The sequence below is a fragment of the Pandoraea sp. LA3 genome, assembly GCF_022696215.1.
GTDB classification, from domain to species: domain Bacteria; phylum Pseudomonadota; class Gammaproteobacteria; order Burkholderiales; family Burkholderiaceae; genus Pandoraea; species Pandoraea capi.
In genome coordinates this window covers 632,667-690,154 of sequence record NZ_PTPY01000035.1, presented here as the reverse complement: position 1 = coordinate 690,154, position 57,488 = coordinate 632,667, and the positions used below count along the sequence as shown (strand labels likewise).

At 63.7% G+C, this 57,488-nt stretch carries 51 protein-coding genes and 1 tRNA gene (2 of these 52 cut by a window edge); 21 read left to right on the top strand and 31 right to left on the bottom strand.

The genetic code is table 11. The features are described from left to right. From cpaB to C5N93_RS18495, 5 genes are all read right to left on the bottom strand, one after another. A protein-coding gene (cpaB, locus tag C5N93_RS18515; RefSeq protein ID WP_242560408.1) for a Flp pilus assembly protein CpaB crosses the window boundary here: on the bottom strand, positions 1-960 show its 5' portion. The gene continues 66 nt to the left of window position 1, outside the view; the window shows 960 of its 1,026 coding nt (coding positions 1-960); it begins with the start codon at positions 958-960; its stop codon lies off the left edge, out of view. A 163-nt stretch (positions 961-1,123) separates the two neighbouring features. Next, a complete protein-coding gene (locus tag C5N93_RS18510; RefSeq protein ID WP_139133316.1) occupies positions 1,124-1,600 on the bottom strand; it encodes a TadE/TadG family type IV pilus assembly protein in 477 nt (158 codons plus the stop codon). 201 nt (positions 1,601-1,801) lie between these two features. Continuing rightward, positions 1,802-2,290, bottom strand: a complete 489-nt coding sequence (locus tag C5N93_RS18505; RefSeq protein ID WP_242560407.1) for an A24 family peptidase — start codon at positions 2,288-2,290, stop codon at positions 1,802-1,804. Positions 2,291-2,296: 6 nt separating this feature from the next. Further along, positions 2,297-2,497 (bottom strand): Flp family type IVb pilin, encoded by a 201-nt coding sequence (locus C5N93_RS18500; protein WP_069343833.1) that lies wholly within the window; start codon positions 2,495-2,497, stop codon positions 2,297-2,299. Between the two features lie 187 nt (positions 2,498-2,684). Beyond that, entirely contained in the window at positions 2,685-2,870 is a 186-nt protein-coding gene (locus tag C5N93_RS18495; protein WP_069343832.1) for a Flp family type IVb pilin, read from the bottom strand. Positions 2,871-3,840: 970 nt separating this feature from the next. On the opposite strand from C5N93_RS18495, the gene C5N93_RS18490 reads away from it, so the two are divergent. From C5N93_RS18490 to C5N93_RS18465, 6 genes are all read left to right on the top strand, one after another. Next, positions 3,841-4,158 (top strand): hypothetical protein, encoded by a 318-nt coding sequence (locus C5N93_RS18490; RefSeq protein ID WP_069343831.1) that lies wholly within the window; start codon positions 3,841-3,843, stop codon positions 4,156-4,158. Positions 4,159-4,185: 27 nt separating this feature from the next. Further along, a complete protein-coding gene (locus tag C5N93_RS18485; protein ID WP_242560406.1) occupies positions 4,186-5,805 on the top strand; it encodes a collagen-like triple helix repeat-containing protein in 1,620 nt (539 codons plus the stop codon). Positions 5,806-6,108: 303 nt separating this feature from the next. Beyond that, the gene (locus C5N93_RS18480; protein WP_242560405.1) at positions 6,109-7,335 is read left to right on the top strand and encodes a collagen-like triple helix repeat-containing protein; all 1,227 of its coding nucleotides are present in this window, start codon (positions 6,109-6,111) and stop codon (positions 7,333-7,335) included. Positions 7,336-7,406: 71 nt separating this feature from the next. Further along, the gene (locus tag C5N93_RS18475; protein WP_242560404.1) at positions 7,407-8,183 is read left to right on the top strand and encodes a MarR family transcriptional regulator; all 777 of its coding nucleotides are present in this window, start codon (positions 7,407-7,409) and stop codon (positions 8,181-8,183) included. 117 nt (positions 8,184-8,300) lie between these two features. After that, positions 8,301-9,611 carry a collagen-like triple helix repeat-containing protein gene (locus C5N93_RS18470; RefSeq protein WP_242560403.1) on the top strand — a complete coding sequence of 437 codons (1,311 nt, stop codon included), beginning with the start codon at positions 8,301-8,303 and terminating at the stop codon, positions 9,609-9,611. A 358-nt stretch (positions 9,612-9,969) separates the two neighbouring features. Then, complete coding sequence (locus tag C5N93_RS18465; RefSeq protein WP_242560402.1) at positions 9,970-11,376, top strand: hypothetical protein; 1,407 nt, start codon at positions 9,970-9,972, stop codon at positions 11,374-11,376. A 72-nt stretch (positions 11,377-11,448) separates the two neighbouring features. On the opposite strand, the gene C5N93_RS18460 is transcribed toward C5N93_RS18465, so the two are convergent. The 7 genes from C5N93_RS18460 to C5N93_RS18430 all read right to left on the bottom strand — a co-directional run bounded on the left by C5N93_RS18460 (position 11,449) and on the right by C5N93_RS18430 (position 20,917). Next, positions 11,449-11,931, bottom strand: a complete 483-nt coding sequence (locus C5N93_RS18460; RefSeq protein WP_150720518.1) for a DUF2147 domain-containing protein — start codon at positions 11,929-11,931, stop codon at positions 11,449-11,451. Positions 11,932-12,149: 218 nt separating this feature from the next. Beyond that, positions 12,150-12,623, bottom strand: coding sequence for a DUF2147 domain-containing protein (locus C5N93_RS18455; RefSeq protein ID WP_242560401.1), 474 nt, complete (start codon positions 12,621-12,623; stop codon positions 12,150-12,152). Between the two features lie 49 nt (positions 12,624-12,672). Further along, complete coding sequence (locus tag C5N93_RS18450) at positions 12,673-13,296, bottom strand: DUF2939 domain-containing protein (RefSeq protein WP_242560400.1); 624 nt, start codon at positions 13,294-13,296, stop codon at positions 12,673-12,675. A gap of 667 nt (positions 13,297-13,963) precedes the next feature. Then, complete coding sequence (gene zapE / locus C5N93_RS18445) at positions 13,964-15,061, bottom strand: cell division protein ZapE (RefSeq protein WP_242560399.1); 1,098 nt, start codon at positions 15,059-15,061, stop codon at positions 13,964-13,966. A 99-nt stretch (positions 15,062-15,160) separates the two neighbouring features. After that, positions 15,161-16,603, bottom strand: a complete 1,443-nt coding sequence (gene lpdA / locus C5N93_RS18440) for a dihydrolipoyl dehydrogenase (protein WP_242560398.1) — start codon at positions 16,601-16,603, stop codon at positions 15,161-15,163. Positions 16,604-16,697: 94 nt separating this feature from the next. After that, positions 16,698-17,963, bottom strand: a complete 1,266-nt coding sequence (gene odhB / locus C5N93_RS18435; protein ID WP_069343822.1) for a 2-oxoglutarate dehydrogenase complex dihydrolipoyllysine-residue succinyltransferase — start codon at positions 17,961-17,963, stop codon at positions 16,698-16,700. An 89-nt stretch (positions 17,964-18,052) separates the two neighbouring features. After that, entirely contained in the window at positions 18,053-20,917 is a 2,865-nt protein-coding gene (locus tag C5N93_RS18430; RefSeq protein WP_139133314.1) for a 2-oxoglutarate dehydrogenase E1 component, read from the bottom strand. A gap of 203 nt (positions 20,918-21,120) precedes the next feature. Between C5N93_RS18430 and C5N93_RS18425 the strand changes: the two genes are divergently transcribed. Further along, positions 21,121-21,357, top strand: a complete 237-nt coding sequence (locus tag C5N93_RS18425; RefSeq protein ID WP_242560397.1) for a hypothetical protein — start codon at positions 21,121-21,123, stop codon at positions 21,355-21,357. 140 nt (positions 21,358-21,497) lie between these two features. On the opposite strand, the gene C5N93_RS18420 is transcribed toward C5N93_RS18425, so the two are convergent. Together C5N93_RS18420 and C5N93_RS28360 are read right to left on the bottom strand one after the other, a co-directional pair. Then, the gene (locus tag C5N93_RS18420; RefSeq protein WP_242560396.1) at positions 21,498-21,914 is read right to left on the bottom strand and encodes a hypothetical protein; all 417 of its coding nucleotides are present in this window, start codon (positions 21,912-21,914) and stop codon (positions 21,498-21,500) included. 168 nt (positions 21,915-22,082) lie between these two features. Further along, on the bottom strand, positions 22,083-23,705 hold the full coding sequence (locus tag C5N93_RS28360; protein ID WP_277990342.1) for a methyl-accepting chemotaxis protein: 1,623 nt from the start codon (positions 23,703-23,705) through the stop codon (positions 22,083-22,085). A 334-nt stretch (positions 23,706-24,039) separates the two neighbouring features. Here C5N93_RS28360 and C5N93_RS18405 point away from each other — a divergent pair, with 334 nt between their 5' ends. The 5 genes from C5N93_RS18405 (at position 24,040) to C5N93_RS18385 (ending at position 29,229) form a co-directional block, all read left to right on the top strand. Next, the gene (locus C5N93_RS18405) at positions 24,040-24,342 is read left to right on the top strand and encodes a hypothetical protein (RefSeq protein ID WP_242560452.1); all 303 of its coding nucleotides are present in this window, start codon (positions 24,040-24,042) and stop codon (positions 24,340-24,342) included. Between the two features lie 119 nt (positions 24,343-24,461). After that, a complete protein-coding gene (locus C5N93_RS18400; protein ID WP_069343818.1) occupies positions 24,462-25,094 on the top strand; it encodes a LysE family translocator in 633 nt (210 codons plus the stop codon). Positions 25,095-25,560: 466 nt separating this feature from the next. Continuing rightward, positions 25,561-27,855 (top strand): penicillin-binding protein 1A, encoded by a 2,295-nt coding sequence (locus tag C5N93_RS18395; protein ID WP_240493649.1) that lies wholly within the window; start codon positions 25,561-25,563, stop codon positions 27,853-27,855. 241 nt (positions 27,856-28,096) lie between these two features. Continuing rightward, positions 28,097-28,909, top strand: a complete 813-nt coding sequence (locus C5N93_RS18390) for an AzlC family ABC transporter permease (RefSeq protein ID WP_242560395.1) — start codon at positions 28,097-28,099, stop codon at positions 28,907-28,909. Further along, on the top strand, positions 28,906-29,229 hold the full coding sequence (locus C5N93_RS18385) for an AzlD domain-containing protein (RefSeq protein WP_242560394.1): 324 nt from the start codon (positions 28,906-28,908) through the stop codon (positions 29,227-29,229). The genes C5N93_RS18390 and C5N93_RS18385 overlap by 4 nt, the downstream gene beginning before the upstream one ends. Before the next feature lie 73 nt (positions 29,230-29,302). Here the strand turns inward: C5N93_RS18385 and gshA are convergent, their stop codons facing one another. Continuing rightward, positions 29,303-30,892, bottom strand: a complete 1,590-nt coding sequence (gene gshA / locus C5N93_RS18380) for a glutamate--cysteine ligase (protein ID WP_277990373.1) — start codon at positions 30,890-30,892, stop codon at positions 29,303-29,305. Between the two features lie 521 nt (positions 30,893-31,413). On the opposite strand from gshA, the gene C5N93_RS18375 reads away from it, so the two are divergent. Continuing rightward, complete coding sequence (locus tag C5N93_RS18375; RefSeq protein ID WP_242560393.1) at positions 31,414-32,187, top strand: sulfite exporter TauE/SafE family protein; 774 nt, start codon at positions 31,414-31,416, stop codon at positions 32,185-32,187. Between the two features lie 179 nt (positions 32,188-32,366). Here C5N93_RS18375 and C5N93_RS18370 read toward each other — a convergent pair whose 3' ends face one another. Beyond that, entirely contained in the window at positions 32,367-34,055 is a 1,689-nt protein-coding gene (locus C5N93_RS18370) for an AMP-binding protein (protein WP_242560392.1), read from the bottom strand. A gap of 301 nt (positions 34,056-34,356) precedes the next feature. On the opposite strand from C5N93_RS18370, the gene C5N93_RS18365 reads away from it, so the two are divergent. Next, positions 34,357-34,433, top strand: a tRNA-Pro gene (locus C5N93_RS18365). 535 nt (positions 34,434-34,968) lie between these two features. Here C5N93_RS18365 and C5N93_RS18360 read toward each other — a convergent pair. The 4 genes from C5N93_RS18360 to C5N93_RS18345 form a co-directional block, all read right to left on the bottom strand. Further along, a complete protein-coding gene (locus C5N93_RS18360) occupies positions 34,969-37,431 on the bottom strand; it encodes an EAL domain-containing protein (RefSeq protein ID WP_242560391.1) in 2,463 nt (820 codons plus the stop codon). 3 nt (positions 37,432-37,434) lie between these two features. Beyond that, the gene (locus tag C5N93_RS18355) at positions 37,435-38,088 is read right to left on the bottom strand and encodes a methylamine utilization protein (RefSeq protein ID WP_242560390.1); all 654 of its coding nucleotides are present in this window, start codon (positions 38,086-38,088) and stop codon (positions 37,435-37,437) included. 376 nt (positions 38,089-38,464) lie between these two features. Then, on the bottom strand, positions 38,465-38,950 hold the full coding sequence (locus C5N93_RS18350; RefSeq protein WP_150723254.1) for a DUF934 domain-containing protein: 486 nt from the start codon (positions 38,948-38,950) through the stop codon (positions 38,465-38,467). Then, positions 38,940-40,946: a DUF2849 domain-containing protein gene (locus C5N93_RS18345; protein ID WP_242560389.1), complete on the bottom strand. Its 2,007-nt coding sequence runs from the start codon at positions 40,944-40,946 to the stop codon at positions 38,940-38,942. Before C5N93_RS18345 ends, C5N93_RS18350 begins: the two co-directional genes overlap by 11 nt. 218 nt (positions 40,947-41,164) lie before the next feature. Here C5N93_RS18345 and C5N93_RS18340 point away from each other — a divergent pair, with 218 nt between their 5' ends. Further along, positions 41,165-41,410: a hypothetical protein gene (locus tag C5N93_RS18340; RefSeq protein WP_039402924.1), complete on the top strand. Its 246-nt coding sequence runs from the start codon at positions 41,165-41,167 to the stop codon at positions 41,408-41,410. A 17-nt stretch (positions 41,411-41,427) separates the two neighbouring features. Here C5N93_RS18340 and C5N93_RS18335 read toward each other — a convergent pair whose 3' ends face one another. The 3 genes from C5N93_RS18335 to C5N93_RS18325 form a co-directional block, all read right to left on the bottom strand. Continuing rightward, the gene (locus tag C5N93_RS18335; protein ID WP_150723256.1) at positions 41,428-41,787 is read right to left on the bottom strand and encodes a hypothetical protein; all 360 of its coding nucleotides are present in this window, start codon (positions 41,785-41,787) and stop codon (positions 41,428-41,430) included. 206 nt (positions 41,788-41,993) lie between these two features. Beyond that, positions 41,994-43,577, bottom strand: a complete 1,584-nt coding sequence (locus C5N93_RS18330; RefSeq protein ID WP_242560388.1) for a diguanylate cyclase — start codon at positions 43,575-43,577, stop codon at positions 41,994-41,996. Between the two features lie 54 nt (positions 43,578-43,631). Next, positions 43,632-44,390 carry a YoaK family protein gene (locus C5N93_RS18325; RefSeq protein ID WP_242560387.1) on the bottom strand — a complete coding sequence of 253 codons (759 nt, stop codon included), beginning with the start codon at positions 44,388-44,390 and terminating at the stop codon, positions 43,632-43,634. 142 nt (positions 44,391-44,532) lie between these two features. Between C5N93_RS18325 and C5N93_RS18320 the strand changes: the two genes are divergently transcribed. Further along, positions 44,533-44,928, top strand: coding sequence for a BLUF domain-containing protein (locus C5N93_RS18320; RefSeq protein WP_242560386.1), 396 nt, complete (start codon positions 44,533-44,535; stop codon positions 44,926-44,928). A gap of 151 nt (positions 44,929-45,079) precedes the next feature. Here the strand turns inward: C5N93_RS18320 and C5N93_RS18315 are convergent, their stop codons facing one another. The 7 genes from C5N93_RS18315 to C5N93_RS18285 all read right to left on the bottom strand — a co-directional run bounded on the left by C5N93_RS18315 (position 45,080) and on the right by C5N93_RS18285 (position 52,051). After that, positions 45,080-46,126 (bottom strand): ABC transporter substrate-binding protein, encoded by a 1,047-nt coding sequence (locus tag C5N93_RS18315; protein WP_242560385.1) that lies wholly within the window; start codon positions 46,124-46,126, stop codon positions 45,080-45,082. A gap of 102 nt (positions 46,127-46,228) precedes the next feature. Continuing rightward, the gene (locus C5N93_RS18310; RefSeq protein WP_242560384.1) at positions 46,229-47,365 is read right to left on the bottom strand and encodes an FAD-dependent oxidoreductase; all 1,137 of its coding nucleotides are present in this window, start codon (positions 47,363-47,365) and stop codon (positions 46,229-46,231) included. Then, complete coding sequence (locus C5N93_RS18305; protein ID WP_242560383.1) at positions 47,358-48,809, bottom strand: FAD/NAD(P)-binding oxidoreductase; 1,452 nt, start codon at positions 48,807-48,809, stop codon at positions 47,358-47,360. The genes C5N93_RS18310 and C5N93_RS18305 overlap by 8 nt, the downstream gene beginning before the upstream one ends. Further along, positions 48,802-49,134 (bottom strand): (2Fe-2S)-binding protein, encoded by a 333-nt coding sequence (locus C5N93_RS18300; RefSeq protein WP_242560450.1) that lies wholly within the window; start codon positions 49,132-49,134, stop codon positions 48,802-48,804. Before C5N93_RS18300 ends, C5N93_RS18305 begins: the two co-directional genes overlap by 8 nt. Positions 49,135-49,223: 89 nt before the next feature. Further along, complete coding sequence (locus tag C5N93_RS18295) at positions 49,224-50,018, bottom strand: ABC transporter permease (protein ID WP_242560382.1); 795 nt, start codon at positions 50,016-50,018, stop codon at positions 49,224-49,226. 40 nt (positions 50,019-50,058) lie between these two features. Then, a complete protein-coding gene (locus tag C5N93_RS18290) occupies positions 50,059-50,964 on the bottom strand; it encodes an ABC transporter permease (protein WP_242560381.1) in 906 nt (301 codons plus the stop codon). Then, positions 50,957-52,051 carry an ABC transporter ATP-binding protein gene (locus tag C5N93_RS18285; protein ID WP_069343939.1) on the bottom strand — a complete coding sequence of 365 codons (1,095 nt, stop codon included), beginning with the start codon at positions 52,049-52,051 and terminating at the stop codon, positions 50,957-50,959. Before C5N93_RS18285 ends, C5N93_RS18290 begins: the two co-directional genes overlap by 8 nt. A 322-nt stretch (positions 52,052-52,373) precedes the next feature. On the opposite strand from C5N93_RS18285, the gene C5N93_RS18280 reads away from it, so the two are divergent. Together C5N93_RS18280 and C5N93_RS18275 are read left to right on the top strand one after the other, a co-directional pair. Continuing rightward, on the top strand, positions 52,374-53,228 hold the full coding sequence (locus C5N93_RS18280; RefSeq protein WP_139133329.1) for an IclR family transcriptional regulator: 855 nt from the start codon (positions 52,374-52,376) through the stop codon (positions 53,226-53,228). Between the two features lie 241 nt (positions 53,229-53,469). Next, positions 53,470-53,946, top strand: a complete 477-nt coding sequence (locus C5N93_RS18275; protein ID WP_242560380.1) for an OsmC family protein — start codon at positions 53,470-53,472, stop codon at positions 53,944-53,946. Between the two features lie 24 nt (positions 53,947-53,970). Here the strand turns inward: C5N93_RS18275 and C5N93_RS18270 are convergent, their stop codons facing one another. Then, positions 53,971-54,117 carry a hypothetical protein gene (locus C5N93_RS18270; protein WP_170836292.1) on the bottom strand — a complete coding sequence of 49 codons (147 nt, stop codon included), beginning with the start codon at positions 54,115-54,117 and terminating at the stop codon, positions 53,971-53,973. A gap of 202 nt (positions 54,118-54,319) precedes the next feature. On the opposite strand from C5N93_RS18270, the gene C5N93_RS18265 reads away from it, so the two are divergent. The 3 genes from C5N93_RS18265 to C5N93_RS18255 form a co-directional block, all read left to right on the top strand. Beyond that, a complete protein-coding gene (locus C5N93_RS18265; RefSeq protein WP_242560379.1) occupies positions 54,320-55,117 on the top strand; it encodes an alpha/beta hydrolase in 798 nt (265 codons plus the stop codon). Between the two features lie 268 nt (positions 55,118-55,385). Next, positions 55,386-55,976 carry a flavin reductase family protein gene (locus C5N93_RS18260; RefSeq protein WP_242560378.1) on the top strand — a complete coding sequence of 197 codons (591 nt, stop codon included), beginning with the start codon at positions 55,386-55,388 and terminating at the stop codon, positions 55,974-55,976. Beyond that, positions 55,973-57,488: the 5' portion of a sensor domain-containing diguanylate cyclase gene (locus C5N93_RS18255; RefSeq protein WP_242560377.1), read on the top strand. Its footprint extends 134 nt past the window's final position; 1,516 of the gene's 1,650 nt are visible here — the first part of the coding sequence; it begins with the start codon at positions 55,973-55,975; its stop codon lies off the right edge, out of view. Before C5N93_RS18260 ends, C5N93_RS18255 begins: the two co-directional genes overlap by 4 nt.

Here is a 57,488-nt window from a genome sequence, read left to right as displayed (position 1 = left end):
GCCGCCACCGGGTGCTCGCGGCGCTGCGGGGCGGCGCGTCGGCTCGCCTGCCAGGCCCGTTGTGGCGATCCCGGCGTAAGCGCGGTTTTCAGGGGTATCAAGCGCTGCCTTGGTGTCCGCCGTCAGGCCTGACTTGCTCGCGAGCACGGGCGGCGGCGGCGGGAACAGCGAAGTATCGGGACGGGTGTCGTCGGCCGGATTGCGCAACGCCAGTGTGATCTTGCCCTGCTGCGCGCCGAGCACGAGACGGTTGACGTCTTCGACCGGCACGGCCACGACGGCCGAGGTGGCGGGCATCGGCGGTTGTGCGGCTGGCGCAGGTTGCTGAGGCTGCGGCGCGCTGGCGGTCGCGGCGGCAACCGTCGAGGCGACACTCGGCGCGGCCGGCTGCGGCGTCACGTCGTCAAGCGACGCATTGCCGTAGGTCAGCACGCGCACCCGCGACGCGAGCAGGCGGGCCTGCGTGTCGTCGACGATGCCGATGGTCGGACTACCCGCCGGCTGGTTCGTCTTCATCGTGAAGAAGACGTCGACGAAATCGCCCGGACGAATGCGGTTGCTCACGCCGACGGTTTCCGTCACGGGAAGCGCCACGGCGCGCTCGCCCGGCGCGAGTTGCATGGCGAGTCCTCGGGCAAGCACGTTCTGCGTGACGGGAACACCCGCGGCGAGGGCCACGAGCGGCACACGTCCCACGACGTCGGCCGGGATGTTGAAACCCGCCGGCGTGGGGCTATCGAATTGCGCGATCTTGACGTCGTCCGCCGTAATGGGCTTGCCGGGCGAAAGCGCCCTGGCCGCCACCACGGCCGGGAAACGCTGGGTGAGCGTCTGGGTCACTGCCGAAGGCGTGGTTTGCGGCGCGGGGGCATTCGTCGTCCCCAAGCGCAATGCGAAAAGCGCCAGCACCACTCCGGCAACAACCAGCACAGCAGCGAGAATCTTGGTGGCTTTGTTCATGGCTTGGGGCCTGTCGGCCGTTCAGTCACAACTTGCGGGACGCCGGCAAACCGGCGGCATGTCAACCTTCTTGCTATGTCGCTACTTCTGCACTTCGCTACATCGAGACTTCACACGCCGTCGCACTCGCCGTCATTCACTCGCATTGCGCGGCAGCCATCTGTCAGCTACCGCCCAGCGTCGAGGTGTCGAGCGTCACGGCTGCCGTGCCCGTCACGGTCGTCGGCACCAGCGCGCCCAGCCCCGGCCAGTTCACCGTCATCGGCTGATTGAGCGTGAGCGTGACATGGACGATGCATTGCGATACGGCGCCTGCACCCGACGCCGGGCATGGATACGTGGCATCGGCCGGAAACGTCGCCGTTACCGCTGAGGCCGACGGCCACGTCAGCGTTGTGTTGATCGCGGTCGTGGCGTAGGCCTGACGCTGCGTCATCGTGCCGGCGCGCAACATCGCACGGCCTGCTTCGGAGGCGGCCTGCGTGAGCATCTGTCGGGCAAGAATATTGAGAGAGAAGGCGACGGCGACGTAGAAAGCAGGCAGCAGGATCATGAGAATGAGCATGAATTCCAGTGCCGCGACGCCGCGCATGTTCGCGCATCGCAACCCTGTCCTTGCCTGTGCCCCAGACCGCTTCATGACGATACCCCCCGTCGCGCACGGCACTCTTCGTCCGTGTCTGGCGACGCATGAACCTGCAATTTGCGCGGCGTCGCCCGCGCGTCCCATTATTACGGCGCTGCCTCCGGCAGCACTCGTTACTCCTGTCGCGTGTGAAACCTGAAACGACTTGCGAGGCTTCCGACACCGGCGAAGGGCGCCCTCACGCCCACGTCGCACCTACCTCACTACGAGCGCCGCCACAGCCAGATATGCCCCGTAAGGCAACCCGACGCGTCCCGCCCGCCACTGCAAAATTCGTCGCCATGCTTGCGAGGCAGTCACACGGTCGCGCCAACGCGCCAACGCTTTCGACCGCTTCGAGCGTCCCGCCAACAGCAGGAGCGCATGAACCCCCGCTGCCACGCTGGCCAGACACCAGACCGGCAACAGCGCCGGATAGCCAGCGACCAGTCCGATCACCGCAAACAACTTGACGTCGCCGGCGGCCATGACACCGCGCCACCAGAAAGGCAGCAGTACGATCAATCCAAGCACCGCGCCAAGCCCGTGAACCCAGACCACGTGCGCGCCGGAATGCCACGCCTGCCAGCCGATCCCCCCCAGCGCCGGTACACCGACACACAGCAGCCAGAGGTTCGGAATACGTCGCGCGATCAGATCAGTCAATACGATCGGCACGCACAACAGCCACAGCAATGTCAGCACAGCGTGTCAATGCGACGACGCCGACGTTGCTGCCGAAGTCACCGTACTGAAGGCGCTCGAAAGCACACTACTCATATTCGTGTACACCGTACCGCCGATGATCACCGCCACGATTGCGGCGAGGATGCCGTACTCCAGTGCGGTGACACCCTTTTGCCGGGACAGTCGAAGCTGCCGTCCGGTCTTGCTTGCGCGATTTGCCTGCATGATTCGCTTCCTCGCGAATACAGCATCCCACTACCCCGAATGGCATTCTGTACGACAGATGCCCTTCCCCAATCCGTCAGCACGATCCCTCGCTACAGCACGCAGACGCGAGGAACACATGCCGACTTGTTTCGGCGCGCTTCGGCGCCTTCCCGCCATGCCAATGCGTTAATGCATTAAGCGTGCATTAAGCGCCAGCCGCCGTGACCGCCGACTGAATCTTCGAGAACACCGACGAGAACGCCGTGCCCAGGTTGGTATAAACGGTGCCGCCGATGATCACCGCCACGATAGCGGCGAGGATGCCGTACTCCAGTGCCGTCACACCACGCTCGTCGCGCGCAAACAGTCGAAAACGATTACCGAGCTTCATATCACCCTCCCTCAAAAAGACGCATCAGCGCCTGTTGGCACACAGCGGGACATCACAGCGGCCCGATGGGCTGACGTGCAGTCCTGCCATATCGCTTATCAACTCTTGACTTCGGCCTCGGGCTCGTTGCGCTATAAGGCTCGCGAACCTCTTTTACGTTGTACGCCAATATTTGCCGGTCTGTTGGTACAGCCTTTGCTGCGGCGTACTATTTTTTTTCGATGCTAATTTAAACTAAATCACAAAAACTAGAGTCTTGCTTCCAATCACTCCGGCGATTGTAAAAATACGTTACACCGGTTGATCAAACAATACTCCAAAACTAAGCAAATCAGCGCTCGCGAGGGAAAACCATGATTGGTGCGGCGCCACACACCGCATCGAAATCGCCGCGGCCAACTCCAGTGCGTATTTAAATAACTATTCATCCATCTGGCACGCAGCACCCTGCGCTGCCAGCCCCAGTGTGCAAGTACACACCAGCGCTATCGCTACTTAGTTATCCCTTGGATAACCGATTCGCAAAGACGTTTCACGCCTTTACATAAAAGTACGGCTTCCTCAGCATCGCCTTCGATCCGGCATTACCCGAATGTCGTGCGCTCCTTCTATTAGTTGCGCAATGCCGACCCGCATTTACCGGCTTGTTTTTCATTTGCCTTTCGTTCCGTTACATCCCGATCACATCCCAATCGTTACGTAACGTTACCCGTAACGCCCCCCGTAACGGGAACGCCAATTCCTCTGTTTTTCGCCATTTCCCGATGGCGTTAACCCTGACTCTCCTCATCCCCTTTGCCATCCCGATCTCTCGATTCGAAAGATTCTTGTTTTCCGAAACGCAAATAAATACAGGCTTTTCAGCCGATTCGAGAAAAAACTAGAAGAGTTATTCAAACCGTGAATCTTCGGTTGGCACACCTCTTGCAGATATCCCTGCATCGCAACGCTAAAGATCACGAGGGACACCATGATCGTTGGCAATACCAAACAAACGATGCACGGCGCCGCGGCCATCTCGGCAGAGCGTCAACGCATCTCGGCAAAACAGCAAAGCGCTGCGGCCGACACCGATCGTAGAGGCGCAAGCCCAGGGAGGGGCGGTGAAGAAGGCGGTGGCGTACGCGCCACCGCCACACCGACCGAAGTGGCAAACGCTCGCAGCAGCAACACGCATTCGGCCCATGCGATGACGGGCCCCGATAGCGCAGTCGTCAACGCGCTCCTGTTCGCACTCATCGCACAACGCATGAACAACCGATTGGCTGCACAAGACGTGCTCGCCTGATTACGACAAAGACCAGAGGACTCCATCATGAAAAACATCCAACGCACCCTTCTCGCTTCCGCCGTTATCCTCGCCGTCGTCACGATGACCGGCTGCGCAAGCTCCGGCTCCGGCGGCACCAGTGGCTCGCTCGGCGATGGTGGCGGCAGCGGCACCACGGCTGGCACCGGTAGCGGCGGCGGTTCGGGCGCAGGCACCGTGCCCGACGGCTCGGGCAGCGGTAATGGCAACGGTAGCGGCAATGGCAACGGCAACGGAAATGGAAACGGCAACGGCAACGGGAATGGCAATGGCAATGGAAACGGTAACGGTGGCACTGGCGCCTCGGCCAACCCCATCGGCACCGTGGCAGCCACGGCCAGCACGGGTGTCGTAACGCAGGTCGGCAAGACGGTCAGCGATCTGGGCACGGTCGTCGGCAGCACGAACCTGCCGCTGGTCAGCTCGCAAACGCAAAGCGGCCTGGCGGGCGCCACGACCAAGACTGGCGACGCCGTGCAATCGATCGGCAACGGCCTGACGAACGGCCTGGGCAAGCTGGGTTCCGGCAACGACGTGCTCAACCCGACGCTCACCGGTGTGACAGGCGCCGTGACCAACCTCGGTCAGGCCGGTCAGCAACTCGGGAACGCCGTGGCGGGTCTCGGCCAGACCACGGGCCTCGACAAGATCGCGCCGGTAGGCAGCGTGACCACGCTGCTCGGCGGTGTCGTGAGCGCGGTCGGTGGCGCAGGCGCCGCCCTCGGCACGGGGCTGACGGACACCGTCAACAGCGCGCCGGTGCAGCAACTGACCTCGGGTCTGTCGAAGACCATCACGCCGATCACCACGGTCGTGACCAACACCACGCAAACCGTGGGCAACGCAACGGGCCTCGGCACGCCGGTGGCCGGTCTGCTGGCACAAGTCGGTGGCGGTCTGGCCGGCGTGGGCACCAAGATCGGTGGTCAGATCAACAACCCGATCGCGAAGGATCTCGGTGGCGTCGTCACCGGTGTCGGCAACACGGTGGCCAGCCTTGGCGGTCTCGTGCACGGCACGCCGACCAGCACCAACCCGCTCGCACCGCTCACCTCGGCCCTCGGCGGCCTGTCGGGTGTCGTGGGTGGCGGCACGGGCACGGGTAGCGGCCCGCTCGCCCCGGTCACGAATCTCGTCTCCGGTCTGACGGGCGCCCTCGGCGGTGCCGCAGGCGGCGCCTCGGGCAACAACCCGCTCGCCCCGGTCACGAACCTCGTCTCCGGTCTGACGGGTGCCCTCGGCGGCGCCACGGGCGGTGCCTCGGGCAGCAACCCGCTCGCCCCGGTCACGAACCTCGTCTCCGGTCTGACGGGTGCCCTCGGCGGCGCCACGGGCGGTGCCTCGGGCAGCAACCCGCTTGCCCCGGTCACGAACCTCGTCTCCGGTCTGACGGGCGCCCTCGGCGGCGTTACGGGCGGCGCAGGCGCCTCGGCAGGCTCGGGCGGCGCGTCGGCCGGCGGCAGCGCCTCGGCGTCGGGCAACGTCCTCGCCCCGGTGACCACGCTGCTCGGTTCGGTGACGGGTGCAGTCGGCGGCGCAACGTCGGGCAGCGGCAGCAACAGCGGCGGCCCGCTCGCACCGGTGACCGGCTTGCTCGGCGGCCTGCTCGGCGGCGGCAAGAAGTAATCCGGCGCGCTGAATCCACCACGCCATCACAGACGAACAGGCCACCGATCATGACCCGCGCGATTCCACCGCCAGCCTGCGACCGCCGCGATCCGGCCCTCGCTCCGATGCCCACGCATCGGACCGGGCTGGCCCGGATCCGGCTCACCCGACACGCCGCACGTACCCAACGGCATCACAGCGAGCGGCCCCGGTTTCTCAAATGGAAATAGCGGTACCTGACGGTAAGCCTCACAACGAAACGGCATCAATGCGCGGTCCCCCGCCAGCCAACATTCAGAACGACCAAGGGAGATAGACATCATGAGCAACGCACTTCAACGCACCCTCCTGGCTTCGGCCGCCATCGCAGCCATCGCCCTGACCGGCTGCTCCAGCGGCGGCGGCGGCAGCGGCGCCACCTCGGCCGGCACGACCGGCACCCCGAACGCCGTGGGCACGACCGCCGCCGGCGCCGGTGGTGTCGTGAGCTCCGCCGGCAACGTCGTGAGCGCACTCGGCGATCAGGTCGCCAGCACGCAACTGCCGCTGGTCTCGCAGCAAACGTCGCAAGGTATGGGCGGCGCGCTCAAGAGCACCGGCAACGCTGTCACCGACCTGGGCAACGGCGTGAGCGCCGGCCTGGGCCAGACAGGTACGTCGGCGGATACGGTCGGCATCACGCTCGCCAGCACGGGTCCCGCGTTGACGGATCTGGGCAAGGCCGGCGTGTCGCTCGGCAGCGGCGTCGCAGGCATCACCAAGGGCAACCCGCTCGAAGGCACGCCGGTCGACACGCTGGTCGGTGCGGTCGGCAACGTCGTAAGCACCGTGGGGCAGGCCGGTATCGCCGGCGGCGCCATCGCCAGCCAGGCCTTCACAGGCGGGCCGGTGACGCAGGTCACGAAGACGCTTTCGTCTGCGGTCAACCCGATCACCAACGTGGTCTCCGACACGACCCGCACGGTGGGTAACGCGACCGGTCTCGGCTCGCCGTTGAATGGCCTGCTGGGCACGGTCGGCGGCACGGTGGCATCGCTCGGCACGCAGATCGGCGGCACCTCGTCGAATGGCGTCGTGAAATCGCTCGGCAATACCGTCACCGCGACCGGCAACACCGTGTCGACGCTCGGCGGATTCGTCAACGGCTCGACGTCGACCGGTTCCTCGAACCCGTTCGGCTCGCTGCTCGGCGGTCTGGGTAACACCGCAGCCGGTGGCGGCAGCAGCAGCGCCAACCCGCTCGGCTCGCTGACCGGCCTGCTCGGCGGATTGGGCGGCTCCAGCGGCGGCCCGCTCGCCCCGGTCACGGGTCTGCTCGGCAGCCTCGGCGGCGCCACGGGCGGCAGCAACCCGCTCGCGCCGGTGACCGGCCTGCTCGGCGCCACGTCTGGCGGCAGCGGCAGCAGCAGCCCCCTCGCCCCCGTCACGAGCCTGCTCTCGGGCGTGACGAACAGCGCGGGCGGCAGCACCGGTGGCGCCAACGGCCTGCTCGTCATCATCCAACCGGTGACGAACCTGCTCGGCAGCGTGGCGAGCGTCGGCAAGTAACTGATGCAGTACGTGGCCCGGCGCGCCTTCGCGCCGGCCACACAACCAACAACAATCGATAAGGAGATGCCATGGCCCGCTTCATATCCGACACCGGCGTTCTGATGCGCGGTCATGGCGACGCCGCCCCGCAAGTCTCCGAACCCTCGGCAATGCGCGACACCAGCAATGGTTACGCCGGCAGCCACAGCCATAACACGTACGGTGCCGACACCGGCACCGCTTCCGGCGCCACCCTGGCATCTGCCCCCACGCATTCGGCAAATGGCGCGAACGGGATGCATGGGACGAATGGCACGAATGGAACGCACGGCACCATGAGCGACCGACACACGAACCGTAACGATCTCGTCGCCGGTATCGTCCGCTCACTCGGACGCCGGCTCGCCGTGTACACCGCGCTCTATCACGCGGCGCTGGCCGAACAGCTCGGTCTGAACGTCACCGATCTGAACGCGCTCGACCTGATTCTCGAACTCGAATCGATTACCGCCGGACAACTCGCCGAACTCATGGGTGTGAGCTCCGGCGGCATCACCACCGTCATCGACCGGCTGGAGCGTGCCGGCTTCGTCGAGCGCGAGAAAAACCCGCACGACCGCCGCATGGTGATGATTCACCCGATTCAGGAGCGCTGCGCGCAGATCGAGCAATTCCTGTCGTCGGTGTCGCGCGAACTCACGGCGGTGAGCGCTGCGTACGATCAAAGCGAACTCGCCGCCATTCACGATTTTCTGGTGCAGAGCATTCGCACACTCAAGAGCGAGACGTTCCGCCTGCGCTTCGAAGCGGATCAGGACATTGCCGGTCTGGTCTCGAACGCACGCAACACGTCGCCCAAGACCTGAGCCGGATCGACGCGCGCCGGACATCGGTCCGGCAAACGCGCGCTGCACGAGCGATAACCGCTATGACCGCTGTGACCGCATGACGGCCCGCCGTCTGCCCCACCGAGGAGAGATGTCATGACGAACTTTCTGCGTCCCACGTTGCTCACTGCGTTGATTGTCGGCGTGATGGGCGTCACCGGTTGCTCCAGCTCGGGCGGCGGCAGCGGCGCAACCGGCGACACGCCGACGAATCCGAACAACCCCAACAATCCCAATACGCCGACGAACCCGACCAATCCGACGAACCCATCCACGAGCAGCAACGGTGTGGTCAGCTCGGTGGGCTCGGTCGTGAGCGCCGTCGGCAATCAGGTCTCCGGCACGACGATTCCGGGGGTATCGCCGCAAGTCACCCAAGGCGTCGGCGGCGCGGTTGTGCAGACCGGTAACGCCGTCACTGATCTCGGCAAGGGCATCGGCGACGGCCTCGGTCAGCTCGGCAAGACCGGCGCAAACCCCGTCGGCACCACGCTTGCCAGCACCGGCGGTGTCGTCTCGGATCTCGGTAACGCGGCGAAGTCGCTCGGTAGCGGCGTCGCAGGTATCGGCAACAGCGGCCCGCTCGCGAATACACCGGTGAGCACGCTCACGAATGCGCTCGGTCAGGTTGTCGTCACCGTCGGTCAGGGCGGCGTGACGGGCGGTCAGGCGCTCACGCAGGCATTGACCAGCCCACAGGTCGTGCAAGCCACCGCAGCGCTATCGTCGGCCATCACGCCGATCACGAGCACGCTGGTCACGACAACGCAGACGGTCGGCAACACCACCGGCCTCGGCGCGCCGGTCGCCGGTCTGCTCGGCACCCTCGGCGGCGCATTGAACGCCACCGGCGCGCAAGTAAAGGCGAGCGCCCCGAACGCCGTCGTCGCCAGTCTCGCCAATCCGTTGACGGCACTCGGCAATACCGTGACCAGCGCCGGCGGACTGCTCACGGGCAGCACCGGCACGACGTCACCCAATGCGCTGGGCAACATTCTGGCGAACGTCGGCAACACCACCGCGACGCCCACGACGGCCACCGGCAACAATCCGCTTGGCGCCCTCACCGGACTGCTTGGCGGCCTGGGTGGATCGACCGGAGCATCGGGCAATCCGCTGGGGACTGTGACGGGATTGCTCGGCGGCGTGACGAATGGCTCGGGATCATCCGGCAGCAATCCGTTGGGGGCCGTCACCGGTCTGCTCGGCGGTGTGACGAGCGCCGCGGGCGGTGCAGGAGGTACGGGAGGTACGGGCACGAGTAACCCGCTCGCACCTGTCACCAGCTTGTTGAGCACTGTCACGACACCGCTGACGTCGATTGCGAGCACGGGCTCAGGCGGGACCAGCGGCGCGGGGGGATTGCTTGCCCCGGTGACCGGATTGCTCGGAGGATTGGGCAAGTAATATCGATCGCGCACCGATCACGCAAGTCGAAGGATCGCGAGGGGGAACCGCTATCGGCGTGCAGGCGTCGAGTGCGGCGTAAGACGGCAACGCCCGGACAGTGAAGCGACACTGTCCGGGCGTTGCCGTTTTCGATCGTTTTTTTACGTCGCATTCGATCCGTTTTCGTACCGTCTTCGCGCCATGAGCACTCACTTCCCGCGCGCGTGCAAACCGTGGCGAATGAGCCATATTTGATTTCCGCCGGCAAACACGTCGATCAGAATCGATCGCCCTCTCCACCACGATGCTTCGCGCTCCGGCCACAAGCCGGGAGCGTGACACGTGGTGGTTTTTCACCATCGCATCGATGACTTCCATGCAGATTTCGACTGGCGCCCTCAGACCGACGATTTACGCTTCCCTGCTCACTGCCCGCGCCGCAAACGAACCGCACGCGCCGGCAGCCCCCACTTTCAACACACCACGAAAAGCGTCTGAAACGCTCGCCCACACGACCGACAGCACCGAACCATGGGCCGGTCATACTCGCCAGATTAGCGAGCGTCGCCTCGCAGACGATCAATGGCGACGCACGCTACAGAACATGGGCGCGCTCCCGGACAGCGCCCCGTTGTCGGATCGCCCTCACCCGCTGAACGATCGCCTGCACAAGCTGACGCAAGTGTGGCTGGATGTGCTGAAAAATTCGTCGTTCAGATCCGGCGACAGAGTTCGCACTGAATTCGATTCGTTATCCGAATCAATTCGCCGACAACAGGCGGACGTCTACAGGAACGTCGTCGCACAGATGACGCCGCTCGTAGGCCCGGACGCCGCACATGACTCGGCGCAAGAGACGTCGAAACTCGTTGCCATCGCACGCCGAGTCGATGAAATCGACGCGTGGATCGCGTCGCGAGAGGGACGGCGGACACCGTCGGATTTGCTCGAACAACGTAACGTAATGGCAGCGGCTCTGGTGAATCATGATGTCTATTTCGACGAAGCCGTGCCCCACATCCTTCCTGCACGGGTGCAGCGTCTGCGCAGTTACGACAGGAACGGGCCAGGGCAATCGGGCTATTTCGGTGCCGTCTATACCGATTCACTCGGCGACAAAATCATCGTGGCGAATCGCGGCACGGAAATGGGGATTTCGGGACGTTCCGGCATCGACTGGCAGCAGAACATCCGCCAGGCATTCGGATTCTCCTCAGCACAGTACGACGAAGCCATGAACATGGCGAAATCTCTGGCTCGGGAACACTCGCCGTCGAAATTGATATTCACAGGGCATTCGTTAGGGGGAGGTCTTGCCTCGGCACAAACATCGGTCGTTCCCGGCGCTAATGGCCTGACATTCGACACCGCAGGCCTTCACAACCGCACGGTGGCCCGGCATTCAGCCATGCCCGCATCGACACGAGTCAAGGCTTACCACGTCAATGGCGAAGCCTTGTCGGTGGTGCAGGAAGCGATCCAAGGCGCCGAGTCTCTGGCCCGACGCACGCCACTCCTCGGCAGGGCCATGACGTGGGCCGGGCGCATGGCCCTGCCCCGCCCCGTGGGTGAGCGTATCGGCGTCCCCCCCGCCTCACGACAACCGTCCAATGCCGGACCTGCCGCAGAACCTTATTCGGGAGACAACGTTGCGCCGCCGGCCGGCGTCCGCGGCGCCATTCAGAAGCACTCGATGGCGCAGATGATTCACTCGCTGTTCGATCAGCTGCCGAAAAAGCGCTTATCCCGCGAGGACCTGGCCTTGCCCGGTTTCACAACGTAACCCGGCACCTGAGACGTCAAAGCCCCGGACGACGACGCCGTCCGGGGCTTTGCTGTGACGACCGGAAAAGTCTTATTGCTCGCGAATCCAGGTCTGCGTGCGACCGATCAGCGAGATGCCGATGAAGCCGCGCACATCGAGCTTCTTGCCGCCATCGATCACGGTCAGCTTGCACTTGTAATCCTTGCCGTTCTCGGGATCGAGAATGTAGCCGCCGGAATACTCGTCGCCGTCTTTCTTGATGCCGCGAATGATCTGCATGCCGAGCATCTTCTGCCCCTTGCGGGCATCCGTGCATTTATCGCAAATCCGCTCGGGATCATCGTTAGCGCCGAGGCCCTTCGTGATCACGCCGACGTACTCGCCGTCTTTCTCCGAGATCGTGACGAGGGCTTTCGGCTTGCCCGTACTGTCGTCGATGGTCTTCCACACGCCGACCGGCGAGTTCTCGTCGGCCGCCAGCGCAGCCTTCGCCACACCACCCAGCAACGCCACCGCGACGAGCGCGTGAGCGCCCAGACGTCGCCACGACGTCGCGTTCGAAATCTGCATCATGATTGTCATCCTCCCAGATACGGAATTGATTGTCGTAGGACTCACCCTGCGCACAGCATCGGCGTCACAACGGCTGAAACGCCGGGTTTTCGCGCGTGAGTCGCTTTGAAGATTACGCCAAAGGCGTGACGCCGTGCTGAGGAAGTCCTCTAGCTTGTGCGGGCCGGTTCGGGTGCCCGTACCGGTTTCGGCGTCACACGATCCGTGGGGAGAAGAGATTACTGCTCGCGAATCCAGGTCTGGGTGCGACCTAGCAGGGAGATGCCGAAATAGCCTCGAACTTCGAGCTTCTTGCCACCGTCGACGACCCGCATCTTGCAGCCGTATTCGCTACCGCTGTCCGGATCAAGAATTTTCCCACCGACGTATTCGTCGCTGTCGGCGTCCCTGTGCAATCCGCGAATGATTTGCAGCCCCTGAAGCTTCTTGCCGCGGCGCCAGTCGGTGCATTCGGTGCAACGGCGCTCCAGTCCGTCGGGCCGTCCAAGACTCCTGGTCAGCGCACCGACGATTTCGCCGTCTTTCTCGGAGATAGTGATGAGCGCCTTCGGATCGCCGGTCTCATCGACGATCCGCCAGACGCCCACTGGCGACGGCATGTCCGTGGACGCCATGGCGACGAGCGCATGGCCCGTCAGCATGGCTGCTACACACAGGCGTCGCCAGGACACCACATTCAGAATCGCATTCAAGATTGCTACCGGATACGAGGGATGACGCAAAGGCCGACAGAGACGGAAATTACAGCGGTGGCAATGCAATCGCCGTGAGACGCCACTGCACGAGGTTACGGCGTGTGAGCGTGAACGTCACCACCCGCTCGGGACGATCGCTGCGCGAGACATGCACGAGGAAGTGGTTGAAGTCCTGGAACTCGGTACGCGTTGTCGTGCGCGCGGTATTGGGCGCCGACTGGCGCTCGGGCGATGTCGCCGCGCCGCTGTTCGTCTGCGGTGCCGGCGCGGCCGGCGGTGCGCTCGCCTCGGCCTGTGGCGGTATCACGTCGCGCGGCTCGGGGGCGCCCGGTGCGGGTGGCAACCCCGTGCTGTCGCCGCGTAGCATGGCAGCGACCGCCTCCGGCGTGAGCAGCGCCTCCACCACACGATCCGACACCCAGCCGCCGAGGGCCAGTGCCAGCGCGCCGAAAGCGTTACCGCGTTGTTTGTCCATCTGACGCGAAAGCTCGTCGTGCAAGCTCGTTTTCAGGCTTTCACGCACGGCCGGGTAATCGACATACGAAGAAAGCGCGGTCGCGTCACGCGCATTGGCCGCGTCGCGGGCTCGCCACAAGGTGTAATACGGCGTACCGAAGAGCAGGCCGAGTACCACGACCAGTGCCAGCACAACCACAGAAAGCTTACGCATTGCAAGACTCCGACAATCGAAACAGCGCATGGTAGGCGACGTACGACAACACGCCCCCATCGGCTTACATTGCTTTACAAATCTTTACAGCACACAAGCTGACGCCCTTTTAATCTCGAAGCGTAGCCGCAATCGTGCGTGATTGTCATGACAGACCCAAGTCCCTCGCCTACCCGGCAGATGCGACTTGCGCGCGACGGGCGGCAATTCAGGGCAGTTCTACCGACAAGGAGGTGGCACCATGCGTCACACCCGACTTGTCCGGATGCTATGTGTCGTCATGCTGGCCGGTGCGTCTCTGGGCGCCACGGCCCAATCGTCGTCGAACAGCCGTTTTTTCCAGGGCTGGTTCGCGCAAGGTGCCGAACGTCCGAACGGGCGCGGCGATAACCATGGCGGCGCACGGTCTGGACCGTCTCGGCCGCAACCCCAGGAAGTGCGGCCTCAAGGCGATCTGCGCGGCGATATTTACAACCACATCCGCGAACAGCGGCAGCCGCCCCCGCCTCCGCCCCCTTCGGACTCGCGTCAGCGAGGACGAGGGGACCGTGGGGACCGCGGGCGCTAACGGTCGCTGGAGAGGTTGCAGGCCGCCCCAAGGGTCGAACGAGAATCACCCGAGGGCCAACCCGAGGTGTCCGGGTTGCCCTCAGCGCCAATCACCTCATCAGGTCAGCGACGTATCCACTACACGCCGGGGCGCTTCGAGATATTCCAGCGACTGCATCTCGACGAGACGCGATACCGTCCGCGTGAATTCGTTGGCCAGCGTGCCTTCCGTGTACAACTCCTCGGCGGGCACTTCGGCCGACATCAGCAACTTGACCTTGTGGTCGTAGAAGACGTCGACGAGCCACGTGAAACGACGCGCTTCCGACGCCATGCGCGGCGTCATCTTCGGTACGTCGGAGAGCACTACCGTGTGGAAGCGGTTCGCCAGTTCCAGATAATCGTTCTGCGAGCGCGGCCCACCGCACAGCGTGTGGAAGTCGAACCACACGACACCACCCGCACGGCGCAGCGCCTTCAATTCGCGTTGCTCGATATGCAGCAACGGGCTCTCGTCCGGCACACCGGCAATCTCGCTGAACGCTGCACGCAACGCACGGTTCGCCTCATTGCCCAGCGGGTAGTGATAGACCTGCACCTGCGCCAGCGTACGACGCCGGTAGTCGATACCCGCGTCGACGTTGAGCACGTCGAGCTTCTCTTCGAGCAAACGGATGGCAGGCAACACGCGGTCGCGGTGCAGGCCATCGGGGTACAGCGTGTCGGGACGGTAATTCGACGTCATCACGAACTGCACACCGTTCTTGAACAGCTCGGCGAGCAAGCGGTGCAGGATCATGGCATCGGCCACGTCGGACACGTGAAATTCGTCGAAACAGATCAGGCGATAGCGTTTCGCGATGCGCTTGGCCAGCTCGTCCAGCGGATCGGGCAATCCCTTGAGCGCCTGCAACTGATGGTGCACTTCGCGCATGAACTCGTGGAAGTGCAGACGTGTCTTGCGCTGCAACGGCACCACCGAGTAGAAGCTGTCCATCAGGAAGCTCTTGCCGCGCCCCACCCCGCCCCACAGATACACGCCCTTGGGCAGATCGGGGTGAACGAGCCACTTCTTGAGCGCGTTCGAGCGCCTCGACTTGTAAGCTGCCCACTCGTCGTAGCATTGCTGCAAACGCTCGACGGCGCGCTCCTGTGCCTCATCGGGCTTGTAGCCGCGCGCGGCCAATTCTTGTTGGTAGTATTCGCGAACGTTCATGCAGTGCGGCGACGAACCCGCGCCGGGGGGCATAGGAAATCAGGAAAAAACAAAGGCGAGTTGCCTCGCCTTTGTTCGTACAGGTAAGCGAAAAGCGGCTTACTTGTTCAGTGCACGCTTCTCGACATCGAGGGCGGCTTCACGCATCACTTCCGACAGCGACGGGTGCGGATGGCAGATACGGCCGATGTCTTCCGACGCCGCCTTGAACTCCATCGCCACGACAGCTTCGGCGATCAGGTCCGACGCGTTCAGGCCGATCACGTGCACGCCGAGGATTTCGTCGGTCTTGGCGTCTGCCAGTACCTTCACGAAACCATCCGACGAGCCCATGCCCAGCGCACGGCCGTTGGCCGCGAACGGGAACTGACCCGGCTTGAACTCACGGCCTTCGGCCTTCAGTTGCTGCTCGGTCTTGCCGACCCATGCGATTTCCGGCGAGGTGTAGATCACCCACGGAATGCAGTTGTAGTCGATGTGCGGCTTCTGACCGGCGATGACTTCGGCCACCAGCACGCCTTCGTCTTCGGCCTTGTGCGCGAGCATCGGGCCACGCACCACGTCACCGATCGCGTACACGTTCGGCAGCTTGGTACGGCAGTGGTCGTCCACGGGGATGAAGCCGCGCTCGTCGGTCGCGAGACCGATGTTGCCCAGACCCAGATTGTCCGTGTTCGGCACGCGACCGACCGACACGATCAGGCGATCGACTTCGAGCGTGTGCTCCTTGCCGTCCTTGTCCGTGTAGTTGATCGTGACGTTGTTCTTGCTGGCCTTCACTTCGCCGACCTTCACGCCGACGTTGATGTCCAGACCTTGCTTCTTGAATTGCTTCTGCGCTTCCTTGGCGACGCCCGCATCGGCGGCAGCCAGGAATTCCGGCATGGCTTCGAGCACCGTGACTTCGGCACCCAGACGACGCCACACCGAACCCAGTTCCAGACCGATCACGCCAGCGCCGATCACGCCCAGCTTCTTCGGCACGGTGTCAAACGAGAGCGCACCTTCGTTATCCGAGATGAGCTTGTTGTCGACCGGCATGCCCGGCAGGTGACGGGCCTTCGAACCCGTGGCGATGATCACGTTCTTGGCAGTGACCACTTCCTTCGGATCTTCCGGCTTCGGCGGCGTCACTTCGATCTGGTAGCCACCGTCGCTCTTGGCCTTGAGTTCACCATGGCCCTTGAGCCACGTGATCTTGTTCTTCTTGAACAGGAACTCGATACCGCCTGTCATCTTGTCGACGATGCCTTGCTTGCGCGTGAGCATCTTTGCGATGTCGATCTTGACATCCGACGTGGTGATACCGTGATCGGCCAGGTGATGACCGACCTTTTCGAACTCTTCCGACGACGCGAGCAATGCCTTCGACGGAATGCAACCGACGTTCAGGCACGTACCGCCCAGCACCATCTTGCCGGCCGGATTGGTCCACTTTTCGACGCAAGCGACGCTGAAACCGAGTTGCGCAGCGCGGATAGCGGCGATATAACCGCCGGGGCCTGCGCCGATAACGACGACATCAAATTCTTTATTTGCCATTTTGAGACTCAGTGAGGGTTGACGGCAGGGGGAGGCGCGGCACGCCGGTCACATCGAGCATGACCGGCCAACACCGCGCAGTGCGCGCTAACGCTTACAGGTCGAGCAGCAGGCGGGCCGGATCTTCCAGCGCTTCCTTCATCGCGACGAGGCTCAGCACGGCTTCGCGACCGTCGATGATACGGTGGTCGTAGCTCATGGCGAGGTAGTTCATCGGACGGATGACGATCTCGCCGTTTTCCACGACGGCACGGTCCTTCGTGGCGTGCACGCCCAGAATGGCCGACTGCGGCGGGTTGATGATCGGGGTCGACAGCATCGAACCGAACACACCGCCGTTCGAGATCGAGAACGTACCGCCGGTCATTTCTTCGATCGACAGCTTGCCGTCGGCAGCCTTCTTGCCATACTCGGCGATCTTCTTCTCGATGTCGGCCAGGCTCATCTGGTCGGCATTGCGCAGGATCGGCACCACCAGACCACGCGGCGAGCCGACAGCGATACCGATGTCGAAGTAGCCGTGGTAGACGATGTCGTTACCGTCGATCGAGGCGTTCACGGCCGGGTACTTCTTGAGTGCGTGCACAGCGGCCTTGACGAAGAACGACATGAAACCCAGCTTCACGCCGTGTTCCTTCTCGAACTTGTCCTTGTACTTGTTGCGCAGATCCATCACCGGCTTCATGTTGACCTCGTTGAACGTGGTCAGAATGGCGTTGGTCTGTTGCGATTGCAGCAGGCGCTCAGCGATACGGGCGCGCAGACGCGACATCGGCACGCGCTGTTCCGGACGGCCTTCCAGCGACTGATCACGGCCAGCCGGCGCAGAAACCGACGGCAGTGCGGCACGTTGTGCCGGGGCCGGGATCGACGAAGCAGCAGCGGCGGGCTTGGCGCCAGCGGCCAGGGCGTCGCCCTTGGTCACGCGGCCGTCACGGCCCGAACCGGCGACATCACCGGCCGACAGGTTCTTCTCGGCCAGCACCTTGGCAGCGGCCGGGCTGGCGATGTTGCCCGAAGCGCCACCGGCTGCGGGGGCAGCGGCCGGGGCAGCAGCGGCGGCCGGCGCAGCGGCTTCAGCCGGCTTGGCGGCGACCGGTGCAGCAGCGCCTGCCTTGGCTTCGGTGTCGATCTTGGCGATGATCTGTTCAGACGTCACGGTGTCGCCGGCATTGGCCGACACTTCGACGAGCACGCCAGCCGCCGGGGCCGGCACTTCGAGCACGACCTTGTCGGTCTCGACTTCAATGATGGTTTCGTCCTGAGCGAATGCTTCGCCGACTTTCTTCTTCCAGTCGAGCAGCGTGCCTTCGGAAACCGACTCGGAAAACTGGGGGACTTTAACTTCTACGATGGCCATTTCTGGATCCTGGATTCGATAAACGTTCAATTCGGAAATACGACAGCGGCCGTCCCTGGGGGAGGACGACCGCTGTAAGACCTAACCGGTTACTGCACCACGGTCGCGCCCTTCACGCTGCGACCGAAAGCAGTATCGAGCAGCGACTTGAGCTGTTCGTAGTGCTTGGCGTAGTAGCCCACCGCAGGCGAGGCCGATGCCGGGCGACCGGCGTATGCCAGCTTCTGACCGGCGCTCATGGCTTCGAGCAGGTGGTGTTCGATGTAGAACCACGGACCTTGGTTTTGCGGTTCGTCCTGGGCCCACACCACTTCGGTGAGGTTGTCGTACTTCTTCAGCTCGGCCTGGAACGCCTTGTGCGGGAACGGATAGATTTGTTCCACACGGACGATTGCGACGTCGTTCGACTTCTCTTCACGACGGCGAGCAATCAGGTCGTAGTACAGGCGGCCCGAGCAAGCGATGACACGCTTGACCTTGTTGGCATCGATCGTAGCGTCGGTTTCGCCGATGACGGTCTGGAAACCGCCCTTGACGAGTTCCGACAGCTCGCTCACAGCTTCCTTGTGACGCAGCAGCGACTTCGGCGTGAACACGATCAGCGGCTTGCGCTGCTGACGGATCATCTGACGACGCAGCACGTGGAAAATCTGTGCCGGCGTGGTCGGTTGAACCACTTCCATGTTCGTATCGGCGCACAGTTGCAGGTAGCGTTCCATGCGTGCCGACGAGTGCTCCGGACCCTGGCCTTCATAGCCGTGCGGCAGCAGCATCGTCAGGCCCGAGACGCGGCCCCACTTCACTTCACCGCTCGAGATGAACTGGTCGATCACGACCTGTGCACCGTTGGCGAAGTCGCCGAACTGGCCTTCCCACAGCACCATCGTGTTCGGCTCGGCGGTCGAGTAACCGTATTCGAAGCCCAGCACAGCCTCTTCGGACAGCACCGAGTCGATGACCGTGAAGTTGGCCTGACCGTCTGCCACGTGTTGCAGCGGGGTGTACGTACCGTCGTTCCAGCGCTCACGATTCTGATCGTGCAGCACGGCGTGGCGGTGCGTGAACGTGCCACGGCCGGCATCCTGACCGGTCAGGCGCACGGCGAAGCCCGAAGCCACCAGCGAAGCGTAGGCGAGGTGTTCGCCCATACCCCAGTCGAGCGGCTGCTCGCCCTTGCCCATCTTGCGACGGTCGTTGATGACCTTCTCGACGAGCGGGTGAACCTTGAAGTTTTCCGGGATCGTCGTAATACGATCGGCCAGTCGCTGGATTTCGTTGAGCGGCACGGCCGTATCGGCCTTGTCGACGTACTTCTTGTTCAGGAACGGCACCCAGTCCACGGCGTACTTGCTCTTGTAGTTCGAGAGCACCGGGTCGATCGTGTGGTGACCGTCGTCCATGGCCGAACGGTAGGCCTTCACGAAGCCGTCGCCTTCTTCGGCGGTGATCACGCCTTGCGTGACCAGCTTCTCGACGTACAGTGCGCGCGTGCCCGGGTGTTGGGCGATCTTCTTGTACATCAGCGGCTGCGTGACCGCCGGGGTGTCCTGCTCGTTGTGACCCAGCTTGCGGAAGCAAACGATGTCGACGACGGCATCCTTCTTGAATTCCTGACGGAATTCGAGGGCCAGTTGCATGGCCAGCACCACGGCTTCCGGATCGTCGCCGTTCACGTGCAGCACCGGCGCTTCGATCATCTTGACCACGTCCGAGCAGTACGTCGTCGAACGGGCGTCACGCGGATCCGACGTGGTGAAGCCGATCTGGTTGTTGATGACGATGTGCACCGTGCCGTGCGTGCCGTAACCACGCGTTTGCGCGAGGTTCAGCGTTTCCATCACGACGCCCTGACCTGCGAAGGCGGCATCGCCGTGCACTTGCACAGCCAGCACGCTGGCCGCGTCGGCTTCGCCGCGACGGTCCATACGGGCCTTGGCCGAACCTTCGACCACCGGGTTCACGATTTCCAGGTGCGACGGGTTGAACGCCAGCGACAGGTGGACCGGACCGCCGGTCGTCGAGACGTCGCTCGAGAAGCCCTTGTGGTACTTCACGTCACCGGCCGGCAGGTCGTCGACGTGCTTGCCTTCGAATTCGGCAAACAGGTCCGACGGCATCTTGCCGAGGGTGTTGACCAGCACGTTCAGACGGCCGCGGTGGGCCATGCCGATCACGATTTCCTGCACGCCCTTGCCACCGGCGTGGTGGACGAGCTCGTCCATCGCCACGATGAACGATTCGCCGCCTTCGAGCGAGAAGCGCTTCTGGCCGACGAACTTGGTGTGCAGATAACGCTCGAGGCCTTCAGCAGCCGTCAGGCGTTCGAGGATGTGCTTCTTCTTTTCAGCGGTGAAGTTGGGCGTGGCACGCACCTTCTCCAGACGCTCTTGCCACCAGCGCTTTTGCACCGGATCGCTGATGTACATGTACTCTGCGCCGATCGAGCCGCAGTACGTGTCGCGCAGCGCCTTGAGCAGATCGCGCAGGCTGGCTTGTTCGAAACCGAAGTACGTGTTCTCGGCCGAGTACACGCTGTCCATGTCGGCTTCGGTCAGGTCGTAGAACGCGGGTTCCAGTTCCGGAATGGCCGGGCGTTCCTGACGCTTGAGCGGGTCCAGATTGGCCCAGCGTGCGCCGAGGAAGCGGTAGGCAGCGACGAGCGACTGCACGTGCACCTGCTTGCGGGCAACGGCCAGGTCGGACGCGCCGGCATGCGACACGAAGGCATTGGCCTTGGCGCGCTGGGCGAACGACTCCACGATCGGGGCGTGAGCCACGTCGTTGGCGTTGGAACCATCAACAGCGGGAACGTTTTGCAGCGCGTCGAAATACTGGCGCCAGTTGTCCGGCACGGAAGCCGGATTATCAAGATACGATTCGTACAGTTCTTCGACGTAGGGGGCATTGCCGCCGAAGAGGTACGAGTTCGCTTGGAATTGTTCCATCAAACTCATTTTGCGCTCACCTTTTCTACGAGTGTCTCGAGAAATAGCGGGTTACGAAACCTTCCGCGACACGGCCTGACCGATTAGCGGATTGCGAGAATCAAGTGGTGCTTGGAAGGACCTGATCAATCACGGCGAGGAGCATAGCACGTTTTCCCAGCAGTCACCGACCCGGAAAGCCGTCACACGGGGACTTGCGGGGTGTCCGCCGCATGGGTCGCATTCCTGCGCCATCAACCTTCAAAAACGCCGCACGCCTCGCCGCGATCATGCGCGCATCCGACCCCGATTTCACCTCACCTGCCCCCGATTGGCCCGCGAACACGCCGTCATCGCGCGAGCTTCCCGCGTATTTCTGTTACGCCTCAGAGCGCACTTTTTCCTGGATCAGTCATGCTCATATGGAAAATCAATATATGAATCCCGAATATCATTATTTTAATTTCTAAAGACGAATCACGATGCGGCGAGCCGGTCTTCGAGGACGGTGAAGGCATGCCGCAGAAACGACGAAGCCCCGGCACAACCATGCCGGGGCTTCTCATTCATTCAGACGGCGAACGTTCGCCAGGGACTGCTGGAACGACGATCAGTCGTTACTTCCTGCGTAAGGCACGAGGCAGCGCTTGACCGTCTTCTCATAGTCTCGCGAGAGGTTGCTCCCGGGCGTTTCGAAATACTGGATACGTGCACCGAAGCCGCCCTGCGCGATATCGACGTACGGGTTGTACGTGGCCTGCCCGGCTTTATCGGGACCGGCATATACGCGCACGCGATCCCAGCCGTCACGCGCATACGACGTCGAGTCGACGTTCGGCGACAACTCGCTCCAGCCGTGATAGATGCAGTTGAGCACCATGAAACGGTCTGCGCTGGTGCCTTGGTCGAGCAGTCGCCCCGTTGCCGGGTCGGGCCGGCTCATCTGATTGATCGGGCCGCAACCGGCCAAACCAGCCATTACGCCGGTCAGCACTGCCATCGTCGCCATCAGCGCCACTCGCTTCATACTTCGACATCCTCAACTGAGCAAAAGATGGGCAATGTTACCCGGTTCGGCGCGCCACCGCCATGAACACGCCCATCCGATGCCTTCCCGGGGATACCATCGCAACGCGCTTTGCCAACAACGCAGGCCATCCCGAAGGTGCCCCTCCGCCTCCTACTGCTAGACGACTCAGGCAGCCAGCGACAATGTCGTGCCACCCACCGAGTGCAAGGACGGACGGCGCGCGCTGCCCGCCACCGCGCCCTCGTCTCCCAGCCGGAAACGCGCCATTTCCTCGCGAAGGGCATTCGTCTGATCCTCCAGCGACGCCGCAGCCGCCGCGGCCTGCTCCACCAGTGCCGCGTTCTGCTGCGTGACGGTGTCCATCTGCGTGACGGCCTGATTCACCTGCTCGATCCCGCCGCTCTGCTCGTCGGACGCCGCCGAAATCTCGCCCATGATGTCGGTCACGCGCTGCACCGCCTGAAGAATCTCGTCCATCGTGCGGCCCGCTTCCGTGACCAGCGACGAGCCGTCGGCCACCTTCTGCGCCGACGCCTCGATCAGCCCCTTGATTTCCCGCGCTGCCGTCGCGCTGCGCTGCGCCAGCGTGCGCACCTCGCCTGCCACCACGGCGAAGCCTCGTCCCTGCTCGCCGGCGCGAGCCGCTTCCACGGCCGCGTTGAGCGCCAGGATGTTGGTCTGGAACGCAATGCCGTCGATGACCGCAATGATGTCCACCACCTGCGACGAGCTCGTCGAAATGCCCTGCATCGTGTCGACCACGCGCGCCACGACCTGACCGCCGCGCGCGGCGATGTCCGACGCGTTCACGGCCAACTGGCTGGCCTGCCGCGCGTTGTCCGCGTTCTGCTTGACGGTGGCCGTCAACTGCTCCATCGACGACGCCGTCTCCTCCAGCGACGCTGCCTGCTGTTCGGTACGCGCCGACAAGTCGGTATTGCCCGCCGAAATTTCTGCGGTGGCCGTCGCCATCGCGTCGCAGCTATGGCGCACGCCGCGAATCGTGCCGGCCAACCGGGATTGCATCGTCTCCAGCCCGCGCATGAGCATCGACATCTCATCCTTGCCGCGCACTTGCACCGGGTTGTCGAGCTGGCCGGCGGAGATGTGCTCGAAATGCGCCAGCGCTTCGTTCAGCGGACGCATGATCGCGCCGCGCAACGAGAAATAGCAGGCGATGGCCATGAGCACGCCCAATACCGTTGCCCCGATGCTCAGCCAGCGAAACGCCATGAGCTCGGTCATCGACGCCTCATAGGTGTCGTGCCCCAGCTTCATCTTGTACGCGGCCAGCGCGTCGCTCGCGCTCGTGAGCGTGGCGTACTGTTTCGGCAGGACGTTCATGGTGAGCTCGTCCATCGCGGTGCGGTCGCGGGCGTCGATGGCAGCGAGCATCGGATCCATGCCCTGATCGAAGAACGCGGCGCGGCGCGTGGCAACCTCGTCTGCCAGACGCTGTTCCTCGGCATCATGCGGCAGGGCCTGATAGGCCACCCATGCCGCATTCGCCTCCTTGATCATGCTGCGCGCACGCGCGGCGACCTTGTCGGCATCCGGCGATTCGGGATGGAGGACCACCCGATCAAGAATGGCGCGAGTGCGTGCAAGCGTGGCGTTGTCTTTGCCGAGCGCCACCGTGGCGGCCAGATGATTGGCGTACGTCTCGCGCAGCGCATCGCCGGTGCGTGTCATGCCGGCAATGCCCAATGCGCCCAGCAGAATCAATAAAACAGCCAACAGCGCCATGGTGATGCCAAGGCGCGCCTTGATCGAAAAGCTTCGAAACATGCTGTCGTCTCCGTCTTACGTAATGGGTATCTCACCCCTGTCCGGCCTCTGGCGGGCCGGTCATACTTGTCACATCGGCGTTTCGCACGCCAGACTTGAGCATCCTGCGGGTTTACGTGCCTTCAGGCCAAGATGTCGGTGCGCTCTGGATTGATTGATATCAACAGATTCGCCTCCGGGATGTACGGATGGCGACGTGTTGCGGACCGAAACGAAAGTCCCGGGGTGCGCCGGATATTCGGCACTGAAGGACCGCGCAATGCTGCGGGTGACTTGGGGGGAGCCTGCGAGATCTTATTACGTTTTTTATATATACATTCAATATATTCAAATCATGATCGAAGGACTTGAGAAACTGTTGGCCGCCGGCAAAGACAATGCGCTGCTGCGTTTCGGTCTCGGCAAGGCGTATCTCGACGCGCAAAACTATGCGATCGCCGCTGAGCATCTGACGCAGTGCGTGGCGTTCGATCCCACCTATACCGCGGCGTGGAAGCTGCTCGGCAAGGCGCGTCAGGGTGCCGGCGATATCGAAGGCGCGCGCGACGCGTGGACCCACGGCATTACCGCAGCACAGGCCCACGGCGACCGGCAAGCCGAGAAGGAGATGACGGTTTTTCTCAAACGACTAGGCTGAATTCGCATGCTGTGACAGCTCGGTCTCACTGAACCGGCGAGTCCGCAGTCAGCGTGGTATCTTGCAGCCTGCCCTTAACAAGAGACTCGAACGCATCGAGCGTTCGGGACGCCACTCCAATGCCTGAGATCTCCACCTGGCTGGCCTTCGCCCTGGTCGCCATCGGCATGGCCCTGACGCCGGGACCGAACATGATGTATCTCATCTCGCGCTCGCTATGCCAGGGCCCCGCGGCCGGTCTGGTTTCGCTGGGTGGCGTAGCGCTCGGTTTCGTCTTCTACATGTTGTGCGCGGCGTTCGGCATCACGGCCCTGCTCTTTGCCATACCGTTTGCTTATGACGCACTGCGTATCGGCGGTGCGCTCTATCTGCTCTGGCTGTCGTGGCAGGCGCTCAAGCCGGGCGGCCGCTCGCCGTTCGAGGTCCGTACGCTGCCCAAAGACAGCAATCGCCGCCTTTTCACGATGGGCCTGCTGACGTCTGTGCTCAATCCGAAAATTGCGATGCTCTATCTCGCGCTGCTGCCCCAGTTCGTGCACCCCGAGCACGGCAGTGTGCTTACGCAATCGCTGGCGCTTGGCGTCACGCAGATCGTGGCGAGCGTGGCGGTGAACGCTTCGATCGCGCTGTCTGCCGGCGCCATCTCCCGATTCCTCGGTCAACGCCCCGCGTGGCTGCGCATCCAGCGCTATCTCATGGGTGGCGTGCTCGGCGCACTGGCGCTGCGCATGGCGACCGAAGCCCGTCGCTGAACCTTCGCGACACCGTTACGCTGTCATCGATGGGTATTGCGTACGCGATCACCGGGGGTTCTGCGAACGCCGGACGCTCGCGTCGCTCTAACCCGTCGCGGTTAGCCGCCCTCGTTGCGACCTCGCCCCTCCCATTTTTTTGGAGGGTGATGCCCCGGGCGTGGCATACTGCACCGATTTCGCCGCGCGGCGGGGATCCACGCAGCGCTAGGCCGGCCGGCCTGTTCCCATCCTGCATTTTTCGTTGGGTATGTCCTTGAAGCATTGTTTGCCGCCTCGTGCGCCGCATCACGCGCACCGTAAGTCCCCCGTCATCACGCAGCAGGCGCCGTCGCCGCACGCCGCCACGCCTTCCCTCCACGGTCTGCGACGCCAGCGCGGATTCGGCACGATTGCCGTTATCCTCGCCACGCTGGCCGGACTGGCCGTCGTCGCGGCCCTGATCGTCGGCTATGCGCTGATCGTCATGCGACCGAATCTGCCGCCGCTCGACGTGATCACCGACTATCGCCCCAAGGTGCCATTGCGCGTCTACACCGCTGACAACGTGTTGATCGGCGAATTCGGTGAAGAACGCCGCAGTCTGGTGACCATCGACCAGATTCCCGACGTGATGAAAAAGGCGGTCCTCGCCATCGAGGATTACCGTTTCTACGATCACGGCGGTGTGGATTTCATCGGTATTCTGCGTGCCGGCGTGTCCGACGTATTGCACGGCGGCGCCGCGCAGGGCGCCAGTACGATCACGATGCAGGTCGCGCGCAACTTCTTCCTCTCGCGTGAGAAGACGGCCACCCGCAAGATTTACGAAATGCTGCTCGCGTACAAGATCGAGTCCGCGCTGTCGAAGGACAAGATTCTCGAGCTGTACATGAACCAGATCTATCTGGGGCAACGTGCCTACGGTTTTGCCAGCGCAGCGCGCATCTATTTCGGCAAGGACCTCAAGGACATCTCGCTGGGCGAAGCTGCGATGCTCGCGGGTCTGCCCAAGGCGCCGTCCGCCTACAACCCGATCGTCAACCCCAAGCGCGCGAAGATTCGTCAGGAATACATTCTCAAGCGCATGCTCGATCTGGGCTACATCTCCCGCAATCAGTACGAAGACGCCCTGCATGAGCCGATTCGCACGCGCACGTCCGGCAACGAGTACAACGTGCATGCGGAGTACGTGGCCGAGATGGTGCGTCAGGCGGTGTATGACGAATACAAGGACGACGCCTACACGCGCGGTCTGACCGTCATCACGACGCTCGACTCGAAGAAGCAGCAGGCGGCCTATGAAGCGGTACGCGCGGGCGTGCTCGATTACGAGCGCCGCCATGCCTATCGAGGCCCGGAGGGTTTCGTCGAACTGCCGGCAGCGATGCCCGATCGTCAGCAACTGATCGAAGACACGCTGCTCGAACACCCCGACAACGGCGATCTGGTCGCGGCGGTGGTCGTGGCGGCGAGCACGTCGCAAGTCACCGCCGTGCCGCTGTCGGGCGACGCCGCCGTGATCAACGGCGATGGCATCGGTTTCGCGGCCCCGGCACTGTCGCCCAAGGCCAGCGAGAAGGTTCGCATCCGTCCGGGCTCGATCATTCGCGTGATGAAGGATGCGCGCGGCAAGTGGCGTATCTCGCAGTTGCCGGAAGTGCAAGGCTCGCTCGTCTCGCTGGCACCGGACGACGGCGCGATCCGCGCGCTGATCGGCGGCTTCGACTTCAACCAGAGCAAGTTCAACCGGGCGACGCAGGCATGGCGTCAGCCGGGGTCGACCTTCAAGCCGGTGGTCTACTCGGCGGCGATCGAAAAGGGTGTGAGCCCGGCCACGATGGTGATGGACGGCCCGCTAAACCTGCCCCCGGCACAAACGGGCGGTCAGGCGTGGGATCCGCATGACGACGATGCTTTCAGCGGCCCCATGACCGTGCGCGAAGGTCTGCAACGCTCGAAGAACCTGGTGGCGATTCGTTTGCTGCAATTCGCGGGCACGCAGTACACCCAGGACTACGCCACGCGTTTCGGCTTCGACGCCGACAAGGTGCCGCCGTACCTGCCGATGGCGCTGGGCGCGGGCCAGACCACGCCGCTGCAACTGGCGGGCGCGTATGCCGTGTTCGCGAACGGCGGCTACCGCGTAGCGCCGTACCTCATCAGCGAGATTCGCGATGCACGCGGCAACGTGCTGAACAAGGCGACGCCGGTCGTCGCCGGCGTCAACGCCGCCCGCGCGATCTCCGCGCCGAACGCTTACATCATGAACAGCCTGCTGCAAACGGTGGCGCAACGCGGCACCGGCTCGGGCACGAACGTGCTCAAGCGCACCGACATCGGCGGCAAGACAGGGACGACCAACGACGCCGTGGACGGCTGGTTCGCCGGCTATCAGCGATCGCTCGTCGCTGTCGCATGGCTTGGCTTCGATCAGCCGAAGACGCTGGGCAGCCGCGAGTTCGGTGCGCAACTGGCGCTGCCGGTGTGGATCAAGTACATGGGCGTGGCACTCAACGGCGTGCCGCAGCAGCAAATGCCGATGCCCGAGGGCGTCAGCGTAGTGAACGGCGAGCTGTACGAGTCGGACAAGCTGCCCGGCAACGGTTTCGTCGCCAGCATCGGCATCGACGACAACAGTGGCGGCTTCTCGTTGCCGTTCTTCGGCAGCAACTCGCCGTCGCCGGCCGCCCCGCCGCCCGCAGCGGCGCAACCGCCTTCACCCGGCGGTACCGATGCCAGCGAAAAGGCGCGCATCCTCGATATGTTCAAGCATCCCTGAACCACTGACGAGACGACCGTCTATAGCGACGCAGCGCCTCGTCAACATCGGGATTTTCGTAAAGCGGCCACCTGTGAGGTGGCCGTTTTGCATTCCCCCTCCCTCATACCGCGCCGAGCGCAAGAACGTACAAGCCTGTTCCGGACGTTATCGCTATGCTCGGGGTGCGACGTGCAATTCGCCAGGATTTTGCTCAGATTCGCGCCAATCCACTCAAGCCCAAACCCAGGAACGTCTCACCATGCCGGTTCTGTCCCGCACGGCAAGCTTTGCCGCAGGCGCCCGCGACACCTTGCCGATGATCGTCGGCGCGGCCCCGTTCGGCCTGATCTTCGGGGCGCTCGTCGCCACCACACCGCTCGCGCTGTGGCATGGCCAACTGATGTCGCTTTCCGTATTCGCCGGCTCCAGCCAGTTCATCGCTGCCGGTCTCTTTGCGACGGGCGTCGGCTACGCCGTGCTCTGGGCAACGACGCTGATCGTCAATCTGCGTCACATGCTGTACGCCGCCAATCTGCTGCCTCACGTCAAGCATCTGAGTCTGCGCTGGCGTGCACTGATGGGCTTCTTGCTGACGGACGAGACCTTTGCCGTCACCAGTAGCCACTTCCATCGCCACCCCGATGACCCGATGGGACACTGGTACTTCCTCGGTTCCGGCCTTTCGATGTACGTGAACTGGCAGTTGTGGACGCTCGCCGGCCTGCTGTTTGGCGCCGCCTTCCCTCGCCTGCAAACGCTGGGACTGGATTTCGCGATGGTGGCCACGTTCATTGCAATCATCGTGCCGCAGATGGCGCGCATGCCGTGGGCCGTCGCCACCGTCGTCGCGGGCACGGCCGCGTATGTGTGTCAGGGGCTGCCCTACAAGCTGGGCCTGCTGGTCGCGGTCGCGCTGGGCATCGCCGCGGGCATGCTGGCGCTGCATGCCAGACGTCGTGACGGTGCACGCCCGACGTCCGGCCCGAAGGCGGGCGAACCGGTTGAGCGCAACGCGTCAGACGACCATTCCGGCATACGCGCAGAGGAAGTTTCCGCAGGAGCCACGCAATGAACTACGTGCTGGCAATTCTCGGGATGGCAGCCGTGACGTTCGCGGTCAAAGCCAGCATCTTCGTGCTTGGCGATCGCGTGCGATTTCCGGAATGGCTGCGTGAGGCGTTGTCGTTCGTCCCCGTCACCGTACTGACCGCGATCATCGTGCCGATGACGCTCGCGCCGCATGGCAACGGTCTCGAACTGACGTGGCGCAATCCACAACTCGTGGCGGCACTCGTGGCGATTGCCGTGTGCGCGGCCACGCGGCATCAACTGCTCACCATCGGCGCGGGACTGGCCGTGTTTTTCGGCTGGCAGTTGGGCGTTCTCGGATAAGAAAAAAGCGCCTCTCAAGGCGCTTTTCTCGGGTCTCGCCGGGCGCATCCGCCCGGCGTAACCGTCAGACAGTTCAGACAGTCACCGTGCCCAGCGTGCCTGCCCGGTAGGCCGCCACGAAGGCATCGAAGTCACCGACCTGCGTGCGTTCGAGTTCGGCCTGCGCGTCGAGCGACTTGCGCGCGAGCGTCTCGAAGTGATCGACCACGGCCGGATCGAGGGGCATGTCCCGCAGCGTTTGTGCATGACGCTTGCTCTGCGCCAGCGAGAACGCCTGGAACGCACCGCCCTGCGTCCCTCGCAGCGGTTCGAGCGCCGCCATCACACGGGCAGACGGCGTGAGCGATACATCCTGCACCTTGGCACGTTGCAGCGCCATCGAGTGTGCGTAGTGCGCGCCGCCACGTTGCGCGTCGAACGCTGCTGCCGTGCGATCGATACGATCGAGCAGTTCCTCGGCCCAGTCGAACAGCGTGATCGCTTCGCCGCCGCGATGCAGCACCAGCCCCGGCTTGCGACCTTCTTTCACGACATGCGCGAAGTTGTCGCGGTTTTCCATGTTCTCGGCGTTCGAGCACGACGGGCTGTTTTCCAGCGCGCAGAACAGCAGGAAGGCGTCGATGAATCGCGCCGTGTCGACGTCGATACCCACCGGCTGGAACGGATCGATGTCGATGCAACGCACTTCGACGTACTGAACACCGCGACGCGCCAGCGCCTGCACCGGACGCTCGCCGCTGTACGTCACGCGCTTCGGGCGGATCGTCGCATAGAACTCGTTTTCGATTTGCAGCAGGTTCGTCGAGAGTTGAATCCACTCGCCGTCGCGCTTCGTCCCGAGTGCCTCGTAAGCCGGATGCGGCTGGCTGACCGCTTGCGTGAGTGCATCGATATAGCTCGGCAGGCAGTCATAGCACGGCGAGACTTCCGATTGCGCGCTGTTCTGGTAGCCCAGATCGCTCATGCGCAGACTCGTAGCGTAAGGCAGGCCGAGCGTGCCCTCGTCATAGGCATCGAGGCCATGATTGCGTCCGCGCAGGAACTCGGCGTGCAGCACCGGCGATGCCCCGAACAGATACATCAGCAGCCAGCTATAACGGCGGAAATTGCGGATGAGCGCCACATAACGCGCCGACTGATAGTCGCGTGTGGACTCCTTCGCCCCTTCCGCTTCGCGCAGCAACTCCCACACCGGCTCGGCAAGCGAGAAGTTGTAGTGAATGCCGGCGATGCATTGCATCGGTTTGCCATAACGCAGCGCCAGTCCGCGTCGATAGACATGCTTGAGCATGCCGATATGCGACGTGCCGTAATCGGCAATGGGAATGACCGCTTCGGGCGGCAGCGCGGGTGGCATCGAATCGCTCCACAGCAGTTCTGCGCCGAGTTTGCGATAGGCGAACTGATGGATTTCGTCGAGACGGGCGATGACATCGGCGGCGTCGCGTTGCGGCGGCGTAATGAATTCGAGCAGCGCTTCCGAGTAATCGGTCGTGATTTCTTCGTTGGTCAGGGCGGAGCCCAGCGCACGCGGATGCGGCGTCAGAGCGAGTGCGCCGTTGTCTTCGACGCGCAGCGTTTCCCGTTCGATGCCCGACAGGCCCTGACCGAGCAGGTCGCGATGCGCCGGTTGCATGAGAAGCGCGAGGCGCTGATCGAGCAACGCGTGAGCGTCAGATTGGCCGGCGTGAGCGGTGTGTTCGTTTTGACGATTCTGGTTTTCCAACTTCCATCCCTCTGGACAAGCGCAGTGCTTTGGCATGGCTGTCGCCGGCGAGACCATCGTGACGAGTGATGAGAGTCACGATCGGTGTGGGCGTCGGCGACGAGCGGCATACGGAGGTCTACGGGGTGCCGACGGCAGCGGCACGACCCCCGGAACGTGGACTCCGGAGGACGCGCACGATGCGCGGCACGGCGCGAATTTGGCCTGAGCATAACTGAAAACGCCAAACCGCGTCGGACGCCACCTCGGGTCCGCTTTTCGGGACGTCCGGACCATGCCGACATCGGTGACGGGTTGACGATCCGTCCCGATATTGGCTTCAACCTCGGCCTCAACAAAGCGCAACGTCGAGTCCCCGGAAGGCCCTTGAGGGCTGACGTCGAGCCTCAGTATCTGCCTGAGTCCGCCTGCGTGAATGCCGCATTGGCGGCGCACCGGCGCGCCTCGATACTGGCGTCATGATGAATACTCAATACCTCACCGATCTTCTGCCCCTGCTCGCGCTGGGCCTCGTAACCTTCCTGCTGGCCGGATTCGTCAAAGGTGTCATCGGGCTGGGCTTGCCGACGGTGGCCGTCGGTCTGCTCGGTCTCGCGATGCCGACCGCCGAGGCGGCTGCCCTGCTCATCGTGCCGTCGCTGGTCACCAACGTCTGGCAACTCCTGGCAGGCCCCCGCTTTGCTGCGTTGGCGAAACGCCTGTGGCCGATGCTCGCGGGCATCTGCGTCGGCACGTGGGCGGGCGGTGGCTGGCTCGCCAACGGCGGCAATCTGGCGGGCATGGCGTTGGGTGTCGCGCTGCTGGCTTACGCAGCGCTCGGGCTGGCGGCGGTGCGTCTGCAAGTCCCGAAAGCGTGGTCCGGTTCGCGCGTGAGTGCGCTCGGCGGCGGTATTGGCGTGGTCACCGGATTGGTGACGGCGGCGACCGGCGTGTTCGTGATCCCGGCCGTGCCGTTCCTTCAGGCGCTCGATCTCGACAAGGACGATCTCGTGCAGGCGCTGGGGCTGTCATTCACCGTCTCGACGATCGCACTGGCGGCCGGGCTGGCGCGCGACGGCATCTTCCATGGCCATGCCATCGGCGTATCGCTACTGGCGCTCGCTCCCGCACTTGGCGGCATGTTTTTCGGGCAGTGGGTGCGAAACCGCGTAAGCGCACCGGTGTTCCGCCGATGCTTCTTCGTCGGCCTCGCCATGCTGGGCGCTGAACTGGTGATTCAGCACATGCGTTGAGCAACTTCGGGAACCTCGCTGACGGGGGCAGCAATCCGAAGCGATGTGTGATGCGCCCATGCGGATGCCTCCATGTGGCCGCGTTCATGCACTTTCGCCCGTACGACCATATGCCCTTTCGCGCCGCAAGGTCTTACGGCGAGCCCAATCCCTGAACAGGCGAATCGCGTCGCCGCAGCTCACTTCAAGTCGGCGAAATCGACGTCCCAGAACTCCATATCGCGGCGCAGTTCGAGACTGCGCCCCTCCTCCGTGCGACGCAACTCCACGCGCCGGATCTTGCCGGAGATCGTCTTCGGCAAATCGCAGAATTCGATGCGGCGAATGCGCTTGTACGGAGCGAGTTGATCGCGGCAGAAACGGAGAATGTCGAGCGCGAGTTTGTCGTCCGCCTGAAACCCGGAGCGCAGTGTCACGAAGGCCTTCGGCACGGCTAGCCGGACGGGGTCCGGGCTTGGTACCACACCGGCTTCGGCCACAGCCGGATGCTTGATGATTTCGCTCTCCAGCTCGAACGGGCTGATGCGGTAGTCGGACGCTTTGAAGACATCGTCCGCGCGACCGACGTAAGTGAAATACCCCCGGTCATCGCGCATGGCGACGTCGCCGGTGTGGTAATAGCCGTCTCGCATGGCGTCGGCGGTCTTCTCGGGGTCATCTTCGTAGCCTTGCATCAAGCCGGTCGGACGCGGCGAGAGCACCAGCGCGACCTCGCCTTCGTCGGCCTCGTTGCCATCCGGATCGAGCAGCACTACGCGATACCCGGGCATGGGTCGTCCCATCGCACCCGCCTTGACGACCTGCCCCGGCGAGTTGCCGATCTGGCAGCACGTTTCCGTTTGCCCGTAGCCGTCACGAATGGTGATGTTCCACGCGCGCCTGACCTGATCGATCACTTCGGGATTGAGCGGTTCGCCCGCGCCGATCAACTCGCGGAATTTCACCGGGTGACGGGTCAGCTCTTCCTGAATCATCATGCGCCAGACGGTGGGCGGCGCACACAGCGTGGTCACGCCGCAGCGGGCAGCGGTCTCGAGGGCGGCACGCGCGTCGAAGCGGGAAAAGTTGTAGATGAAGATCGTGGCGCCGGCATTCCATGGCGCAAAGAAGCAGCTCCATGCGTGTTTCGCCCAGCCAGGCGAGCTGATGTTCCAGTGGACGTCGCCCGGCTGGAGGCCGATCCAGTACATGGTGGCGAGGTGACCGACGGGATAGCTCTGATGCGTATGGAGCACGAGCTTGGGGCGCGAGGTCGTGCCGGACGTGAAGTACAGCAGCAGCGGATCGGTCGCGAGCGTGATGCCTTCGGGCGAAAAGTGTTCGGGGGCGTCGTAGGCGGGGGCGAGCGATGTCCAGCCGTCGGGCGGGTGATCGCCGACGGCGATACGTTGATAGTTGCCGGGCAGATTCGCGAACTTGATGGCATCTCGCGACGTGGTGACGACATGGCGCACGCGGCCCCGTTCGAGCCGGTCCGTGAGGTCGTTGGCGGCGAGCAGGGTTGTCGCGGGAATCATGACGGCGCCGAGCTTCATGCAGGCGAGCATGAGGTCCCACAGTTCGACCTGATTGGGCAGCATGAGCAGCACGCGATCGCCGCGGGCAACTCCGTGATCGCGCAGGAAGTTGGCGACGCGATTGGAGCGAGCCGACATGTCGGAGTAGGAGAGACGCGTTTCGCGTCCGTCTTCCTCGACGACCCAGAGTGCCGGGGTGTCGTTGCCTTCTGCCTGGGGATCGAAGAAATCGAGTGCCCAGTTGAAGTGAGTGAGGACTGGCCAGCGAAAATCACGGTACGCCACATCGTAATGGGCGCGCTGCGCGAGCAGCAGGTCACGTGCGTCGCCGAATCCCTGGGTGTGCGGCATCGCTTGTCTCCGAGCCTCATGGGCAATGGATATAGGCAGATTTCCATTATCGTGAGGCCTTCCGAATCCGACATTCGGGATAACCATCATGGGGAAGTCGAGCAGTCGAACGGCGGCCAGCGGAAGAAACACAGGGCGTTACGAAACGCGAAAAATGGAAGCGATTCAATGAGTTGATGCGTGCGAGCGAAGCGCAGGCAAAAAAAGATGCGTCCAACGCGCACGTCCCCTATCTTTCCCGCAAAAAGCTCTGCTATAATCGCGTTCTTTCGAGCGATGCATCTCAACGACGCATCTCTCACGGGGCGTAGCGCAGCCTGGTAGCGTACCTGCATGGGGTGCAGGTGGTCGGAGGTTCAAATCCTCTCGCCCCGACCAGAATTGAAAAACCCGCACAGTCAATGGCTGTGCGGGTTTTTTCATGGGGCAAAGCTAAATGACGCCCCGTGCTACGTCCCCGAACGCAGAAGCGCTTCGATCTGTGCCGCTTGACTAACCGGCATTGAACAGATGGAGTATTGCGGCCGGGAGCAGCGAAGGCCAATGCACGCCTCCGCATAACTGACCCGTTTGACCGACCGCGGTCCCTCGATAACGAAGTGACCTTTTTCGGTCCATTTACCTTCGCGTGAAGCATCTACGCCCCACAGCGTGCAAACGGCGTCTCCGGCAGGTCCACTGCATCGCCAGGTGGCGACGATCGCCGTCATGCCGGCACATATCGCCGTTTCATCCACGGGTTGCGCAAAGGCCACCCCGCTCATGTAGGCCGATGCCAGAAAGAATACAAGCTTACGCGCTGCAATCATTTGTGTTTGATTACTCAGCACCCCGACTCATCAATTATTTTTTCCGAATATACCGGATGAATCCCCTGCATTTCAACTCGGGGAGTGTGCGTTCCAGTGATGCGTCAGATCGACCGACAAACCCGCACACAAGCTTCCCCCTGCTCCGCTTGCCATGCCCGCGCCCAATCCTCCAGTTCAGCCTCGGGCAGCGGCTTGCTCAGGAAATAGCCCTGCGCGAAATCGCATCCCAGCGCGCGTAGTTTCTCCAGCGTCACGGCATCCTCGATACCTTCCGCCACGATGCGAATGCCCATACTGTGGCCCAACGCGATCGTCGAGCGCACGATCAACGCATCGTTCTGCTCGTGAGCCATGCCCTTCACGAACGACCGATCAATCTTGATCTCCTCGACCGGCATGCGCTTCAGATACGACAGCGACGAATACCCCGTACCAAAGTCGTCGATGGCAATACGAATGCCCATGCGATGCAGTCGCTCCATCGTAATCAGCGCCTGCTCGGGATCGTCCATCAAGGCACTTTCCGTAATCTCCACGCACAGCCAGTGCGGCGGCAGCGCGTGCTCCCGCAAGACCCGCCTCAGATAGTCCGGCAAGTCCGTATCCACGAGATCGCGTGCCGACAGGTTGATCGACATGCCGACCTCTACGCCCCGGGCATGCCACGCCGCGCACGTCGCGATCGCCTCGGCCGCCACCCATCGTGAAATCACCCGGATGAAACCCGTCTGTTCGGCGAACGGAATGAACTCTGCCGGCGCCACGATGCCGCGCTTCGGATGCCGCCAGCGCACCAACGCCTCCACCCGCACCGCCCGCCCATCCGCCAGATCCACCTGCGGCTGGTAGTACAGGTACAAGCCACCATGCTCGATGGCATGACGCAGATCACTCATCAACGACAGACGGTCCCGGTCACGACTCTCCGTATCCGGCTCGTAGATGGCTACGCCCAGGTTCGAGCGCTTCGCCGCATACATCGCCAGATCGGCACGCCGCAGCAACGTATGCATATCCGACCCATGCTCCGGATACACCGCAATGCCGAAGCTCGCACCGACGTCGACCGTCTGACCATCCACGACGATCGGCACATCCAGCGCGCCCGCCAGACGCGTCGCACATTGGTGGGCCGCCGCCTGATCGCCGCCACGCACGAGAATCGCGAACTCGTCCCCGCCCAGCCGCGCGACCATGTATCCGGCGTCCTTCAATTCGGTGCTCAGCCGGTGGCCCGCTTCCCACAACAGATGGTCGCCCACGTGGTGCCCCAACGTGTCGTTCACATCCTTGAAACGGTCCATGTCCATCAGAATGACGGCGAACGGTGCGCCGCCACGGTAAGCCTCCTCGATATCCGATTGCATCCGCTCACTGAACGCCGCGCGGTTCGGCAACCCGGTCAGCGTGTCGACGTAAGCGAGTTCCGTGATCCGCTCCTCGCGCTGTGCAATCGCATTGCGCATTGAATCGAAAGCGCGCGCCAGGTCGCCGGTCTCGTCCCGGCGTCGCAAGTCGATGGCCACCGTATCGTCACCGTAATCGCCCTTGCCGATACGCCTCGCCAGATCGACGAACGACGCCAGCGGACGTGTCACGCTGCGCGCGATCAGCGCCGCCCCCAGGATCGAAATCACAATGCCGCCGAGCGTCAGCCACAGCAGCGTGGAGCGCAATTGACGGAAAGGTCCGGCCGCTTCGGTCACCGAGCGCTGCAACACCGCGACGACCGGGGCATCCGTGCCGGAGAGATTGACGACCTTGAGCGCATACCCGCTCACGCGCGACATTCCCGCCGCCTCCGTCACCGACACGGTATGGCTCGCCAGCGCCGCCTGCAACTCGGTGCGATCCGCCGCACGCAGCGAACTCGCCACCACCTCCCATTGCCCCGATGCCGCCCGATGCACCAGCGACACTTCAAGCCCCGACAACTCGTGCATGTCGCGCGCGAACGCATCGTCCAGCGAGAAGCCCATCGTCACCCAGCCGATGACCAGCGGCGCTTTGACCGGCACGCTCACCAACTCGTAAGCCCGTCCGTCGAGCATGCCGATCGACGAGACGGAAGTCCCCGCCTTGGCTCGTAATCGCCCGCGCGACGGCCCCGGCAGTGCCGGTGCCGCACCGTCGCCACGCACGCCCGAGATGCGCGAGTCGGCAATCACCGCGCCGTTCAGGTCGATGAGCAGGGCGACGTCGGCATGCACGCGCTCCCGTACGTTCTCCAGCGCCGAATGCATCGTCACCGGATCGTGCAGCGCCACCGCCTCCCGGAAACCGAAGTCGGCCGTGACGACCTGCGCCACCTGTGTCAGCTCGTCCGCCTTGGTTTGCAACGCCCGGCAGAACACACGCTGCCCAACGGCAAGCTGCTCGTTGACCTGCGCCGTGGACGCGTCGTTAAGAGCGCGACTGGCCGTCATTTGCATCACGGCGAGCACGACCAGAATCAGCGCGACGAACACGAGCGTGATCTTCGTGCGCAGTCGATACCACCCGAGGCTCACGCCAAGGCGAACCATCCGGCTACGGAAGCGGAGAAATGCGGGAAAAAACGGCACGCCTCAGTCCCCACGCAGCGGGAGCACGAGGGAAAGCGGCGCGACGGTGACGCCCGGGGCAGCGGGCGCCGCTCCCGGCAACTGAAAAGTGCCCACGACCGTTGCCGGCGCACTCCCGAGTCGTGGATGCCACACGGCGACCCGATACCGGCCGGCCGGTACCGTCGGCAACTCGCCGCGACCGCCGCCACCGGTCTTCGCGAAATACGGCGTGTCCACCACAACGACGTACGCAATCATCATGTCGTGGATGTTGCAACCGATGGTCACGACGCCGGGCTTGTCGAACACCACTTGCCTGGAGCCGCCACGATAGAGCTTGAGCTCGAAGCGCTTCGCATCGGAGAGGGAATAGACGTCGTGCGCGATGTCGTCACGATTCGGAAAATCGACGGCGGCGCCCTTCTGCACGACGGTGACCATGGGCATGAACATCTTCTGCTTCTGCACGATGGACGCCGGTGCAGGGCGCCCTGCGGGCACCTTTCCGTCTTCCGGGGTGAGATAGACGACGGCGTCGTCGAGGGCCGCCCCAGTGTTGTCTCGCACCTGAAAATCCTGTGCCCAGGCACTCGCACCGGACAAGGCCAGCGCCAATAACGCCAGACAGCCCCGCGACAGGACCGCGCGCAGCGGCAGACGTTTTCTTGCGTTCATGATCTTATTGCTGTGTAAAACGCGCCTTCCCCTGCGGTGCCGACGCGGCGCGCACGGCTTCGGCTTTCCCTTCCATAACGACGCATACCTCCGAACTATTCCTACACGTCGTTAAGAAATTTGCCGTCGCCGCAGTATCCGTCAGGCGACCTGTCGTTGCCCTTCAACGCCCCGTCAACCCGAATGCATGGTCAACCCTTCGGAAATGCCCGAGAACGCCGTGGAACGCCCGTAAACCCTCAAGAACGTCTGAAGCCCCTTCACCGACCGCCATCCAACAAAAAAGGCACAAACCCGTCAAAACGCGTTTGTGCCCTTCCGTTTGTGTCTTCCTGCCCGTGCGGCTTTACCGGATGATCTCCGGAGAACGCTCCTGTCAGGCCGTCAGGCGCGCCAGCAGCGTGCGCGGCCGTCCGGCGCGAACCTGCGCGGCAAGCGCCGCCTCGCGCCAGCGTGCCGTCGGCACCTCCGAGGGCGACAGCAGGCTATCGAAGCCGCAAGCCCACAACATCGCCAGTTGATCCGGCAGCAACGGCCCCGCAGCGCGGATCGCGCCCTGGAAATTCCACTTGTCGCGCAGGAACTTCGCCAGCGTGAAGCCACGCCCATCGCGCGTCTTCGGGAACTCGATCACCACGAGTTCAAGCTGCGGCAACAGCGCGGCGATGCGCTCCGGATCGTCATGCCCCTGCACGCGGATACCGGCAGGCGCCACGCCCTGCTCGTTCGCGGCAAGCCACGCGTCGAGCGGCAGCACGCTTTCGCTGCGGGTTTCGTCCGAAGCGTCCGGCGCGAATTGCGCGTCGGCGCCAAGATAAGTCCAGACGTCCTCGGCCGGCAGTCCGTTACGATCAATCAACATTCAGAGCTCCCTTGAATTCTTCCGCGCCGACACGTCCGAGCGTATCGATGAAGCGCTCACCCTCGTGACGCAGATCGAGATAGCGTCCGAGAATGTTTTCGATCACCCGCGGAACGGCCTCGTACGACACGCCCGGGCCGAGAATCTTGCCGACGGCCGCGTTATCGTCCGCCGAGCCACCCAGCGTGATCTGATAGTTTTCCTTGCCCGCCTTGTCCACACCGAGAATGCCGATGTGAGCGACGTGATGGTGCGCGCAGGCATTGATGCAACCGGACACATTGAGCGTCACCGGCCCGATGTCGCGCTGCTGTTCCTCAGTAAAGCGCAACGCAATGCGCTGCGCCACCGGCACCGAACGCGCATTGGCGAGCGCGCAGTAATCCAGCCCCGGGCATGCGATCGCATCCGAGATCAGACCGATGTTCGGCGTCGCGAGCCCGGCCGCCTTCAATTGCTTCCACAAGGCATGCAGATCGTCGAGCTTCACATGCGGCAGCACGAGGTTCTGCTCGTGCGTCACGCGCAGTTCGCTGAACGAATACTTGTCGGCCAGATCGGCCAGCACCAGCATCTCCTGCGCGCTGGCGTCGCCCGGAATCCCGGCGGCCGGCTTGAGCGACACGACGGCACTGATGTAGCCCGGCACCTTATGCTCGTGCGTGCAGGTGTCGACCCAGTGCTTGAATGCCACGTCAGTCTTGTACGACTGTTCGTACGCGCTGGACTGCGCCGGCAGCGTGGCGAACTCGGGCAGGATGAAGCGCTCGCCGATGGCCTTGATCACGCTGTCCGCCAGCGGACGATGCGTCTGGGCGATGCGAGCGAATTCTTCCTCGATCATCTCGATGAACTTCGCCGGCTGCATTTCCTTGATGAGGATCTTGATGCGCGCCTTGTAGATGTTGTCGCGACGGCCCAGCGCGTTGTACACGCGCAGAATCGCTTCGACGAAGCGCAGCAGGTCAGCCTCGGGCAACCAGTCGCGCACCAGCGTACCGACGATAGGCGTGCGGCCCAGACCGCCACCGGCGTAAATCTGGAAGCCGACTTCGCCCTGCTCGTTCGTGCGCGCCAGAATGCCGATGTCGTGAAAACGCACCGCCGCCCGGTCCGTCTGACCGCCAGTGATGGCGATCTTGAACTTGCGCGGCAGATAGGTGAATTCGGGGTGGTCCGTCGACCATTGACGCAGAATTTCGGCATACACGCGCGGATCGATGACTTCATCCTTCGCGGCGCCGGCGAACTGGTCGGTCGTCACGTTACGGATGCAGTTGCCGCTCGTCTGGATGGCGTGCAGATCGACGTCTGCCAGCGCCGACAGAATGTCCGGCGAATCGGTCAGCGTCGGCCAGTTGAATTGCAGGTTCTGACGCGTGGTGAAGTGCCCGTAGCCCTTGTCGTAACGATTCGCCACGAACGCGAGCTGGCGCAACTGCACCGCGCTCAACGTGCCGTAGGGAATCGCAACGCGCAGCATGTAACCGTGCAGTTGCAGGTACAGGCCGTTCATCAGACGGTAGACCTTGAAGTCGTCTTCGCTCAGCTCGCCGCTCAGACGGCGCGCCACTTGCTGACCGAACTCCTTCGCGCGGTCCTTGAGGTATTCGCGTTCCGACGGATCGTAGCGATAGATGCCCGCGTGCTCGGGGGCCACGGTCAAGGCCGGTGCGTCCGCCAGCGCGGCCTGCACGCCGGCGTCTGCCGCCTGCTTGCCGAGGTCTTCACGGACCGACGGGCCACGCGAACGCAGTTGTTCACGGAAGTCCACCGGCACAGGACCGGCGTCGCCGAGTTCGGCCGGACGCGGCACGGGATCCACGATCAGGTTGGCAGCCGCAGCGGCCTTGGCGGCCGCCTGCGCCTGCTCAAGACCGTCCGCATCGAACACGTGCGCCTGTGTCAGATCGTCTACCCAGTGGTATTGCTGGTCCAGCCAGACGACCAGACCGTCTTGGAGGCGGTTCGCCGAAATCAGATTGCCTGCATTCATTCGATGCTCTCAATGCTTGTCGTTTTGGTCGCGACTTAGTGGGAAACAATTCGCGATTAGAACCACAGGCTATCAAGCGGCGAAGGAATATACGAATATTGACTAGTTATGTCGTCATTACGAGATGTTGTTTGGCGAAAAATCATGATGGATCACTGTATTTTTATACAGTAGTCATGCTACATTTCCCATCATTCAACTTCATCGTGAGGGACCCCATGAGCGACGCCAAATCCATCAAGTTCATCGTCGTGCCATATCGCAAGAACAAAGACGGCGTGCTGCAACCCGGCGAGCTGCGTCAGGCGAGCACCGAATTCGGCGCAGTGCGTATCGCGCAGTCGATGGCGTCCGGGTTCGCGGGCATCGCCGCCTACGAAGTGCTGGTCGACGAAGAGGACGGCACGATGGATGCCCCGCGCGTTCTCTTCCAGGAAGGCGCCATTCCGGCGATGGCTGACTGAGCGGCGAGTGCCGGGCCTCACTCCGGGCGCGACGGACGGGCGATGCTGTCGAACGTTTTGGTCTGACGCGGATGCTGCATGTCCCGCGTATCGAGCGCCCGGCGCTGCGCGAGCACTTCCTGCGTGCTTGGCCCCGTGGCCGGACCATTGCGCTCGCTTGCCGTGCGATTGATGCTGGCGCTGGCGGCATGCGCGTCGGTCACGGGCGCGCTCTGGCCGCCGAGTGCCGCTACCGCCGGGCTCACGGCCGGTGTCTGATTCGATTGACGGATGCTGCCCAGATCGCCTGCGCCGAGATAGGACTGCGCGTTGGCGTGACCGAAGATCAGCGCGCCGCTCAGGCACAGACAAGCGGCGAAGAAGTGAGTGCGGTTCATATAGCCCCCCGTTGGGCGAATCAAGGCGTGTTTGTCGATGGCTGAATTGTCTCAGCCTCTGCGCACGGTGTCGCCTTGCATTAATCACAGTAGACGCCCCTGCTCAGCCCATTGGCCGACAAGCGGATTGCATCGCCCGCCCCCCTGAATCGCGCGATCGCAACTCCTCGGAACGTTCTGTGAATGGGGCGGCCGCCCGGTATCCGCTAACTCGACGGTGAATCCGGGGGCTCGCCGGGTGAGGGTGTCTTGCCCAGCATGATCGTGCTGATGCGATTGCGACCGGACTGTTTCGCAATGAAGAGTTGCTCATCGGCCGCCTTCAGGATGGCCTCGGCGCTGTCGCACTCGCCGGCGACACCGGTCGCCGCTCCAACGCTGATCGTCACCATGCCTGCGGCACTCCCTGCGTGATCGATATGCAGGCGCTCGATGTCGCGCCGGACCTGCTCGGCCATCGTCGCCGCGCTTTGTGCATCCGTATCGGGTAACACCACAGCAAACTCTTCGCCGCCGTAGCGGGCCGCCATGTCGCTGTCGCGCCGCACATGGCCGCCGATATTCTTGGCGACGGCACGCAGCACGTCGTCGCCGACCGAATGGCCGTAAGCGTCGTTGAAATGCTTGAAATGGTCGATGTCCGCGAACAGGATCGACAAAGGACTGCCGGACCGCTTCGCGCGCCGCCATTCGGCCGCGAGTTTGGTGTCGAGCGCACGACGGTTCGCCAGCCCGGTAAGGCCGTCGGTCACACTCAGGCTCACGAGCCTTGCCGCAGCGCTCGAGCGCGTGCGTATGGCCGCCGTCAGCAACCACGAACCGGCGATCAGTGTGGCCGCGCATGCGATCGCGATGGCACTGAATATCCACACCTGTCGTAACCACTCGCGCATGAGCAAATGCGTCGAGGGCGTCACCACCACGTACATCGACGCCCCGGGCACTCGCACCGACCGGTAGTCCAACGCTCTCATGCCCTTCGGAAACGCGAGCGCCGCCGACAGATCGCCATTGCGCGCCGCCCCCCCTGGCAACGTGACCAGCGCCCCCGGCCGCGCGCCTGAGCAGGGATCGCAGGCCAGCACCGTCCCCTTCTCTTCCACGATTTCGATCGAGCGCAGGTCGGCCGAATCCACATCACTGACCAACGTGCCCAGATGGTCGAGCCGCAGGGCCAGCACCGCCACACCGGCAAAGGTGTGATCGGGCGCCGCAATGCGGCGCGTGAGCGCCACCGACAACACGCCGCCATGGGTGCGCGACGCGTAAGGCTGCGAGATGTACAAACCGAGTGACGGACTGAGCGCGTGCGACCTGAAGTAATCGCGGTCTGCGACGTTCACGACCACATTCGGTTGCCCGTCCAGCGGCGCGGAGATACGGCCGGTCTTGTCGACGACGTAGGCATCGTCCAGAAAATCGCGACTTAGCGTCTGCCCGAAGCGCACCCGGTCACGCACGCGCTCCGGGAACAACGGTGTCGTGGGATCCTCTGCCTCACGGACCATCTCCTTGAGCAAGGTGTCGTAGACAGCAATGTTGCCGCCCAGACTCGTCGCCACGACCGACGCCACGCTCTGGGCACGTTCGAGGGCAAACAGGTAGCGCGCCTGACGGTCCGCGCGCAGCAACAGCGAAACCCCGACCAGAATGGCAATGGCGATGGCCGTGCCGATCACGCCGACCATCGCCGGATAGTCGTCGAACTTGTCGAACAGCGCGCGCAGTCGCTGCCCAAACCAACTCCGGAACCCACTCTGCTTGCGAGAAACGTCCGAGCGTGTAGTCATGACGAATGGCCCGACACGGTTACCGACTGGTGAACTAGCGAGGAAGCCTGCCCGTTAGCGCGAATGCCTGGCGTTGCGCGAGAAATCGTCGAGCAGCGGCACGATGGCCAGCATGATCAATACGACAGCGAGCGGAATTGTGGAGACGAACCCCAGATGCTTGAAGCCCAGCGCCCCCACGAGCCCGCCCATGAAGAAACTGCCCAACAAGGCACACAGCAGACGTAGCTTCTGCCGGTCGCCGGCCACGCGCGGCAGGTCCTGCGCCACGCCCGGCCGGTTCCAGTAGCCCATCTTGCCCAGCTCGATACCGATGTCGGTGACCAGCCCGGTGACGTGCGTGGTACGAATTTCGGCCCGGGAAATCTTGGTGATGATGGCATTTTGCAGGCCCATCACGTAGCACAGCAGCCCCACGGTCGCCGGCACGTAAAGCAACCGGTGATCCTCCAGATTGGCGCCCATCATGCCGAACGTCAGCAACAGCATCGCCTCGAGCATGAGCGGCGCGGCATATTCGCTATGCGTGTGGTGACGTCGTCCCCAATGAATCAGCACGGAGGAGGTGGCCGCGCCCAGCAGGAACGCCACCAGCGCGCTCAATCCGGCGAGCACCAGCAGCAACTGGCCGAGCACGAGATTGTCGGAGAGCGAAGCGACGATACCCGACATGTGCGACGTGTACTGACCGACGGCCAGAAAGCCCCCGGCGTTGGCCGCCCCGGCCACGAAGGCGAGCGAGCACCCCAGACGCCGGTTCGCCGCGTCCGTGCGCACCGGCTGGGTGAAACCGCGTAGATAGTTGATCGGCATGGCGAGTGAGCGTCCCGGGCATCGCACTTGGGGTATTCTAATGCGCGTCGACGCAAAGTTGATGCAAAGGCGACGCCATTATCGTGCCATCGACGCGACACGACGGGGCGATGCGCCGACTTGTACGGGGGGAGACATAACAATGACCGAGTGCTACGCGTACATCAGCCATGCGCTGCCGGATCTCGATCCGGTGGCGCTGTCCAAAATCATCGTCCACTCACGCGGGTTCAACGATACCCACGGCGTGACCGGTCTGCTGCTCTACGACGGCATGACGTTCTATCAGTACATCGAAGGACCGGCGCAGGCGCTGGCCGACGCGCGTCAGCGCATCGAAGCGTCGCGCCACCACTCCGCCATCCAGGTGCTGCTCGACGGCACGCCACGCCAGCCCGGCGCCTTCTCGTCCTGGAGCCTGGGCTATCTGGTGCTCGACGAACCCGCCCACGCGCTGCATGCCTTCGTCATGCCGGCAGATCACGCGCAACTGATCGGGGCGTTCAACGTGCTCGCCGCGCAGGCGGACGTGATGTAACCCGCAGCATCGGCACAGCGCCGAACCACGCCAGCCAAGCCGCACAAACGACGACGCCGGGCCACCTGAGGTGCCCGGCGTCGTTGTTTCGAGGCCTGCGCAGCGCATGCGCGAACGATCGCGTCATGCGCAGCGATTCATCCCATTGCGATCACTGCTCGATCTGACGGTTCCAGCGCTGATCCCACTGCGCGCGACGCTGGTTGATGGCGTCCCAATCGACCGTCTTGATGTTCTTGGTCAGATCGTCGAGCTTGCCCAGACGCTTTTGCATCGACGGCGGAATCGTCGCTTGCGGATTGGTCGGGATGTAGGCGCCGGCCGCCGCAGCCAGCGACTGGCCCTTGGCCGACAGCAGGTACTGCGCAAGCTTCTGCGCCATGGCATTGTCCGGGCTGTTCTTCACGACGCACAGGTCGACGAGCAACTGCACCGCGCCCTCCTTCGGGGCCACGTAGCCGACCTGAATGCCCTTGTCCTGAAGGTCGCTCACGGCCGTCGGGGTCAGCGGGAAAATCGCGGCTTCGCCCGTCTGGATCATTTCCGAGAGCTTCGCCGAGTTCGGGATGTACTCGACGACGTTCGGACCGACGGTCGACGCCCACTTCGTGAAGCCCGGTTCGACGTTCGTCTCGCTACCGCCCCAGATACGGTTCAGCGCGAGGAAACCGTGCAGACCGAACGTGCTGCTCGATGCCGACTGGAACACGACCTTGCCCTTGTACTTCGGATCGGCGAAGTCCGTCCACGACGTCGGCGCCGCCCAGCCCTTTTCCTTGAAGAGCTTCGTGTTGTAACCGATGCCGGTCATGCCGAGCTGCACGCCGGCGCCCATGTCGTCCTTCACGCGAGCCGAGGGCAGCAGTTCCTTGAGCACCGGCGCATCGTCGAGCTTCTGGCATACCCCCATGCTGATGGCGCGTGCCATCACGCCGTCGTCGAGAAACACGACGTGCATCTGCGGGCTGTTACGGTTGGCGAGCAGCTTGGCGAGTACGTCCGACGACGTACCCGGCACCACCACGACCTTCACGTTGTTGGCCTTCTCGAATTCCGGGAAGACCTGACTCGTGTAAGCCTTTTCCATCGGGCCGCCATTCATGCCGATGTACAGCGTTTTCGACTGCGACCAGGCCGCGCTGCTCGCGCCCAATGCCAGCGCCGCAGCGCACATGACGACCTTACGGGATAGCTTCATCGTGGTTCTCCTTGCGTTTTCCAGGGTGTTAGGAATGTAGGTTGTGGACGGACTCAGAACGTGTGGCATGTCTCGGGTTCCCTCGTGTGCATCTCATGTACATCAAGCGGCCGCGCCGACTTTCGCGAACCGGTCGACCGCAAAGGCATCGATCGGCGTAGCCGTCTGCCCTTGCGTGACCAGATCGGCCAGCACTTCGCCGACGCCGGGGGCCAGCAGAAATCCGCCGCCGCAAAAGCCGAAGGCATGCACCAGTTGCGGGGTGGTACGGCTCATGCCGATGATCGGGTTGTCGTCGGGCGTCTCGCCTTCCACGCCGCTCCACGTGCGGATCAGCAAGGCGTTGCGCAGCGCCGGCAACAACGCACACGCCTCGCGCATCACCGCGCGCGTGGTGTCGGCCGACGGCTGGGCGTACTCGCCGTCGCCGGTGCCGCGCCCGCCGCCGATCACGCAGTTACCGCGCTCGACCTGACGTGCGTAGACACCCCCGCCGTAGACGCCGAGGCTGTGTCCGACGAAGCGGGGCAACGGCTCCGTCACCCACATGTTCGGATAGATGGCATGCATCGGCACACGCTCGCCGAACGTCCCGGCGATGTGATTCGCCCACGCGCCGGACGTATTGAGCAGCCAGTTGCTGCTCACGTGCAAGGCGTCGCCCGCCTCGGGCTGAGCCGTGAGCTGAAAGTGCTTGCCGTCATGCGCGATCGATGTGATCGGGGTGCGTTCTCGAACGTCTGCACCGAGGGCACGCGCCGCACGCGCGAAGGCCGGCGAGACAAGACGCGGATTCGCATGGCCGTCGCTCATGCACAGCGAGCCGCCGACAGCCCCGTCGCCCAGCCACGGAAAGCGCTGGCGGAACTCGGTCCCGCGAAACACCGTGGAGGACAAGCCGTAATTGGCGGCCATGGCGGACCACTGGTCGAGCGGTTCGAGATCGCTCTCGCGACGGGCAAGACGCAGGTGACCCGAGCGGACGAACTCGCCGTCGATACCGATGAGTTCCGGCAGACGATCCCAGACCCGCCGCGCACGCATCGCGAGCGGCAATTGCTCCTCGGGACGCCCCTGACAACGCACGCCGCCGTAATTGACGCCGCTGGCTTGCGCGCCGCAATAGCGTCGCTCGAACAGCGCGACCTTCAGGCCGCGCTCGGCCAACGCCCGGGCGGCCGATGCGCCGACCAACCCGCCACCGGCGACCACGACGTCGTAATGCAAGGTCTCACTCATCGCGCGCCTCTTCGGGAATGGCGGCGACGTTCTCGTCGAAAAGCATGGGGGCAATCGGAATCGGTTTGATCGGCGCCTGCGCACGCAGACGACCCACTTGCGCGAATGTCTGCCCGCTCGCCTCGGCGAGCACATGGCATGCCGCTTCGCCGCACATGCGGCCCTGGCAACGCCCCATGCCCACGCGGGTGAGCGCCTTGAGGCGGTTGATTTCGGTCACGCCGTCAAGACGCGCGCAATCGCGCAAAGTGCGGGCGGTGACTTCTTCGCAACGGCACACGAGCATGTCGTCGGGCCACTGCGAAGCTGGATCTTCCGGCAATGCGAATGCCTGCTCGATGCCTTCGCGAAAACGGCGGATGCTCGCGAGCTTGCGTTCGATGGTGGCGGCGTCAGGCGCATCAGCCATGGCGGGCGCCGCGATGCCGAGGTCTTCGAGCAACGCCAGTGCCGCTCGGCGGCCGGCGAGTTCTGCGGCGTCGGCGCCGGCAATGCCCGCACCGTCGCCCGCCAGATAGATGCCCGGCTGCGAGCTGCGGCCTGCGGCGTCGCGCTCAGGCAGCCAGCAACGGTTGAGCTCGTCGAAGACGAAACGGCAACCGGCCAGATCAGCGAGTTGCGTTTCCGGACGCAGGCCATAGCCCAGCCCCACCGCGCTGCATTCGAGCGATTGTTCGCGGCCATCGCGCTGCCAGCGAATCGCGCGGACCCCGGCAGTACCGTCGATACCGTCGAGCGTCACGCCGGTTTCGATGCGCACGCCACGGGCGCGCAACCAGCCCACGTAGTAGACGCCCTTGGCAAACGTCGACGGCTGACTGAGCAGTCGCGGCGCAGCCTTCGCCTGCGTGACGAACGCGCTGGTGTCGAGCACCGCGACGACGTTCGCCCCGGCTTTCGCGTACTGGTAAGCCACGAGGTACAGCAAAGGCCCGGTGCCCGCGAACACCACGCGTTCACCGATGGCGCAGCCCTGCGCCTTGAGCGCGACCTGCGCGCCGCCCAGCGTGTACACGCCCGGCAATGTCCAGCCCGGCAACGGAAGCACGCGATCCGTCGCCCCGCTAGCAATGATGAGATGACTGAACGGCACGGCCGTTTCGCGTCCGCCATGCATCGTGTGGAGCCGCTTCGGATCGCACGCCCACACCAGCGTTTCGGGACGATAGTCGACCTGCGGCAGCAACGCGGCCATGGCGTTGTGGACGGCGTCGGCCTTGGCGGCTTCGAAGCCGTACAACGTCTGCTTGCTGCGCGCGAATCCTGCGTCGGCGGGCGGCTGACGGTAGATCTGACCGCCCCAGCGCATGTTTTCGTCGAGCACGATCGGGCGCACGCCGGCCGCAACGAGTGTCTGCGCTGCGCGAATCCCTGCCGGCCCGGCGCCGACGATTACCACGTCAGCGCCATTCACGAGATTCCGGTTTCCGGCGCGCTCATTCATGCGAGCCTCCGTGAATTTCGTTGACGTCGGCCGCACGCGTGACGATACGCATGCCGGCCTGCACCGTGGTGGAGCACGCACGCAAACGCGTGAGTTGCATATCGCCGCCACCGGCCGTCGTCGTCTCGCAACGCACCCAGCAGTCCTGACAGGCGCCGATCAGGCAGAAGCCCGCACGCGGCGTGCCGCTGAACTCGCTGATGCGCACGTGGCGCTGATGCGTGAGGATGGCCGTGAGCAGCGTGTCGCCCGCGAGCGCCTGCACCGGCTCGCCGTCGATGAAGAACGTGACCGGCGAGCGCGAGGTCTCGGCCAGCCGCTTCATTTGCGGATGGCAGGTCGTTTGCCCCGTCGCGCGCGACGATTGAGGGAATTGGGAAGAACTGGACATAGGAGTCGTCGTTGAGCGCGCGTTCAGTGCTGGCCGATCAGAATGCGATTCAGGCCGTAGATGCGGTCGAGCAGCAGCATCGCGCCGAGCGTCACTGCAATGACGAGCGCCGAGACGGACGCCATCATCGGGTCGATCGACTCGGTGGCATACATATACATGCGCACCGGCAGCGTGACGGTTTGCGGCGCCGTAAGGAAGACCGACATCGTCAGTTCGTCGAAGCTGTTGATGAACGCCAGCAGCCAGCCGCCGGTAATGCCCGGCAGGATCATCGGCATGGTCACGCGGCGGAACGTCGTCCACGAACCGGCGCCGAGCGAGGCGGCCGCATTCTCGACGCTGCGATCCAGACCGCTGATCGACGCGAGCACGAGACGCATGATGAACGGCGTCACGATGATCATGTGCGCGAAGATGAGCGCGCCGAACGAGCCGGTCACGCCGAGCATCGCGAAGAAGCGCAGCAGTGCGATGCCGAGCACGAGGCCCGGAATCACCAGCGGCGAGAGCAGCAGACCGTTGAGGAAGTTGCGTCCCGGAAAGCGCGAACGGCCGATGGCCAGCGCGGCCGGCAGCGCAATCGCGAGCGAGAGCGTGGCCGAGATGAACGCGAGCTTCAGACTGGTGAAGAACGACGCGATGAAGTCGGGGTAGTCGAGAATCGCGCGGAACCAGCGCAGCGAAATACCGCGCGTGGGCAGCGAGAGCGTTTGCTCCGGCGTGAACGCGACCAGCACCACGATGATCATCGGGGCGAGCACGAAGAGAACGACGAGCGCGTGGAACGCGAGCGCCAGGGGACTGTTTTTGCGCATGATGGCGAGTGAGTTCTGTTCTGCGAAAGACCCGAGGGCGTTAGCCCATGCTTCGCGAATAGCGACGATCGAGCAGACGGTAGTACGTCAGCATCACGATCAGGTTCGCCACGAGCAGCAGCACGGCAATAGTCGCGCCCAGCGGCCAGTTCAGCGAACTGAGGAACTGGTCGTACACGGCGGTGGCGGCCACTTTGAGACGGCGTCCGCCCAGCAGGCTCGGAATCGCGAAAGCGCTGGCTGACAGACCGAACACCATCAGACTGCCCGAGAGAATGCCGGGCACCAGTTGCGGCAGCACGATGCGGCGCAGCGTGGTCGCGGGCGACGCCATGAGCGAGAGCGCCGCGTTCTCCGTCTGCGGATCGAGACGTTGCAGCGACGTCCACACCGGAATCACCATGAACGGCAGCATCACGTGCGAGAGCGCCACGACGACGGCGAAGTTGGTGTACTCCATCTTGAACGGCCCCATGCCGATCAGCCCGAACGCCTGATTGATCAGGCCGCCGGAACTCAGCAGCATGCTCCAGCCGAACGCCCGCACCACGATGGACACGAGCAGCGGCGAGAGAATCACCAGCAGGAACAGCGAGCGCCACGGGTCACCCATGCGCGAAAGCACATAGGCTTCGAACGTGCCGACCACGGCGCAGATCGCCGTGACCGTCAGCGAAATGCCGAAGGTGCGCAGGAAGATCGTATGGAAATACGAGTCGAACAGCACTTCCTTGTAGTTCTCGAACTGGAACGCCGCAATCGGACCGCTCGCCGGGTCGAACTGATAGAACGTGAGCGCGAGCGTCATGAGCAACGGAATGAGCACCAGCGCCACGAACAGCAGCATGGCCGGCGCACTCATCACCCACATCGGCAGGTAGGCATGCCACGGCGCACGCGTGGGGCGCGCGGTGTCCGTGTGCGGGACTTGCAGGGTTTCAGCCATTGGCGCACGCTCCCGCAGCGACGAAGCGCACCGATTCCGGATGCCAGTCGAGGCCGACCGGCGAACCTTCGTTCAACGGTTCGCCGCCTTCGTTCTGGCAGCACACGAGCACTTCGCCCAGTGCGCTGTCCACGCGATACAGCCACTGGCTGCCGAGGAAGAAGCGGCTCGTCACCGTTGCCGACAAGCGGCCGGCCGACGGCGCGCACAGGCGCACTTTCTCGGGACGCAGACACATCGTGATGGCATCGCCCACCGCCATGCTGCGGTCGCGCGGCGCCAGGTCCGAGAGTGCTGCGCGCTGCGTGAGTTGCGCGCCCAGTTCGATGTGCAGATGCTCGCCGTCGCGCGCGGCCACACGGCCGGCCAGCATGTTGGCCTTGCCGATGAACTGCGAGACGAACGGCGTTTCCGGACGCTCGTACGCCCGGTACGGCGTGTCGACCTGCGTGATACGCCCAGCTTCCATGACCACGACGCGATCGCTGATCGACAGCGCTTCGGACTGGTCGTGCGTCACCATGATCGTGGTCGTACCGATCTTGCGCTGGATCGAGCGCAGCTCGAACTGCATGTCTTCTCGCAGCTTGGCGTCGAGGTTGGACATCGGTTCGTCGAGCAGCAGCACGGGCGGCGCAATCACGACCGCACGCGCGATCGCCACACGCTGACGCTGGCCGCCCGACAGTTCACGCGGGAAACGGTGACCGAGGGCGTCGAGCCGCACCAGCGCGAGCGCCTCGCGAATGCGGTCCTTGCGTTCTGCCTTGTCGACGCCCCGCATCTCGAGGCCGAAGCCGACGTTGTCCGCCACCGTCATGTGCGGGAACAGGGCGTAGCTCTGGAAGACGATGCCCAGGCCGCGCTTGTTCGGGCGCATGTTGGTGATGTCGCGCCCGTCGAGCGTGATGCGCCCGGTGGTGGCTTCGACGAAGCCCGCGATCATCTGCAACGTGGTGGTCTTACCGCAGCCCGAAGGCCCGAGCAGCGAGACGAACTCGCCTTTCTCCACCGAGAGATTGACGTTCGAGACGGCATTGAGCTCGCCAAACGTCTTGGAAACATCCGTCAAAGTCAGAAAAGACATGGTCACTACCTTTGGGGCACACAGGCGCCACATGAAATGCAATTGCATCGAACAGTAGCGAGCCAAATTGCATGCCGCAAGATAACGATTCCATGAAATGAGATAAATCTTCAGATTATTTCGTTTGACGGAATATTTGACGAACGAACACGCCCTTTCGTTTCGTGTCAGCGTCTCGGGATAATCCCTAACTTATGATGATTATTGGTAGTTTTTGCGGGTTTGGCGGCGTCACGCCAGTTTTCAAGCCATATCGGCTTGCGCTAGTATTCCGTTTGACGGAATATTCGAGACCCTGATGAGCACCTCCGATTCACCCCGCATGACCGACGTGAAGGAAGCGTCGCCCGCAGAATCCGCCGGCGCAGGCATTCTGCAACGCACGTTCGCCGTCATTCGCGCCCTCGGCGTCGCCAAACCCGAAGGCGAGCGCGTCACCCATATCGCCAAGGCCGTCGGCCTGAGTCAGGCCACGGTGCACCGGATTCTTCACGCCCTCATAGCCGAACAGGTCGTTGAGCAGGACGAGACGTCCAAGCTCTACCGGCTGAGCATCGATTTCTTCGCCATGGCCGCACAAGCGGGCAACCCGAGCGGCATGCGCACGCTGTGCCGCCCCTCACTGCTGCGTCTGTGCGCAAGCCTCGGCGACACGATCTTCCTGCTCGTGCGCAGCAGTTTCGACGCGGTCTGTCTCGACATGTGCGAAGGCCCCTTCCCGATCCGCTCGTTCACCGGTGACATCGGTGGACGCGTCGCGCTGGGCGTCGGTCAGGGCAGTCTCGCGATTCTGGCGTTCCTGCCGGAAGCCGAGCGTGAGGAGATCATTCGCTTCAACGTGCCTCGGTTGCGCGGCTACGGCGTGCTCGACGAGGTCTACCTGCGCACCGAGATCGAACGGGTGCGCCAGTTGGGATATGCCGGAAGCAACAGCGGCGTGCTCGATGGCATGGCGGGGGTCGCGGTACCGGTCTTCGACCGTACGGGGCACGCTGTCGCCGCGCTGAGCGTCGGCACGCTGGCCGCGCGTCTGTCGCAGGATCGTTTGCCGATGGTGGTGGAATTGCTGCGACGTCAGGCCGAGCTGATCGGCCCGCAGACCAATCCGTTCGATGTCGCGATGCGCCGCCCGATGCACGGCCTCACGCGTGCGCTCACGACGGAGCCGCTGGCCTGAGCCTACGTTAAGCCGACTCAGTTTCCGACGCCCCCCCCGCCCTTTCGACCGGCGATGATCGCTACGGCGCCGCCTTCGGGCCAGGTCCGACGAGATCCGGCCTTTTGATGACCGAAAATGACCGGCGCAATGCGCGCCCACCTGCGAGAATCGCGAACGGGCACGGCGGCATCCGCCAGTCGGCCCTCAGTAGAGACAACGCTGGCAACAGCGACAACGGTGACAGGAACGGAGGCAAGTCATGGCATCAGGCGAACACGAGTACCGCGTCGAGGTGGAATGGATCGGCAATGAAGGCAGCGGGACCTCGGGCTATCGCGCATACGGGCGCAATCACGAGATTCGCGCAGACGGCAAACCGACGATTCCCGGCTCGGCCGACCCTGCCTTTCGTGGCGATGCAGCCCGCTGGAATCCGGAAGATCTGCTCGTCGCGTCCGCAAGCGCCTGCCACAAGCTGTGGTATCTGCATCTGTGCGCCGAAGCGGGCATCGTCGTCGAACGGTATCGCGACAACGCCCTGGGCACCATGATCGACACCGCGACCGAAGGACGCTTCACCCGGATTGTGCTGCGCCCGCACGTTACGATTCGCACCGGCGGTGACGTCGCGCTCGCCGAACATCTGCATCACACCGCGCACGAGAAGTGCTACGTGGCCAATTCGGTCAATTTCCCCATCGACTGCGAACCAGTGATTGAGACGATCGAGGTGTGAGTGACGAAGGTCGAGTGAGAGAGATCAGCGGCAGGCGAGCGAGCACCCTGCCGCACCGATCACGGCAGCAGCGCCGACGGCGGTCCCCAGCAGGAACGTTTGTGCCGAGCTTGCGCACCCCTGCAATCCTGTCGCCCCGACCAACAAGGCAGTGACGATCAGCCGGCGCATACGGTCTCCCATTTTGATGTTGGCGCATGGTAATGCCATGGGGTCGCGAGTGGCGTGATTCGTAAGGTCGGGAAATGCAAAGCAGCAAGGCTATTGACTCTCGTCTGGCCGCTTGATACGATCGGTTCACTTTCAAAACGCCCTCCCGGTCTGCCGGGAGGGCGTTTCGTTTTGGTTCCACTCAACTACATGGAACCTTGAAATGAAAGCAGCCTTCGACATCCACGCCAGCGCCGGCAACCTCCTCGGCTACGTCCGTTACGGCGACGGCCCCACGCACGTGCTAGTCATGCACGACTGGCTCGGTGACCACACCAGCTTTGACACCACCCTGCCCTGGCTGGACGCTCGCGCCTTCACCTATGTCTTCGTCGACTTGCGCGGCTACGGGCATTCCATCGACATGACCGGCGAATTCACCGTGCCGGAAATTGCGGCAGATTGCCTCCGGCTCGCCGATCATCTCGGCTGGCAGCGCTTTCACGTCGTCGGTCACTCGATGACGGGCATGGTGACGCAACGGCTGGCGGCGGACGCCCCTTCGCGCATCGCGAGCGCCATCGCCGTATGTCCGGTGTCCGCAGCCGGCAACCCTCTGAGTCCGGAAGCGCTCGCGTTCTTCGCAAGCACGACGCAGGACGATGACGCCCTTCGACGACTGTTCAAGTTCGTCGGCGGTGGACTCTCGGATACGTGGGCCGATCGCAAGGTCCGGCAAAACCGTGATTCGGTCGCTCCCACGTGCCGGATGAAGTACCTCGACATGCTGGTCACAGCGGACTTCGCCGATGACGTCCGAGGTCTGGAGACGCCGTTTCTGATCGTGGTCGGTGACAAGGACCCCGGACTCGATGCGCAAGCGATGGAGCGAACGTTTCTCGCATGGCATCCCAACGCGACATTGCAGGTGATGCCGAATTGTGGGCATTACCCGATGCAGGAATGCCCGCCGTATTTCGCGAGCGTCGTCGAGACATTTCTGAAGCGTCACGCCGCCTGAGACGCTTGCCGCTCTCAACAGACGCCGCACGGGGACCGGACTGGGACGAACGCATGAAATACTCCATGCAGATCTGATCCGGCACGCGCTCCCCGCACCGTGCCGTTTGTACGGCCCGCAGCTAACCCTGCGGGCCGCCTTTTTCCATTTCTTCGGACGTCAGTTCGCACGCCAGCCGTCGTTATGCACGCGGTCGGCCACTCTGCCACCGCGCTATCATGGGCCGCCCGATCAACACGATGCATCGAGATTGCACGGATTGCCCATCATGACCGAACGCCTGCCCGTCGAACTTCCGAAAGCCTACCGCCTGCTCAATCACGGCCCGACCGTGCTCGTCGGCAGCGCCCACGCCGAACGCCGCAATGTGATGGCGGCCGCCTGGTCGATGCCGCTGGATTTCTCGCCGCCGAAGGTCGCTGTCGTCATCGACCGCAACACGCTCACGCGAGAGCTGGTCGAAGCGTCGGGAGAGTTTTCGCTGAACGTGCCCGCGCGCCTCATCGCCCGCGAAACGCTCCACGTAGGGTCAGTCTCCGGTCGCGACACCGACAAGTTTGCCGACGGCTCCGGCGTGACGGCCTTCGCAGGCTCACACATCGGCGCTCCGCTGATCGACGGCTGCCTCGCATGGCTCGAATGCCGTGTGATCCCCGAGCCGCACAATCAGGATCGCTACGACCTGTTTCTCGGCGAAGTCGTGGCGGCGTGGGCCGATCCGCGCGCGTTTCGCGACGGGCACTGGCAGTTCGCACCGGGCGTCTCGCGCAGTCTCCACTACATTGCCGGCGGCAACTTTTTCGAGACCGGCGAAGCGTTCGACATCCCACCCGACAGCCCTTCCACCGCCAACTCATGAGCCACACTCTGCCCACGCCGCGCTCCCCGGACCGCGCCGACGACGTTGCACAAGCCGTGCAAGCCGCTCAAGCCGTGCAAGCTGCCCAGACGGCACAGCACGCCCTGGCGCGCTGGCGGGCGGGCACTTCCGTCGGCGAAACGGATGAAGTGAGCGCCGCAGTGAACCCCGCAGTGAGCCTGATGAGCAGCGTCGGCGAAATGCGCGGCATGGGTGATATGGGCGCTGCAACGGGCGTCGCATCGTCGCAATTGCCAAGCGACTTCGGGCGGGGCAGAATTGACAGCGTCACGGATGCCTTCGATCGGGAGTCCACCTGGCTACGCGCCCGGTCGCAAGTCTCTCCCGCGACATCCGAGTCATCTGCGAGGCCGGCGTTTGCACGCCAGCGCCTTGAGCATCACCAGCATCACCAGCAACGCGAGAATTTCGGAACTTTCGAGTCTTTCGAACCTTTCGTGCAGTTGCCGGATCCGCGGCAGGAATTTCCGTCGCCGGCACTGCTGTCGTCTAACCGCTGGGCCCTGCCCACCCGTCGCGACATGACTGCATCCGGTGCCGATTCATCTGATTTCGACGACGCCCGCCAAGGCCTGCAACGGCCGGCGTCCCCTTCGTCTGGCCGCATGAGCGGTCTCGGTGGTGCCGGCAGCGTCGGCCTCGACGAAGCCGAACGCCTCGCTGCGCTACGCCGCTATGAGATCCTCGACACGCCGCCCGAACCCGCGTTCGACCGTATCGTGCGACTGGCGTCTCACGTGCTCGGCACGCCGATCTCGCTCATCTCGCTGCTCGACGAGTCGCGTCAGTGGTTCAAGGCGCGTCGCGGCATCGACGCCACCCACACACCGCGCTCGATGGCCTTCTGTTCGCATGCGATTCTCAGCGACGACGTGCTCGTCGTGCCCGATGCCCGTGCCGACCGGCGCTTTGCCGACAACCCGCTGGTCACGGGCGATCCGAACATCCGCTTCTACGCCGGCGCCCCGCTGCGCACGCCCGAAGGGCATCGGCTCGGCACGTTGTGCGTGATCGACCGCCGTCCTCGCGATCTCGACGACGAGAAGCGCGCCCTGCTCGCCGACCTCTCCTCGCTCGTGGTCGACGAACTCGAACTGCGCCGCGTGAACCGGGTGCTGGGCGACATGGCGATGCGCGACGGCCTCACGGGTCTGCTCAACCGCCGGGCGTTCCTGATGCAGGCCGAGCGCCAGTTCGCCACCGCGCGCGCCCAGCAGCGCCGCCTGTCGGTGCTGATGCTCGACATCGACCATTTCAAGATCGTCAACGATACGTGGGGGCATGCTATCGGCGATCGCGTCATCGTCGAACTGACGCTGGTCTTGCGGGCGGCACTGCGCAAGAGTACTGTGATCGGCCGTCTGGGCGGCGAGGAATTCGCCGTGCTGTTGCCCGAGACCGATGCGCACCGTGCGACCCAGGCGGCCGAGCGCATGCTGAGCGCGATCAACGGCGCGAGCGTGCCGGGTCCGACCAGTGCGGCCGGCCCCG

Bases quoted from the DNA above. Each gene is read 5' to 3' on its own strand.
- C5N93_RS18395 (WP_240493649.1), top strand. From the start codon at position 25,561: ATGCGACCGAATCTGCCGCCGCTCGACGTGATCACCGACTATCGCCCC.
- C5N93_RS18325 (WP_242560387.1), bottom strand. From the start codon at position 44,390: ATGCCGATCAACTATCTACGCGGTTTCACCCAGCCGGTGCGCACGGAC.
- odhB (WP_069343822.1), bottom strand. From the start codon at position 17,963: ATGGCCATCGTAGAAGTTAAAGTCCCCCAGTTTTCCGAGTCGGTTTCC.
- C5N93_RS18300 (WP_242560450.1), bottom strand. From the start codon at position 49,134: ATGAAGCGGCTGGCCGAGACCTCGCGCTCGCCGGTCACGTTCTTCATC.
- C5N93_RS18480 (WP_242560405.1), top strand. From the start codon at position 6,109: ATGAGCAACGCACTTCAACGCACCCTCCTGGCTTCGGCCGCCATCGCA.
- C5N93_RS18345 (WP_242560389.1), bottom strand. From the start codon at position 40,946: ATGAATGCAGGCAATCTGATTTCGGCGAACCGCCTCCAAGACGGTCTG.
- C5N93_RS18350 (WP_150723254.1), bottom strand. From the start codon at position 38,950: ATGTTGATTGATCGTAACGGACTGCCGGCCGAGGACGTCTGGACTTAT.
- C5N93_RS18475 (WP_242560404.1), top strand. From the start codon at position 7,407: ATGGCCCGCTTCATATCCGACACCGGCGTTCTGATGCGCGGTCATGGC.
- C5N93_RS18310 (WP_242560384.1), bottom strand. From the start codon at position 47,365: ATGAGTGAGACCTTGCATTACGACGTCGTGGTCGCCGGTGGCGGGTTG.
- C5N93_RS18425 (WP_242560397.1), top strand. From the start codon at position 21,121: ATGGGTCGCATTCCTGCGCCATCAACCTTCAAAAACGCCGCACGCCTC.
- C5N93_RS18405 (WP_242560452.1), top strand. From the start codon at position 24,040: ATGATCGAAGGACTTGAGAAACTGTTGGCCGCCGGCAAAGACAATGCG.
- C5N93_RS18290 (WP_242560381.1), bottom strand. From the start codon at position 50,964: ATGGCTGAAACCCTGCAAGTCCCGCACACGGACACCGCGCGCCCCACG.
- C5N93_RS18500 (WP_069343833.1), bottom strand. From the start codon at position 2,497: ATGCAGGCAAATCGCGCAAGCAAGACCGGACGGCAGCTTCGACTGTCC.
- C5N93_RS18490 (WP_069343831.1), top strand. From the start codon at position 3,841: ATGATCGTTGGCAATACCAAACAAACGATGCACGGCGCCGCGGCCATC.
- C5N93_RS18280 (WP_139133329.1), top strand. From the start codon at position 52,374: ATGACCGACGTGAAGGAAGCGTCGCCCGCAGAATCCGCCGGCGCAGGC.
- C5N93_RS18390 (WP_242560395.1), top strand. From the start codon at position 28,097: ATGCCGGTTCTGTCCCGCACGGCAAGCTTTGCCGCAGGCGCCCGCGAC.
- C5N93_RS18510 (WP_139133316.1), bottom strand. From the start codon at position 1,600: ATGAAGCGGTCTGGGGCACAGGCAAGGACAGGGTTGCGATGCGCGAAC.
- C5N93_RS18295 (WP_242560382.1), bottom strand. From the start codon at position 50,018: ATGCGCAAAAACAGTCCCCTGGCGCTCGCGTTCCACGCGCTCGTCGTT.
- C5N93_RS18315 (WP_242560385.1), bottom strand. From the start codon at position 46,126: ATGAAGCTATCCCGTAAGGTCGTCATGTGCGCTGCGGCGCTGGCATTG.
- C5N93_RS18285 (WP_069343939.1), bottom strand. From the start codon at position 52,051: ATGTCTTTTCTGACTTTGACGGATGTTTCCAAGACGTTTGGCGAGCTC.
- C5N93_RS18340 (WP_039402924.1), top strand. From the start codon at position 41,165: ATGAGCGACGCCAAATCCATCAAGTTCATCGTCGTGCCATATCGCAAG.
- C5N93_RS18465 (WP_242560402.1), top strand. From the start codon at position 9,970: ATGCAGATTTCGACTGGCGCCCTCAGACCGACGATTTACGCTTCCCTG.
- C5N93_RS18495 (WP_069343832.1), bottom strand. From the start codon at position 2,870: ATGAAGCTCGGTAATCGTTTTCGACTGTTTGCGCGCGACGAGCGTGGT.
- lpdA (WP_242560398.1), bottom strand. From the start codon at position 16,603: ATGGCAAATAAAGAATTTGATGTCGTCGTTATCGGCGCAGGCCCCGGC.
- C5N93_RS18370 (WP_242560392.1), bottom strand. From the start codon at position 34,055: ATGCCGCACACCCAGGGATTCGGCGACGCACGTGACCTGCTGCTCGCG.
- C5N93_RS18305 (WP_242560383.1), bottom strand. From the start codon at position 48,809: ATGAATGAGCGCGCCGGAAACCGGAATCTCGTGAATGGCGCTGACGTG.
- C5N93_RS18485 (WP_242560406.1), top strand. From the start codon at position 4,186: ATGAAAAACATCCAACGCACCCTTCTCGCTTCCGCCGTTATCCTCGCC.
- C5N93_RS18330 (WP_242560388.1), bottom strand. From the start codon at position 43,577: ATGACTACACGCTCGGACGTTTCTCGCAAGCAGAGTGGGTTCCGGAGT.
- C5N93_RS18385 (WP_242560394.1), top strand. From the start codon at position 28,906: ATGAACTACGTGCTGGCAATTCTCGGGATGGCAGCCGTGACGTTCGCG.
- C5N93_RS18260 (WP_242560378.1), top strand. From the start codon at position 55,386: ATGACCGAACGCCTGCCCGTCGAACTTCCGAAAGCCTACCGCCTGCTC.
- C5N93_RS18400 (WP_069343818.1), top strand. From the start codon at position 24,462: ATGCCTGAGATCTCCACCTGGCTGGCCTTCGCCCTGGTCGCCATCGGC.
- C5N93_RS18470 (WP_242560403.1), top strand. From the start codon at position 8,301: ATGACGAACTTTCTGCGTCCCACGTTGCTCACTGCGTTGATTGTCGGC.
- C5N93_RS28360 (WP_277990342.1), bottom strand. From the start codon at position 23,705: ATGTTTCGAAGCTTTTCGATCAAGGCGCGCCTTGGCATCACCATGGCG.
- C5N93_RS18420 (WP_242560396.1), bottom strand. From the start codon at position 21,914: ATGAAGCGAGTGGCGCTGATGGCGACGATGGCAGTGCTGACCGGCGTA.
- C5N93_RS18275 (WP_242560380.1), top strand. From the start codon at position 53,470: ATGGCATCAGGCGAACACGAGTACCGCGTCGAGGTGGAATGGATCGGC.
- C5N93_RS18320 (WP_242560386.1), top strand. From the start codon at position 44,533: ATGACCGAGTGCTACGCGTACATCAGCCATGCGCTGCCGGATCTCGAT.
- zapE (WP_242560399.1), bottom strand. From the start codon at position 15,061: ATGAACGTTCGCGAATACTACCAACAAGAATTGGCCGCGCGCGGCTAC.
- C5N93_RS18270 (WP_170836292.1), bottom strand. From the start codon at position 54,117: ATGCGCCGGCTGATCGTCACTGCCTTGTTGGTCGGGGCGACAGGATTG.
- C5N93_RS18355 (WP_242560390.1), bottom strand. From the start codon at position 38,088: ATGAACGCAAGAAAACGTCTGCCGCTGCGCGCGGTCCTGTCGCGGGGC.
- C5N93_RS18430 (WP_139133314.1), bottom strand. From the start codon at position 20,917: ATGAGTTTGATGGAACAATTCCAAGCGAACTCGTACCTCTTCGGCGGC.
- C5N93_RS18335 (WP_150723256.1), bottom strand. From the start codon at position 41,787: ATGAACCGCACTCACTTCTTCGCCGCTTGTCTGTGCCTGAGCGGCGCG.
- C5N93_RS18460 (WP_150720518.1), bottom strand. From the start codon at position 11,931: ATGATGCAGATTTCGAACGCGACGTCGTGGCGACGTCTGGGCGCTCAC.
- C5N93_RS18450 (WP_242560400.1), bottom strand. From the start codon at position 13,296: ATGCGTAAGCTTTCTGTGGTTGTGCTGGCACTGGTCGTGGTACTCGGC.
- C5N93_RS18375 (WP_242560393.1), top strand. From the start codon at position 31,414: ATGATGAATACTCAATACCTCACCGATCTTCTGCCCCTGCTCGCGCTG.
- C5N93_RS18265 (WP_242560379.1), top strand. From the start codon at position 54,320: ATGAAAGCAGCCTTCGACATCCACGCCAGCGCCGGCAACCTCCTCGGC.